The sequence below is a fragment of the Streptosporangium longisporum genome, from assembly GCF_039534895.1.
Lineage (GTDB): Bacteria > Actinomycetota > Actinomycetes > Streptosporangiales > Streptosporangiaceae > Streptosporangium > Streptosporangium longisporum.
This window is the reverse complement of sequence record NZ_BAAAWD010000004.1, coordinates 56234-113904: the sequence shown is the minus strand read 5'-3', so window position 1 is coordinate 113904 and position 57671 is coordinate 56234. Positions and strand designations below refer to the sequence as shown.

General features: G+C 72.3%; 50 protein-coding genes, 1 tRNA gene and 2 riboswitches (2 of these 53 running past the window's edge). Of the genes, 23 read left to right on the top strand and 28 right to left on the bottom strand.

Features of this window, described 5'->3' with window-relative positions; genetic code table 11:
* Together ABD832_RS03640 and ABD832_RS03635 are read right to left on the bottom strand one after the other, a co-directional pair.
* On the bottom strand, positions 1–351 hold the 5' portion of the coding sequence (locus ABD832_RS03640) for an ABC transporter permease (protein ID WP_344888227.1). It extends 501 nt beyond the left edge of the window; only the first 351 of its 852 coding nucleotides appear in the window; its start codon is at positions 349–351; the stop codon falls past the left edge of the window.
* Between the two features lie 26 nt (positions 352–377).
* Positions 378–1502 (bottom strand): polyamine ABC transporter substrate-binding protein, encoded by a 1125-nt coding sequence (locus ABD832_RS03635; RefSeq protein WP_344888224.1) that lies wholly within the window; start codon positions 1500–1502, stop codon positions 378–380.
* A gap of 382 nt (positions 1503–1884) precedes the next feature.
* Here ABD832_RS03635 and ABD832_RS03630 point away from each other — a divergent pair, with 382 nt between their 5' ends.
* Both ABD832_RS03630 and ABD832_RS03625 read left to right on the top strand, forming a co-directional pair.
* On the top strand, positions 1885–2823 hold the full coding sequence (locus ABD832_RS03630; RefSeq protein WP_344888221.1) for a hypothetical protein: 939 nt from the start codon (positions 1885–1887) through the stop codon (positions 2821–2823).
* A 117-nt stretch (positions 2824–2940) separates the two neighbouring features.
* Positions 2941–3999: an SIS domain-containing protein gene (locus ABD832_RS03625; RefSeq protein ID WP_344888219.1), complete on the top strand. Its 1059-nt coding sequence runs from the start codon at positions 2941–2943 to the stop codon at positions 3997–3999.
* A 130-nt stretch (positions 4000–4129) separates the two neighbouring features.
* On the opposite strand, the gene ABD832_RS03620 is transcribed toward ABD832_RS03625, so the two are convergent.
* From ABD832_RS03620 to ABD832_RS03580, 9 genes are all read right to left on the bottom strand, one after another.
* Complete coding sequence (locus ABD832_RS03620; protein WP_344888216.1) at positions 4130–4540, bottom strand: DUF742 domain-containing protein; 411 nt, start codon at positions 4538–4540, stop codon at positions 4130–4132.
* Between the two features lie 2 nt (positions 4541–4542).
* Entirely contained in the window at positions 4543–7521 is a 2979-nt protein-coding gene (locus ABD832_RS03615) for a sensor histidine kinase (protein WP_344888213.1), read from the bottom strand.
* An 812-nt stretch (positions 7522–8333) separates the two neighbouring features.
* Positions 8334–8921, bottom strand: coding sequence for a GTP-binding protein (locus ABD832_RS03610; RefSeq protein ID WP_344888210.1), 588 nt, complete (start codon positions 8919–8921; stop codon positions 8334–8336).
* A complete protein-coding gene (locus tag ABD832_RS03605; protein ID WP_344888207.1) occupies positions 8902–9264 on the bottom strand; it encodes a DUF742 domain-containing protein in 363 nt (120 codons plus the stop codon). Before ABD832_RS03605 ends, ABD832_RS03610 begins: the two co-directional genes overlap by 20 nt.
* 33 nt (positions 9265–9297) lie before the next feature.
* Positions 9298–9720, bottom strand: coding sequence for a roadblock/LC7 domain-containing protein (locus tag ABD832_RS03600; protein ID WP_413224160.1), 423 nt, complete (start codon positions 9718–9720; stop codon positions 9298–9300).
* Positions 9717–12701, bottom strand: a complete 2985-nt coding sequence (locus tag ABD832_RS03595) for a sensor histidine kinase (protein WP_344888205.1) — start codon at positions 12699–12701, stop codon at positions 9717–9719. Before ABD832_RS03595 ends, ABD832_RS03600 begins: the two co-directional genes overlap by 4 nt.
* 128 nt (positions 12702–12829) lie before the next feature.
* On the bottom strand, positions 12830–15106 hold the full coding sequence (locus tag ABD832_RS03590; protein WP_344888202.1) for a [protein-PII] uridylyltransferase: 2277 nt from the start codon (positions 15104–15106) through the stop codon (positions 12830–12832).
* 3 nt (positions 15107–15109) lie between these two features.
* A complete protein-coding gene (locus tag ABD832_RS03585) occupies positions 15110–15448 on the bottom strand; it encodes a P-II family nitrogen regulator (protein WP_344888200.1) in 339 nt (112 codons plus the stop codon).
* Positions 15445–16758 (bottom strand): ammonium transporter, encoded by a 1314-nt coding sequence (locus ABD832_RS03580; protein WP_344888197.1) that lies wholly within the window; start codon positions 16756–16758, stop codon positions 15445–15447. Before ABD832_RS03580 ends, ABD832_RS03585 begins: the two co-directional genes overlap by 4 nt.
* Before the next feature lie 1124 nt (positions 16759–17882).
* On the opposite strand from ABD832_RS03580, the gene ABD832_RS03575 reads away from it, so the two are divergent.
* The 3 genes from ABD832_RS03575 to ABD832_RS03565 all read left to right on the top strand — a co-directional run bounded on the left by ABD832_RS03575 (position 17883) and on the right by ABD832_RS03565 (position 20655).
* On the top strand, positions 17883–18782 hold the full coding sequence (locus ABD832_RS03575) for a hypothetical protein (protein WP_344888194.1): 900 nt from the start codon (positions 17883–17885) through the stop codon (positions 18780–18782).
* A gap of 113 nt (positions 18783–18895) precedes the next feature.
* Entirely contained in the window at positions 18896–20050 is a 1155-nt protein-coding gene (locus ABD832_RS03570) for a sensor histidine kinase (RefSeq protein ID WP_344888191.1), read from the top strand.
* A complete protein-coding gene (locus ABD832_RS03565; RefSeq protein WP_344888188.1) occupies positions 20047–20655 on the top strand; it encodes a response regulator transcription factor in 609 nt (202 codons plus the stop codon). The genes ABD832_RS03570 and ABD832_RS03565 overlap by 4 nt, the downstream gene beginning before the upstream one ends.
* Before the next feature lie 640 nt (positions 20656–21295).
* On the opposite strand, the gene ABD832_RS03560 is transcribed toward ABD832_RS03565, so the two are convergent.
* The 5 genes from ABD832_RS03560 to ABD832_RS03540 form a co-directional block, all read right to left on the bottom strand.
* Positions 21296–22234: a sigma-70 family RNA polymerase sigma factor gene (locus tag ABD832_RS03560; protein WP_344888185.1), complete on the bottom strand. Its 939-nt coding sequence runs from the start codon at positions 22232–22234 to the stop codon at positions 21296–21298.
* Between the two features lie 196 nt (positions 22235–22430).
* On the bottom strand, positions 22431–23615 hold the full coding sequence (hutI, locus tag ABD832_RS03555) for an imidazolonepropionase (RefSeq protein WP_344888182.1): 1185 nt from the start codon (positions 23613–23615) through the stop codon (positions 22431–22433).
* Complete coding sequence (locus ABD832_RS03550; protein ID WP_344888179.1) at positions 23612–24973, bottom strand: formimidoylglutamate deiminase; 1362 nt, start codon at positions 24971–24973, stop codon at positions 23612–23614. The genes hutI and ABD832_RS03550 overlap by 4 nt, the downstream gene beginning before the upstream one ends.
* Complete coding sequence (locus tag ABD832_RS03545; protein ID WP_344888588.1) at positions 24961–26127, bottom strand: allantoate amidohydrolase; 1167 nt, start codon at positions 26125–26127, stop codon at positions 24961–24963. The genes ABD832_RS03550 and ABD832_RS03545 overlap by 13 nt, the downstream gene beginning before the upstream one ends.
* 129 nt (positions 26128–26256) lie before the next feature.
* Complete coding sequence (locus tag ABD832_RS03540; protein WP_344888176.1) at positions 26257–26943, bottom strand: SDR family oxidoreductase; 687 nt, start codon at positions 26941–26943, stop codon at positions 26257–26259.
* A 146-nt stretch (positions 26944–27089) separates the two neighbouring features.
* Between ABD832_RS03540 and ABD832_RS03535 the strand changes: the two genes are divergently transcribed.
* From ABD832_RS03535 to ABD832_RS03525, 3 genes are all read left to right on the top strand, one after another.
* Positions 27090–27620, top strand: a complete 531-nt coding sequence (locus tag ABD832_RS03535; protein WP_344888172.1) for a PadR family transcriptional regulator — start codon at positions 27090–27092, stop codon at positions 27618–27620.
* A 110-nt stretch (positions 27621–27730) separates the two neighbouring features.
* Complete coding sequence (locus tag ABD832_RS03530) at positions 27731–28690, top strand: ATP-binding cassette domain-containing protein (RefSeq protein ID WP_344888170.1); 960 nt, start codon at positions 27731–27733, stop codon at positions 28688–28690.
* Between the two features lie 16 nt (positions 28691–28706).
* The gene (locus tag ABD832_RS03525; protein ID WP_344888167.1) at positions 28707–29456 is read left to right on the top strand and encodes an ABC transporter permease; all 750 of its coding nucleotides are present in this window, start codon (positions 28707–28709) and stop codon (positions 29454–29456) included.
* A gap of 30 nt (positions 29457–29486) precedes the next feature.
* On the opposite strand, the gene ABD832_RS03520 is transcribed toward ABD832_RS03525, so the two are convergent.
* The 8 genes from ABD832_RS03520 to ABD832_RS03485 form a co-directional block, all read right to left on the bottom strand.
* Positions 29487–30311 carry a MurR/RpiR family transcriptional regulator gene (locus ABD832_RS03520; protein WP_344888164.1) on the bottom strand — a complete coding sequence of 275 codons (825 nt, stop codon included), beginning with the start codon at positions 30309–30311 and terminating at the stop codon, positions 29487–29489.
* 122 nt (positions 30312–30433) lie between these two features.
* Positions 30434–32089, bottom strand: a complete 1656-nt coding sequence (gene hutU, locus ABD832_RS03515; RefSeq protein WP_344888161.1) for a urocanate hydratase — start codon at positions 32087–32089, stop codon at positions 30434–30436.
* Positions 32090–32446: 357 nt separating this feature from the next.
* Positions 32447–34234 carry an ABC transporter ATP-binding protein gene (locus ABD832_RS03510; RefSeq protein WP_413224158.1) on the bottom strand — a complete coding sequence of 596 codons (1788 nt, stop codon included), beginning with the start codon at positions 34232–34234 and terminating at the stop codon, positions 32447–32449.
* A 714-nt stretch (positions 34235–34948) separates the two neighbouring features.
* Complete coding sequence (locus ABD832_RS03505) at positions 34949–35146, bottom strand: hypothetical protein (RefSeq protein WP_344888155.1); 198 nt, start codon at positions 35144–35146, stop codon at positions 34949–34951.
* 146 nt (positions 35147–35292) lie between these two features.
* Positions 35293–35979 (bottom strand): nucleotidyl transferase AbiEii/AbiGii toxin family protein, encoded by a 687-nt coding sequence (locus tag ABD832_RS03500; RefSeq protein ID WP_344888152.1) that lies wholly within the window; start codon positions 35977–35979, stop codon positions 35293–35295.
* Positions 35976–36320: a hypothetical protein gene (locus ABD832_RS03495; RefSeq protein WP_344888149.1), complete on the bottom strand. Its 345-nt coding sequence runs from the start codon at positions 36318–36320 to the stop codon at positions 35976–35978. The genes ABD832_RS03500 and ABD832_RS03495 overlap by 4 nt, the downstream gene beginning before the upstream one ends.
* Positions 36321–36396: 76 nt before the next feature.
* Positions 36397–37149 (bottom strand): hypothetical protein, encoded by a 753-nt coding sequence (locus ABD832_RS03490; RefSeq protein ID WP_344888146.1) that lies wholly within the window; start codon positions 37147–37149, stop codon positions 36397–36399.
* Between the two features lie 59 nt (positions 37150–37208).
* Positions 37209–37910: a FadR/GntR family transcriptional regulator gene (locus ABD832_RS03485; protein ID WP_344888143.1), complete on the bottom strand. Its 702-nt coding sequence runs from the start codon at positions 37908–37910 to the stop codon at positions 37209–37211.
* A gap of 108 nt (positions 37911–38018) precedes the next feature.
* On the opposite strand from ABD832_RS03485, the gene ABD832_RS03480 reads away from it, so the two are divergent.
* From ABD832_RS03480 to ABD832_RS03450, 7 genes are all read left to right on the top strand, one after another.
* Complete coding sequence (locus ABD832_RS03480; RefSeq protein ID WP_344888140.1) at positions 38019–39362, top strand: glutamine synthetase family protein; 1344 nt, start codon at positions 38019–38021, stop codon at positions 39360–39362.
* 2 nt (positions 39363–39364) lie between these two features.
* Positions 39365–40714, top strand: a complete 1350-nt coding sequence (locus tag ABD832_RS03475) for an aldehyde dehydrogenase family protein (RefSeq protein ID WP_344888137.1) — start codon at positions 39365–39367, stop codon at positions 40712–40714.
* A 4-nt stretch (positions 40715–40718) separates the two neighbouring features.
* Positions 40719–41483 carry a 3-oxoacyl-ACP reductase gene (locus ABD832_RS03470; RefSeq protein WP_344888134.1) on the top strand — a complete coding sequence of 255 codons (765 nt, stop codon included), beginning with the start codon at positions 40719–40721 and terminating at the stop codon, positions 41481–41483.
* A gap of 67 nt (positions 41484–41550) precedes the next feature.
* Positions 41551–42246 carry a gamma-glutamyl-gamma-aminobutyrate hydrolase family protein gene (locus ABD832_RS03465; protein WP_344888131.1) on the top strand — a complete coding sequence of 232 codons (696 nt, stop codon included), beginning with the start codon at positions 41551–41553 and terminating at the stop codon, positions 42244–42246.
* Positions 42247–42341: 95 nt separating this feature from the next.
* Positions 42342–42440: riboswitch (glycine riboswitch) on the top strand.
* A riboswitch (glycine riboswitch) is annotated at positions 42441–42535 on the top strand. It abuts the riboswitch before it with no gap.
* Positions 42536–42568: 33 nt separating this feature from the next.
* Positions 42569–43660 (top strand): glycine cleavage system aminomethyltransferase GcvT, encoded by a 1092-nt coding sequence (gcvT, locus tag ABD832_RS03460; RefSeq protein WP_344888128.1) that lies wholly within the window; start codon positions 42569–42571, stop codon positions 43658–43660.
* Complete coding sequence (gene gcvH, locus ABD832_RS03455) at positions 43657–44049, top strand: glycine cleavage system protein GcvH (RefSeq protein WP_344888125.1); 393 nt, start codon at positions 43657–43659, stop codon at positions 44047–44049. The genes gcvT and gcvH overlap by 4 nt, the downstream gene beginning before the upstream one ends.
* Positions 44050–44122: 73 nt before the next feature.
* Positions 44123–45499, top strand: coding sequence for an L-serine ammonia-lyase (locus ABD832_RS03450; protein WP_344888122.1), 1377 nt, complete (start codon positions 44123–44125; stop codon positions 45497–45499).
* Between the two features lie 346 nt (positions 45500–45845).
* Here ABD832_RS03450 and ABD832_RS03445 read toward each other — a convergent pair whose 3' ends face one another.
* On the bottom strand, positions 45846–46064 hold the full coding sequence (locus tag ABD832_RS03445; RefSeq protein WP_344888119.1) for a hypothetical protein: 219 nt from the start codon (positions 46062–46064) through the stop codon (positions 45846–45848).
* Between ABD832_RS03445 and ABD832_RS03440 the strand changes: the two genes are divergently transcribed.
* On the top strand, positions 46063–47580 hold the full coding sequence (locus tag ABD832_RS03440; RefSeq protein ID WP_344888116.1) for a hypothetical protein: 1518 nt from the start codon (positions 46063–46065) through the stop codon (positions 47578–47580). The two genes, ABD832_RS03445 and ABD832_RS03440, sit on opposite strands and share 2 nt — an antisense overlap.
* A 224-nt stretch (positions 47581–47804) precedes the next feature.
* Here ABD832_RS03440 and ABD832_RS03435 read toward each other — a convergent pair whose 3' ends face one another.
* Positions 47805–48476, bottom strand: coding sequence for a DUF6286 domain-containing protein (locus ABD832_RS03435; RefSeq protein ID WP_344888113.1), 672 nt, complete (start codon positions 48474–48476; stop codon positions 47805–47807).
* 150 nt (positions 48477–48626) lie between these two features.
* Here ABD832_RS03435 and ABD832_RS03430 point away from each other — a divergent pair, with 150 nt between their 5' ends.
* Positions 48627–49820: an amino acid deaminase/aldolase gene (locus ABD832_RS03430; RefSeq protein ID WP_344888110.1), complete on the top strand. Its 1194-nt coding sequence runs from the start codon at positions 48627–48629 to the stop codon at positions 49818–49820.
* 112 nt (positions 49821–49932) lie between these two features.
* Here ABD832_RS03430 and ABD832_RS03425 read toward each other — a convergent pair whose 3' ends face one another.
* Positions 49933–50265, bottom strand: coding sequence for a DUF3618 domain-containing protein (locus tag ABD832_RS03425; protein WP_344888107.1), 333 nt, complete (start codon positions 50263–50265; stop codon positions 49933–49935).
* A 111-nt stretch (positions 50266–50376) separates the two neighbouring features.
* Between ABD832_RS03425 and bcp the strand changes: the two genes are divergently transcribed.
* From bcp to ABD832_RS03395, 6 genes are all read left to right on the top strand, one after another.
* The gene (bcp, locus tag ABD832_RS03420; protein WP_344888104.1) at positions 50377–50841 is read left to right on the top strand and encodes a thioredoxin-dependent thiol peroxidase; all 465 of its coding nucleotides are present in this window, start codon (positions 50377–50379) and stop codon (positions 50839–50841) included.
* 629 nt (positions 50842–51470) lie between these two features.
* A tRNA-Leu gene (locus ABD832_RS03415) sits at positions 51471–51543 on the top strand.
* Between the two features lie 327 nt (positions 51544–51870).
* Positions 51871–53070, top strand: coding sequence for a sensor histidine kinase (locus tag ABD832_RS03410; RefSeq protein WP_344888100.1), 1200 nt, complete (start codon positions 51871–51873; stop codon positions 53068–53070).
* 160 nt (positions 53071–53230) lie between these two features.
* Positions 53231–53905, top strand: coding sequence for a response regulator (locus tag ABD832_RS03405; protein ID WP_344888585.1), 675 nt, complete (start codon positions 53231–53233; stop codon positions 53903–53905).
* Positions 53906–54274: 369 nt separating this feature from the next.
* On the top strand, positions 54275–55045 hold the full coding sequence (locus tag ABD832_RS03400; RefSeq protein WP_344888097.1) for an ABC transporter ATP-binding protein: 771 nt from the start codon (positions 54275–54277) through the stop codon (positions 55043–55045).
* 1 nt (position 55046) lies between these two features.
* Entirely contained in the window at positions 55047–57554 is a 2508-nt protein-coding gene (locus ABD832_RS03395) for an ABC transporter permease (protein WP_344888094.1), read from the top strand.
* Between the two features lie 90 nt (positions 57555–57644).
* Here the strand turns inward: ABD832_RS03395 and ABD832_RS03390 are convergent, their stop codons facing one another.
* Positions 57645–57671 carry the final stretch of a hypothetical protein gene (locus ABD832_RS03390; RefSeq protein WP_344888091.1) on the bottom strand. 243 nt of this gene lie beyond the right edge of the window, so only the last 27 of its 270 coding nucleotides appear in the window; its start codon lies off the right edge, out of view; the stop codon is at positions 57645–57647.

The following is a 57671-nucleotide window of genomic DNA, read 5'->3' as shown; positions in this document are numbered from 1 at the left end:
GTTCGTCCAGAACGGCAGCACGATCGCGACCAGCGCGATCGTCTTCCACCTGCCCGGCAGCCGGGCGATCAGGTAGGCCGTCGGGTAGCCGATCAGCAGGGTGATCAGCGTGGCGGCACCGGCCAGCTGCAGCGAGCCGACCAGCACCTCCAGGTAGAGCGGATCCACCAGCCGGGTGAAGTTCTCCCCGGTCACCTCGTAGACGATCCCGCCGAAACGGCCCCTGCGGAACAGCGTGAAGGTGATCAGCAGCGCCAGCGGGACCAGCAGCAGGACGATCAGGTACGTCAGGCCCGGCCCCAGGAAGACGAGCCTTCCCAGGGCACGCGACCGGCGCGCCCGTGACCTCACGGACGCGCCGGAAACGGTGGAACGTGTCACTGCTTGGTCGCGACCTCGGTCGCGAGCCTGGTGAACTTCACCGAGTCCTCGCCCAGGTCGATGATCGACTCACCCTTGAGCAGGTCGGACGGGGTCATCTGGAGCGGGGCGTTGTCGGCCTTGAGCTTGGCGTCCATGGCGTCCATGGCGGCCTTGTTCGGGACCTTGTAGAGGATGTTCTCCGCGGCCCAGCCGTGCACCTTCGGGTCCAGGATGTAGTTGATGAAGGCGTGCGCCGCCTCCTTGTTCTTGGAGGACTTCAGCACGACCATGGTGTCCACCCACAGGTCGCTGCCCTCCTGGGGCACCACGAACTTGATGTTCTTCTCGGTGGTCGGGCACCAGCCGTCCCACGCCTCGACCATCACGGCCTCGCCGCTCTTGAGCTTGTCGCCGAAGGTCGTGTCGTCGTAGCCCAGCAGCTTCGGCTTGGCCTTGAGCAGCTCGGCCTTGACCTTGGCGATCTCCTCGTCGCTGCGGGTGTTGACCGAGTAGCCCAGGGCCTTGATGGCGGGCAGGGCCAGCCAGCGCTCGGTGGTCATCATGGTGACCTTCTTGAGCGCCTCGGCCGGCGGGTCGAGGAGCTGCTTCCAGCTCGTCGGGGCGGTCTTCATCAGGTCGGACCGGTAGCAGATGCCGGTCGTGCCCCAGGTGTAGGGGACCGAGAAGACGTTGCCCTTGTCGTAGGAGAGTTCCTTGGCCTCGGGGTAGAGGTTCGCGAGGTTCGGGATCAGCTCGGGGTGCAGCGGCTCCAGCAGGCCGGCCTCGTTGAGGGCCTGGGCGTACTGGCCGGAGACGAAGGCCACGTCGAGGCCGGTGTCGGCCCCGCTGGTCAGCTTCGCCATGGCCGCTTCGTTGGTGTCGTGGAGCGTCACCTTGAGGTCGGTCTTGAGCTTGCTCTTGACCTCGGTGGCCAGCTCCTTGGGGGTGTAACCGTCCCAGACGGTGATGGTGACGCTCTGCTTGGACAGGTCGGCGTTGGGGTCGAGCTGCGCCGACGAGGCACCGGCGGCCGGGGCCGCCGCGGTGTCGGCGGGTTCCCCGCCACAGGCCGAGATCGCGAGCGCGAGGCCGGCGGCCAGGGCGGCGGCCGGAAGACGACGGATGTGAGTGCGGGGCACGGCCGCTACTCCTTAAGAATTCAGTGTAATTGGGGTAGACCGGCCGTAGGGGACACGGCAGACCAAAGCAGGAGTGTTGCAGTCAACATTAACTTGAGCAAGACTGCCCCCGACATCACCCCTGGAAAGTTTGATCCGTTTGTTAAATCCATGTTCAATCTGGGACAGGCTGGACACGGTTCCCGAGGTCGGCGACGGGCGGACCGCCGCCCTTCTCACCGCTCTGACCTGCGAAGACAACGCCCCCTTCGCGGTACGGCACTTCCGGCCCCTCCCCGGCGAGATCGCCGGACGTCTTTCAATCGACACTCAATCGTCATCGGCCGCCGGGCCCTCAGGAACGGTCGAACGGGGCTTCGACGTCGATCAGACCAACCGCTCCGTGGTCGTCGGCGAGCGGGTGGTGGTCAAGTGGCTCACCCCGCCCGCGCCGTTCCCCCAGCCCGCCCCCGACGTGTTCGCGCACCTGACGTCGGCCGGTTTCACCGCGACCGCCACGCCGTACGCGTCCGTGTCGCGCCGCGGCGCCGACGGCACCGAGGTGCTGGTCGCCCTGGTCACCGCCTACCTGCCCGAGGCCAGGGACGGCTGGGAGTGGTGCGTGGACGAGGCCGCCGCCGGGCGTACCGGCTTCGCCGCCGACCTGGGCGTCCTCGCGGCCGGCCTGCACGCGGCCATGGCGACCCCCTCGCCGACCTTCCCCGACCCGGTACGGCACGCCGTGCCCGTGCCCGCCCCGGCGAAGGGGTCCTGGTGGCTCCGGGCGGACGAGGCGCTGCGGGAGGCCCTGGCCCTGACCGGCGGCGAGGACGGCGACTGGCTGGCGGAGCGCTCCGGCGCGCTCCGCGCCGGCCTGGCCCCGCTGGCCGCCCCCGCCGGTGCCGGTGCTGAGACCGCAGGCACCCCGCTGATCCGCGTCCACGGTGACCTGCACGTCGGCCAGGTGCTCCGCTGGCGGGACGGGTACGCGGTGATCGACTTCGACGGGAACCCGACCGTCACCGGCGCCGACCCCTTCCAGCCCGCCGCCCGCGACCTGGCCCAGCTCACCACCAGCCTGGAGCACGTCGGCCAGGTCGCGATCCGGCGCCGCGACGCCCCCGGGCCGATGATCGCCGAATGGGCCGCCACGGCCCGCGCCGTCCTCCAGGAGGCTTACCTGGAGCGCCTGACCGCCCTGGGGCACGCCGCCCTGCTGGACCGTTCCCTGCTCGGCGCGTTCGAGATCGAGCAGGAGTGCCGCGAGCTGGTCTACGCCGCCCGGCACCTGCCCCGCTGGCGCTACGCCCCGATGGGCGTGCTGCGCTCCCAATACCCGTGACCGGCGCCGCTCCCCCGCGACCCGCGTCCCGGGGTCCCCGGGGTTCCTGGGTTTCCCGGGGTCCCCGGCGGCCCCGCCCGCGTCCCCGAGGTCCCCGTCCCCGCCGAAGGAGAGCACGTGATCCCCGACCTCTACCTCGCCGACCTGGAGGCCAAGCCCGCCGCGCTGGCCGGGCTGGCGGACGCCCTCGCGTCCGCGGATCCGTTCTCGGCGATCCCCTCGCGGATCCGGCGGGTGCTCCTGCTGGGCATGGGCAGTTCCCGCTACGCCGCCCGGGTGGCCGCGCTGCGCCTGCGATCGGCCGGGGTGGACGCGGTGGCCGAGTACGCCTCCGCCGCCGCCTCCTACCCGCCCGGCCCCGGGACGCTGGTGGTCGCGATCTCCGCCACCGGCGGCAGCCGGGAGACCCTGGACGCGGTCGCCCGCCACCGGGGGCGGTCCTTCGTGCTCGCGCTGACCAACGTCCCGGGCTCGCCCGTCACCGAGGGCGCCGACCTGGTGGTGCCGATGCTCGCGGGCGAGGAACGCGGGGGCGTGTCCTGCCGGACGTTCCAGCACACCCTGGCCCTGCTGCTGGCGCTCGCCGACCACCTCTCCCCCGCGGACGGCCTCGGCCCTTCCGGCGATCCCGTCGCTCCCGGCGATTCGGCCGCTCCCGGTGATTCCGTCGCTCCCGGCGGTCCAGCCGTTCCCGGCGCCTCCGGCCGGGACATGCCCGGCCTGCTGCTGCGTACCGCCGAGGCGACCGCGGACCTGCTCGACCGGCGCGGCGAGTGGCTGGCACCCGCGGCGGCCCTGCTCGACGGCCCGCACGGCGTCTACACGATCGCCCCGGCCGAACGCCTGTCCTCGGCCGAGCAGTCGGCCCTGATGTTCCGGGAGGGCCCGCGCAGGCCGGCCGACGCGTGCGAGACCGGCGACTGGGCCCACGTGGACGTCTACCTCACCAAGACCCTCGACTACCGCGCCGTCCTGTACCCCGGTTCCCGCTACGACGAGCAGGCCATGGACTGGATCCGGCAGCGCGGCTCCACCGTCCTGGCCGTCGGCGGCGAGGTGCCCGGCGTCGCGGACCGTGTCCGCTACCGGCACGACGACGAGCCCGACGTCGCGCTGCTGACCGAGACGCTGGTGGCCGAGCTCGTCGCGGCCCGCTGGTGGCTGGCCCAAGGCTGACGCCCGCCTCGGCACCGGCGCGCGGCCCAGCGTCGTAGCCCTCCTCGGCACCGGCGCGCGGCCCAGCGGCGGCGCGCGGCTCAGCGCCGATGGGCGGCCCGGTGCGCGGCGCCGGTGGCCCGCTGGCCCGTCACAGGCGGTCCAGGCCGTTGAGGACGCGTTCCAGCAGGTCGGGGCCGGGACCGGCCGCGTCGAGCCGGGGACGATGGACCCGTACCAGCCCCTCGGCCTCCATGTCGGAGACCAGGACGCGGGTGACGCCCAGCGGGACGCCCAGCAGCGCGGAGATCTCCGCGACCGAGCGGATGCGCCGGCACAGGTCGCCGATCAGGCGGTACTCCCGCGCGTAGGACAGACCGAGCCGGACCCCGGCCGAGGTCGAGACCAGCGCCTCCATGGCGAGCGTGGCACTGGGAACGGTGCGCCCGCCGGTCACCGCGTACAGCCGGACCAGCGAGCTCTCCTCGTCGGCCGGTTCCCCGTACGCGGGACCGTGGCCGGAGGGGGAACGCTGCCCGGTCCCGTGGACGTCGCCCCACACGGTCACTCCTCCCGGTTCATGAGCTCGTCGCGGGCCCTGCGCACGCCCCGCTGGAAGCCCGACATCCGCTCGCGCATCCGCTCGGCCGCGACCGGGGCGTCCCGCACCGGCCGCTCCTGCGACTGCGGCTGCTGTGGCGGCCGGGTCCCGGGCCCAGGTCGTGCGGGCGGTGCGGGCGGTGGCACCGAACCCGGCACCAGGTTGGCCCCGGGAGTACGCCGGGGCAGGCCAGCCGCGGTCGTACCGTCCCGCACGGGGGCGTTCGCCACCCGGGCGGCCCGCCAGCCGCCGTCACCCGGTGAGGACCAGGGCCGGGGCTCGGCGCGGGGCCCGTCCGGGGCGGCACCCGGACGCGGTGACGGCCCGGCGCCCGGACGCGACGTCCCGGCACCCGGCTCGGACGACGGACCGGCACCCGGCTCGGACGGCGGACCGGCGCCGGGATCCCCGGCGGGCGGAGCGACCCGGGCCCCGGCGGGCGGAGCGACCCGGAACCAGCCCGACTCGACCGCCGCGAAGATCGGAAGGAAGTCGTCCTCCGCCGACGGGACCTCCACCCTGGGCAACGGCCCGGTGTCCACCGAATCCGGCCCGCCGACGGGGTCGTACGGACCCGGGAGAGCACCGAACGAATCGGTGGGGGTCGCGAACGGGTCCGGCGGCTCCCCCGGTCCGCCGGGCGGGCGGAACCGCTCCACCGGCGGGCTCCACACGCTCGGCCCGGCCGGCTCCGCGGCCCCTCCCCACGGGGGCACCGACGGCGTCCGTACGCCGGGGCCGGGGGAGGTCACCGGCGCGGAGAGCGGCGAGCCAGGACCGTACGGGAACGACGGCCCGCCCACCCCTGCCAGGTCCCCCGGGAACGGTCCGGCCGCGTCCACCGGACGGCCCGGGAACGCTCCGGCCGCATCCGCGGGATACCCCGGGAACGGCTCGGCGTCCCCGGGGCCGTCCCCCGGCGGGAGGGCGGTCACGCCCGCCGGCAGGGACACCGGGGGCCGCGCGGGGTCGTCCGGCAGGGCCGTGGCGGGTGGCTGGACGAGCAGCGACTCCGGGAGCATGACCATCGCGGTCAGGCCGGAGCCCTGGGGACGCAGCTGGACGCGGATGCCGTGCCTGGAGGCGAGGCGGCCGACCACGAACAGGCCCATGTGCCGGGCCACCGAGGCGTCGGCGGTCTGCGGACCGGCCAGGCGGTGGTTGAACCGCGCGATCTCCTCCGGGGTCATGCCGATGCCCTGGTCGGTCACCGAGACCATCACGCCGCCGTCCCCGCCGATCCTGGTGCTGGAGACCGTGACGCGGGTGCCGGCCTGCGAGAACGAGACGGCGTTCTCGACCAGCTCGGCCAGGAGATGGACCACGTCGCTCACCGCGGGGCCCGCCACGGCCACCTCCGTCCGGACCAGGTTCGTCACCCTGTCGTAGCCTTCGACCTCCGACAGCGCGGCCCTGATCACGTCCATGAGCTCGACCGGCCGACGCCAGCGCCGCGCCACCTCCTGCCCGGCGAGGACGAGCAGGTTCTCGCTGTTGCGGCGCATCCGGGTGGCGAGGTGGTCGAGCCTGAACAGGTCGGCCAGCCGCTGGTCGTCGCGCTCGCCGCGTTCCAGCCGCTCGACCAGGCTGAGCTGCCGCTCCACCAGCGTCTGGCTCCGCCGGGAGAGGTTGACGAACATCGCGTTCACGGTGTGGCGCAGCCTGGCCTCGTCCCCCGCCAGCCGCACGGCCTGCCGGTGGACCTCGTCGAACGCCCGGGCGACCTCGCCGATCTCGTCGCGGCCCGGCACGCCGATCGGCGACACGTCCGCGACGACCTCGCCGTCGCGCGACTCGCGGACCTTCTGGACGTACGCGGGCAGCCGCTCCCCCGCGACCTCCAGCGCCTCCCTGCGCAGCCGCCGCAGCGGCCCGACCAGGGATCGCACCACCCCGGCGGTGATGGCCAGCACGAGGACCAGCAGGGCCGCGACGGACCCGGCCACCAGCAGCGCGTGGCTCCGCTCGGCCTCACCGAGGTACCGGCTGCGCGCCACGATCTCCTGGGCGTGCCGCTTCTCCACCTCGCGCATGGTGTCGACGACGGCGCCCGCCGCGTCGTACCACCCCTTGGCGTCGTCCTTCTCCGCCGGGTCCAGCCCTCTCAGGGTGGCCCCCGAGGCCGCGCGGAGCCGGACCAGCCCGCGCAGACGCTCGGCCCGGTCGGCGACGGGACCGTTGACGGTCTCGTCGAAGAGGCGACGGTCGCGGGCGGAGGCCTCGGCGGCGAAGGCCGCGCGCTCGTTGCGCTCGGCGGAGACCGCGCCGAGGAACCGTTCCAGCCGCTCCTGCTCGAACCGGCCCGCGACGAGCACCACGGTCAGCAGCGCCCGCTGGAACGACAGCGCCTCCTTGGCGCGGGCGAGCGCGGTCAGGGCCAGCGCCTGCCCGAACAGGACGTCGTCGGCACTGCCCTTGCCGAGCTCGCCGTACACCGACAGCAGGTCGGCGATGACCGCGGTGTAGGCGGTGATGACCGCGTCGGACCGCATGGGCGTCCGCAGAGCCTGGTCGCGCAGCGCGCGGAGGCCGTCCAGGCGGGTGATCACGGTCTGGATCTCGGCGCGGGTACGGCCGCTGACCTCCTCCGCGAGCAGGACGCCGCTCTCCCGGACGCGTTCGGCCGCGCCGTCGGCCAGATCCATCTGTGCCCGTACGTCCTCCAGGCCGCTCGCCGGGCGGTCGAGGGCGACGAACCACGCGGTGCTGCCACGTTCCTCGGCCAGTTCCTGGGTGAGCGCGCCGATGTGGCCGCAGAACCGGGCCAGGTCGTTGACGCGCCGGTAGTCGTCGGCGGCGCGCATCGAGGAGATCACCCAGGCGGCACCGAGCAGCGCGGCGGCGATCGTGGGCACCAGGATGAGCGCGACGAGCCGCCGTCGCACCCGCCAGTTCCGCATGCGCAGGCTCTCGCCCACCGCGTGGATCGTGTATCCGCTCACCGAACGCTGCCTCTCGGTGGATGAACCTCCTGGCCGAATTCCCTGATTCCGGCAATTCGAGCACATATCAACCTGTGAGGCCAAGCGAACACGAGCCAACAAACACGCATTTTTCTTGAAATGCATACTTCAGCCGTTAGGCTGGTCGACACCGGAATTGCGAATTCCGGTTGACCCAATTCCCCGATGAGGCATTTTCGGACCGGAGAGCCTCTTTCCCTCCTTTCCCGATCGCCACAGGAACACCACCGGCGCACTCCTCTTCGAGGGCGACAATGACGCGGTTCCCGCCATTTTCCAGCCGTGACCACCGGCGTCCCCCTCGCCGGACACCACTCACCACGCCCGGCCTGCGAGGTCACGCCCCCAAGGAGACCCCGGTGGCACCGCGAGGAGAAACGGGCCCGCGTCATGCGGGGAAAGGGTCACCGCCCACGCGGGACGGACCGGAAACAAGAGCCTCATCGGGCCGTACGCCCGGACGAACAACGCGGGAATGCCCCGGCGTCATCCCAACGCATACGCCCGTCACCCGTCACCCGGTAAGGGCAGGTGAGACGAGCCGATTCCTCACCGGAGATCCGCGACGACGAGCCCTGATCGCGATCCCGGCCTGCACGCCGAGGGCGTTCACGCGAACGGCGGGAAAGCGCCGGCCGGAACCACGGAACACCATCCGCACCCCGTCCCACCACCGGGCCCCACCACTGAGCCCCGCCACCGGCACCCGGCCGACGGCCCCCACCCCGAACGGCCCGTCCCCGTCCCGGACGCGGCGTCACGCCCGGCGTCACGTCCGGCCCCGCGACGTCCTACACCGACGTGCCGTACGCCGTGCGGACCCGCAGGACGTGCTCGACCAGGGTGATCAGGGTGCCCTTGACGGACTCGCGGGAACGCGCGTCGGTCCGCACGACCGGGACGTGCGGGGCCAGCGTCAGCGCCTCGCGCACCTCGTTCTCGTCGTGGGGGAACTCCCCGTTCCAGCCGTTGATGCCGACGACGAAGGGGAGCCTGGCCTCCTCGAAGTAGTCGATCGCCGGGAAGCCGTCGGCCAGCCGCCGGGTGTCGATCAGGACCACTGCGCCGATCGCGCCGCGGACCAGGTCGTCCCACATGAACCAGAACCGGTGCTGGCCGGGCGTGCCGAACAGGTACAGGATCAGGTCGCGGTCCAGCGACAGACGGCCGAAGTCCATCGCCACCGTGGTGGTCGTCTTGTTCGGCGTCAGCCCCAGATCGTCGACCCCGACGCTGGCGTCGGTCATCACGGCCTCGGTGGTCAACGGCACGATCTCCGACACCGACCCGACGAACGTGGTCTTGCCGACACCGAACCCGCCCGCGACAACGATCTTTGTTGACGTCAGGCCACCCTGGTTAGAGCCTGCGAAGTCCACTGAGCACCCTTTCGAGCATGTTGAGATCCGGCCGTCCCTCGTCGAGGTGCGGCTGGTGGATCCGGACGAAGCCCTCGTCGACCATATCCGCCACCAGTACGCGGGCCACGCCGAGCGGGACCCTCAGCAGCGCCGAGATCTCGGCGACCGACCGGTACGAGCGACAGAGTCTGATGATCGCATCCTGCTCCGGCGTGAGCATCGCCAGATCCTCCTCCATGATGAAGGAGGAGGAGACCAGTGTCTCGATCGCCAGCTCGAAACGGGGTTCGGACCTGCCACCGGTGACGGCGTACGGGCGGAAGAGGGGCTCCTCGTCCCCGGCGGTGTCACCCCCGAGCACGGTCCCCTCCCGGCGGCAGGCCGGACGCGGTCACTACCGGCCCCGGAAGGACTGCAGCTCGGCGCGGAGCGCCGGGGTGAGCACCTGCCCCACCCGCTCGACGAGCAGCGTCATCTGGTACGCCACCAGGCCCATGTCGCAGTCGGACGAGGCCAGCACGGCGAGACAGGAACCGTCGCTGATGGCCATCACCAGCAGCAGGCCGCGCTCCATCTCCACCACGGTCTGGGTGACGGCGCCTCCCTCGAACACCCGGGAGGCTCCCACGGTCAGGCTGAGCAGACCGGCCGCGACCGCGGCGAGCTGGTCGGCCCGGTCCGCGGGGAACCCCTCCGAGCTCGCGATCCTCAGGCCGTCGGCGGAGACGCACACCGCGTGCGCGACGCCGGGCGTGCCACGGACGAACTCGGTGATCAACCAGTCGAACCTGCGCGCCTCATGACTCAGGGGCGTCACGAATCCTCCTCCTTCTCGCCCGGTCGCCCGGTGGCGGTCTCGACCACTTCGGCACGGCCTCGCCGTACACCTTGCTGGAAGCTCGACAGGCGGCTGCGCACCCTCTCGGGTGAGAGCGACGGCACGGGAGAGGACGGCGCGACGGCGGTCCCCGGCACCAGGTTCGCCCGGGGGGTGCGCTTGGGCAGGCCCGCCGCGGTGATCCCGCCGAGCGAGGGGTCGCTCGCCGCCCGGGCGGCCCGCCACCCGGCGTCGGCGGGGGTGCTCCAGCCGTCCGGCCTGTCGTCGTTCGACCTGTCGTCATTCGACCCGTGATCATTCGACCCGTGGTCGTTCGGCCCGTCGTCCGCCCGTGCCACCTCCCGGACGGGCCCGGGATCCGGCTCGGGCTCGGGCGTACCGGCCGAAGGGGTGTCCTCCCCGGCCGTCCGTTCACCCGGCTCGGCGGCCCGGCGGAACCAGGCCGACTCGATCGAGGCGAAGATGGGCAGGTACTCCTCCTGCTCGTTCTCGAACGGGGAGAGCCTCGACGTGGGCATCGCCTCCGCGCTCTCGTCGTAGGGGGACAGGTCCCCGCCGGACGGGGCCGGAGCCGAACCGTTCCCGCCGTTGACCTGGCGCTTGGGAAGGGGCGGGCCGCTCGCCGGGCCCGCGGGAGCCGCCCAGCCCTGCGGGGTGTGCTCTGCGGGCAGCGGGACCGAGCCGAACGAGGAGACGTCCGGCAGGGACGCCTGCCCGAACGGATCCCCCCCGGACGCGTCACCCCCGGACGCGTCACCCCCGAACGAGGGATGCCCGGACGCGTCACCCCCGAACGGGGAATGCCCTGACGCGTCGTACCCGAACAGGGGATGTCCGGACGAGGAGAGCCCCGAAGGCACCTGCCCGGCCGGTGCCCGTCCGTACGGGTCCTGCTCAAACGACGGGTGCCCCGGGAAGGGCTGCGCCGAGGTCCGGGCCGGGAGGTCGTACGAGGCGTCCGGCTCCGCGCCCCACGAGGGGGTCCGCACCGGCCGGACCTCCTGGATCACGATCTCCGAGGGCAACAGCACCATGGCGACGAGGCCGCCCCCCTCCTGCGGGCGCAGCTGGACCCGGATGCCGTGCCGCAGGGCCAGACGGCCGACCACGAACAGTCCCATCCGGCGCGACACCGACACGTCCACCACGGGCGGGTCGGCCAGGCGGCGGTTCGTCTCGAAGAGCTCGTCGTGCGACATGCCGATGCCCTGGTCACTGACCGCAAGCAGCGCGCCGCCCCCCTCGATCACGCTGCTGGAGACCGTGATCCCGCCCTGCCGGGGCGAGAACTGGATGGCGTTCTCCACCAGCTCGGCGACCAGGTGCACGACGTCGTTGACCGCGCTGCCCGCGATCGAGATCGTCCGGTGCACCCTGACCTGGACGCGCTCGTAACCCTCGACCTCCGACAGGGAGGCGCGGACGACGTCGATGAGCTCGGCCGGCCGGGTGCGCCTGCGGGCCGGCTCGTGACCGGCGAGGACCAGGAGGTTCTCGGAGTTGCGCCGCATCCGGGTGGCCAGGTGGTCGAGCCTGAACAGGTCGGCCAGGCGTCCGCCGTTCTCCTCGGTCTTCTCCAGGCCGTCGATGAGCGAGATCTGCCGTTCGACCAGGGTCTGCGTGCGGCGCGACAGGTTGACGAACATCGCGTTGATGTTGGAGCGGAGCTCGGACTCCTCCGCGGCCAGCCGGATCGCCTGCCGGTGGACCTCGTCGAACGCCTTGGCGACCTCGCCGATCTCGTCGGTGGTCCCGACGGAGATGGGGGCGATCTCGGGCGTGCGCGCCTCACCGGAGAGCCTCAGGTGACGTACGGCCTCGGGAAGCCGGAATCCGGCGACCTCCAGCGCCTCGGCCCGCAGCCGGCGCAGCGGCGTCACCATCGACCGGGCGATGACGACCGTCAGGCCGAGGACCAGCAGGAGCAGCAGCAGGATCAGGGCGGACGTGATGATCGCGTTGCGCTGCTCGGTCTCCTCCAGCATGCGGGCCCGCAGGACCACGGAGGCGGCGACCTCGGTCTCGACCTTCCGCATCCGCTCCAGGATCGTGGAGTTGTCCGAGAACCACTGCCTGACCTCGTCGAAGTCCGACAGCAGCCGCCCGGTGTGGTCGGGGTCCCCGGCCAGGACGATCGCCCTGGCCTTGGTCAGCTCGGCCCGGTACACCCGTTCGTCGACCAGCGCGGCGGCCAGGAGCCGGGCGTTGGCCGGGCTCGCCTCGACGCTGAAGTCCGTCTTGTACTCCTCCATCCGGGAACGGGAGGCGATGAACTTCTCGACCTCCTGCGCGTTGACCAGCGCGGGCGCGTAGTACCCGGCCAGCAGGCGGGCGCGCTGCCGGGAGACCTCCTCCTTGGCGTACGCCAGCGCGCTGAGCGCCCGGGTGTCACCGATGATCTCCTCGTCGTCGCTGACCAGCGTGAGCTCCTCGTGGAGCCGGAGCAGCGGGGAGATCATGAAACTGTATCGTTCCAAACGCGGCGTGCCCGGCAGCCGGCGCAGTTCCTCCAGCCCCTTCAGCTGGTAGGTCACGTTCTTGGCCGCCTCGACGACCCGGGTCCCGTAGGAGTCGTCCATCGTCGCGACGGCGGGCAGCACCTTCGCGACCAGCGCGTCCACGGCCGCGCGCTGCGCGTCGGCGCTCTCCTTCAGGCTCGCGGTGGAGGGCTGGAAGGAGGCCCAGGCGTCCTTGTCACGTTCCGATCCGAGGGCCTGGGCGAGGTCGCGCAGGGTTCCCGAGTGCTCCGCCGCGACGGCGGTGCGCCGGTATCCGGCCACACCGTCGACGGAGGCCACCACGCGCGTGCCGGCGAGCACGACGCCCACCGCGGTCGGCACCAGGATCAGGGCCGTGAGACGCGAGCGCACCCGCCAGTTCCTCAGGCCGAAGCGGGCGGCAGGCCGCCCGCCGCCGTCGGACGCCGGGGGCCGGAGGCTCTCGGATGTGGCCGTCGTCACCGCTCTCGCTACTCCTCAATCACGACACAAGTGGACAATATGAGACCACAAGGTCACGCATAAGAATCAGCAAAACCGACATACCGACTTTAATCGTTACGAAGGCGTCGAGAAGTCGGCCGTCCCGCTCATCGCAGGGCGGCCAGCACCTGATCTCGCACCTGCGCCCGCTGGACCTCGTCGGTCAGCGGGCGACCGGCTCTGTCGACCACGTAGAAGACGTCAACCGCCTCTGCGCCGAGAGTCTCTACACGGGCAGCCCGTACGTCAAGGCCACATTCACCAAATGCTCTACCTATCCTCCACAAAAGCCCCGGACGGTCATGGGCACGTACCTCGATGACGGTCGCGGTGTTCGACGCGTCGTCCACCAGGTTCACCCGGGGCGGCGCCACCGGCACCCGGGCCGGGCGCATCGACCTTGTCCTCCTGGCCAGGCGCTGCTCGATGTCGAGCCTGCCGGCCAGGACCAGCCTCAGATCGGCCTCCAGCGTCGCCGGATCGGGCGGGGAACCGTACTCGGGGATCACCGAGAACTCGATCACGGCGGTCGCCCCGGCCGACGCGGCCGACGCGGCGCGGACCACCATCCGGTGCGCGGCCAGCACTCCGGCGGCACGCCAGAGCAGCCCGGAACGGTCCGGCGCGACCACGGTGACCGCTCCCCCGTTGACCCGCACGGCGCCGCCACCGTGACGGGCCAGGGACGCCTGCTCCACCGAGAGCGAGGGCGCCGGCCGCAGCGGGGTGCCCGCGAGCGCCGAACGGACCCGGCGCACCAGGTCGGCGACCAGGGAGGCCTTCCAGGAGTTCCAGGCGGCGGGACCGGTGGCGTGGCCGTCGGCCACGGCCAGGGCCGCCAGCAGTTCGAGGACCTCGCGCGAGCCGACCGCCTCGGCCACCCGGGAGATGGTCACCGGATCGTCCAGGTCGCGGCGGGTCGCGGTCTCGGGCAGCAGAAGATGGTGACGGACCACGGTCTCCAGGACGTCGACGTCCGCAGAGGACAGGCCCATCCGGGTCCCGATGTCGCGGGCGACCACGGCGCCGGTGGTGGAGTGGTCCCCGGGATAGCCCTTGCCGATGTCGTGCAGCAGCGCCGAGATGAGCAGCAGGTCCGGCCGGGAGACCTCGCGGGTGAACGACGCCGCCCCGGCCGCGGTCTCGATCAGATGCCGGTCGACGGTGTAGCGGTGCACCGGGTTGCGCTGCGGGCGGTGCCGGACCCGCTCCCAGTCGGGCAGCAGGCGGACCAGCATCCCCGCCTGGTCCAGCTCCTCCCAGACCGGCACGGCCGCGCGCCCCGCGCCCAGCAGCGCCACCAGCGCGTCACGCGCCTCGTCCGGCCAGGGAATGGGCAGTGGCGGTGACTGCGTGGCCAGGGCCGTGACCGTGGCGGGCGCCAGCGGGAGCCCCGCCTCGGCCGCCGCCGCGGCGGCGCGCAGCACCAGGACCGGGTCCTTGCGCGGGCTGACCCCGCGGGCGAGCACGACCTCCCCGCCGTGCTCGACGACCCCGTCGGCCAGCGGACGCCGTCCGCGCGGCGTGGGCCCGGCCAGCAACCGGTCGACGGTACGCCAGGTGGCGTCGAAGGAGTGCCCGATGGTCCTGGCCGCCTCGGCGAGCCTGCGCATCAGCGCCTCGGCGTCGAGCAGCCCGAGCATCCCGGCCACCGCGTCCTGCTCCTGCAGCACCAGCCGGTCGGCACCGCGCGCGGTCACCAGGTGCAGGCCGTGCCGGACGTCGAGCAGGATCTCGTACGCCTCACGGACCCTGGGCCCCGGGGCCGAGGCGACCCAGGCGGCCGCGACCGCCTGCATCGCCTGCACGTCGCGCAGACCGCCCCGGGAGTCCTTCAGGTCGGGCTCCAGCAGGAACGCCAGCTCCCCACTGGCCTCGGCCCGCTTGTCCGAGGCGTCGCGCAGCTCGCCCAGGCGACGCCGGGAGTCGGCCCGCCACTCGGCGAGCACGATCTCGCGGGCCGACCGCGTCAGCTCCGGGTCCCCGGCGACGTGCCGGGCCTGGATCAGCCCGAGGACCGCCTTGAGATCCTCCCGGGCCACCTTGGCCGCCTCGTCCACCGTCCGTACCGAATGGTCCAGGCCCACCCCGGAGTCCCAGATGGGATACCAGATCCGGTCGGCGATGCGCGCCACGTCGTCCCGCCCGTCGTGCAGCAGGACCAGGTCCAGGTCGCTGCCCGGGGCGAGCTCGGACCGCCCCAGGCTCCCGACCGCGACGAGCGCGACCCCGCTGAGGGCGCCGCGCTCGTCGTTTCTCGTCGTTCCCCCGCCTGCCCCGTACGGTGTGCCGCAGGCGGTCCGGACCAGGTCCGTCAGCCAGCGGTCGATGTCCGCGGCCCGTTCCCTACGGGCCGCGGCGTACGAGCGAGTGTCGCCTCTCACCGGCTAGAGCGCCTCGGGTCCGCGTTCCCCGGTGCGGACCCGGATCACCGTGTCCACCGGGACGGACCAGACCTTGCCGTCACCGATCTTGCCGGTCTGCGCGGCCTTGACGATGACGTCGATCACGTCGTCGGCGTCCTCCTCCTCGGCGAGCACCTCCAAGCGGACCTTGGGCACCAGGTCGACCTGGTACTCCGCCCCCCGGTAGACCTCGGTGTGACCGCGCTGGCGGCCGTAGCCGCTGGCCTCGCTGACCGTCATTCCCTTGACCCCGAACTGCTCCAGGGCCGCCTTCACGTCATCGAGCTTGAACGGCTTGATGATCGCGGTGATGAGTCTCATGCGTCCACCTTCTTAGACGCCGGGGTGGGGACCGGTCCGTTGACGGCGGCCACACCCGAGGAGTGGATGGTACCGAGGTCGTAACCGGTCTCGGCGTGGGAGGTGATGTCGACACCGGTGATCTCTTCCTCGGCGCCGATCCTGAAGCCCATCACCTTATCGATGATCTTCGCGATGATCCAGGTGACGATGAAGGAGTACGCGCCGACCGCGACCGGGCCGAGGATCTGCAGGCCCAGCTGCTTGAGGCCACCACCGTAGAACAGGCCCTTGCTCTGCTGGTCGAGGAAGGGGTAGGCCGCGAGGAAGCCCAGGGAGACCGCGCCGACCACACCGCCGACCAGGTGCACGCCGACCACGTCGAGGGAGTCGTCGTAGCCGAGCCGGTACTTCAGGCCCACCGCGAAGGCGCAGATCGAGCCGGCCAGCAGGCCGATGACCAGGGCCGCCCAGGGGTCGACGAAACCACAGGCCGGGGTGATGGCGACCAGGCCGGCGATGGCGCCGGAGGCGACACCGAGGCTGGTTGCGTGCCCGTCGCGGATCTTCTCCACCAGGATCCAGGCACCGGCGGCGACCGCGGCGGCGATCTGGGTGTTCATGAAGGCCAGACCGGCGGTGCCGTCGACCGCGAGCTCGGAGCCGGCGTTGAAGCCGAACCAGCCGAACCACAGCAGGCCGGCGCCCAGCAGGACCAGGGTCAGGTTGTGCGGCCGCATCGGCTCCTTGCGCCACCCGGAGCGCTTGCCGATCACGAGCGCGAGGGCCAGCGCCGCGGCTCCCGCGTTGATGTGGACCACGGTGCCACCGGCGAAGTCCTCGATGCCGAGGTTGAACAGCCAGCCGTTGCCCCAGACCCAGTGGGCCACGGGGAAGTACACGATCGTCGCCCAGACCACGGTGAACAGCACCCAGGCGCCGAACTTGGCGCGGTCGGCGATGGCACCGCTGATCAGCGCGACGGTGATGATCGCGAAGGTGAGCTGGAAGGCCGAGAACACCAGGCTCGGCATGCCGGTGCCGTCATCCTTGGTGGCGGTGTCCACGAGGCTCTGCAGCCCGAGGGCATTGAAGCCGCCGACGAACTTGTTGACGAGCTCGCTGCCGTTGTCCGTGAAGGTCAGCGAGTGCCCGTACAGCACCCAGACCGTGGTCACGGTGATGATGCTGGCGAACGACATCATCATCATGTTCAGGACGCTCTTGGCCCTGGTCATGCCCCCGTAGAAGAACGCAAGACCCGGCGTCATCAGCAACACCAGCGCGGTGGCTGTGAGCATCCAGGCAGTGGTGCCGCTATCGATCTTCATTCGACGCGACCCTCCCTTACAAATGGCGTTTGGCCGGTTTCACAAGTCGCAGTGATCGCTTCCTGGGCTCCATCGACCGGCCGCGCACTGACGTTGCGCCACAGCGTGTTCTTCCACCGTTTCAGGGTGCGACCTTGCGTGTTTCGCATCTGTGAATCTCAGCCCCATGGTGTTTCGGGAGCGTTTCGGACGATACGCGGCTTGACTTTGAGATGACCCGAAGAAGGGCTCGGCGAGTGTTCCCTCCAGGTTCCGGCGACCGTTCACCGACAGCGGCCATTCCTTCCCTACCCAGGGGAGCGGCACGACGTACCCCTGGTGAACGGCGAGGATCTCCGAACGGGACGATCATTCGGGAACGGCCGGACGGCTTGCCTGTCCGGTTTTTCAGGTCACGACCGGAAGCGTCGCACAGGGTTTCGGTCCTTGCTGATTCGCGCTCGGTGGTTTCGGTCTGCCGATCACCGTGGTTCGTGGCCGGTGTTCGTGGCCGCTGCGGTGGGCGGGTGTTCCGGCCGGCCGTCGGGGTGGCGCTCTGGTGATCTCGGCCTTCGGCCGTTCGGGCACGGTGGTTGCGGGCTTTTATACGCCGGCCGGAACACCCGCCCACCTCCGCTTCATCACGTCGGCCGGTGGGGGTGCGGGCCGTAGTGGCTTTCTTTCTGGCCGCTCGGGGGGCTGTGGGTGGCTGAAGCGATCCGTACGGGTCCTTGGGGGCGGGTCGCCGTAGCTGAAGCGCGGGTGCGGAAAGGAGCGCAGGGCCGGGCTGCGTGAGACCGGGTGCTACGCCGTGCCGCTCCTTCTCGCCGCACGACGCATTCACGAGGTGCAGGACACCACAGGTCGCAGGGCACCACGGGTCGCAGGGCTACAGGGCCGACGGGGCCGACGGGGCGACAGGACGCGGAACATGGAGAACGGGATGCGGGACGTGGTCCGAGACTTGTTCACGACGGAGGAAGACTCCCCGTCTCGAATTCCGTCGTCCTCGCCCACGTCCTCGGCACCGCCGAGGCGATCGACGGGTGGGCCGAGCGTTCACGGGTCGGAGGTGCGATCCGCATGGTCGATCGGTGACATGACGAGGGTGGGGGCTGCGCGCCGCCGCCCGCACCCTTGGATCCATGGACACCAAAGCGGACATCACCGCAGCCGACACGTCGCGCCCCCCGAGCACCCGACCCTCCTTCCGGACCTCAGGCCGCTGGCACTTCGCGTGGCACTTCGCCGAGATGGTGATCGCGATGATCGCCGGGATGCTGCTGTTCGGTCAGGTGTGGGCGGTCGTCTCCCCGCTGCTCGGCTGGTCCGACGCGCTCGCGCGCGCCGACCTCGCCGCCATGGTGATGGCCACCGACATGACCCTGGGCATGGCGATCTGGATGCGCGTCCGCGGCCACGACTGGCCGAGCATCGCCGAGATGGGCGCGGCGATGTTCGTCCCGTTCCTCGTGCTGCTCGTCCCGTTTTGGACCGGGGCGCTGTCCGGCGACGGCCTCATGATCGGCGGGCACCTGCTGATGCTCCCCGCCATGCTCGTCGCGATGCTGCTTCGCCGGAAGGAGTACAGCCGGCCGCACCGCCGTCCCGCCTGCGCGGCGCCGCCGGCCGACGCCGGCGCCGGCCGGCGGATCACGGCCTGGCTGGTGCACCGGTGGCCGTCGTGGCTGGCCCTGGTGATCACCATCGACAGCTGGGGCTCGTCCTCCGCTCCTCCGGCGTGGATACTCGTGATCCTCGCCGGCGCCTACCTGGTCATCGGCGCGGCCCGGAAGCACCTGCGGGAGCCGGGCGTGCTCGCGCTCCAGCTGGGGGTGTTCGCCGCCTACGTGGCGCTGGCCGCGGTGGCGATGTCGGTGGGCGGAAACCTCTCCCTCTACCTGGTGGCCGCCGGCTGGCTCGCCCACGCGGGGTGGGACATCATCCACTACCGTGCCGACAAGGTCGTCCCGCGAGCGTACGCCGAGGCGTGCATCGTCATCGACACGATCATCGGCCTGACCATCCTCCTCATGCTGTGGTGAGGGCCGCCGCCCCGGCCTCCCCACCGGTCGCCGCCCGCACCGGTACGGTCCCCGGACCGGCACGGGGCCGTACCGGACCGAGATGACCGTCCGCACCGGCACAGGGAAGAACCATGCGACGAACTACAATCACCGGTGTGTTCCAGCAGCGGCTGCGATGGGTCAGGGTGGCGACCCTGGGCTCGCTGGCCACCGCCGTGCTCATGACTCTGATCATGCCGAGCATCGGTCTCGGCAGGGAGACCGATCCGCTGCGGATCGCGCTCGGCGCCACGGGCATCCTCGTCTTCGCCGCGGCGCAGGCCGCTGTCCTGTACGCCGCGGTCACGCCGTCGCTGACGCAGGCCGTTCACCGCCGGCTGCTGGCGGGGTTCGCGACGGCGGCAGCGCTGTCGATCCCGATGACCGCCCCGCTGGGGGGTGGCGACTGGAGGACGTGGGCGTGGGTGGGCGCCTCGATCGTCGGCACCGCGCCCCTGCTCGGCGGGCGGGCCACGGCGGGCGCGGTCATCGCCGCGGCCGTCGCCGTCTCCGGCGCCGTGGGCTGGTGGAGCGGCGGGTCCCTCGTCGAGTATCTGGTGATAACCGTCGGCTTCGGGGTGATGACCATCGGCGTCACCGGTCTGCACGCCTGGCTGTGGAACATCCTGATCGCCACCCAGGAGGAACACTCCGCGCAGGAGCGGCTGACCGCCGCCCGGGAACGGCTGCGGTTCGGGCGCGACGTGCACGACCTGCTCGGCCACACCCTCTCGGTGATCGCCCTGAAGGCCGAGCTGGCCGAAAGGCTCGTCTCCGTCGACGCCGCCCGCGCCGAACGGGAGGCCGCGGACGTGCGCCTGCTGGCCGCCTCCGCGCTCGCCGACCTCCGGAAGGCGGTGCACGGGTACCGCACGGTCGATCTCCGCGGTGAGCTCGACGAGGTCTCGCGGGTCCTGCGTTCCTCGGGGATACGGTGCACGGTCACCGACCGGACCGGCGACCTGCCGGTCGACGTCGCCGTCCCGCTCAGCATGGTCCTGCGTGAGGCCGGCACCAACGTCCTCAGGCACAGCACGGCGAGCTGGTGCTCGATAGAGCTGTCCCGCCACGACGACGAGGTGCGGATGACCGTGACCAACGACGGCGCCGCCGCCGTGCGGCCCGACCGTCACAGCTCCGGGCTGCGCGGCCTGCGGGAACGCCTCGCCGAGACGGGCGGCACGCTGGACGTCCGCGCCGACGGCGGATTGTTCGTCCTGGAGTCGGCCATGCCGGTGACCTCATGATCAGAGTGCTCCTCGCCGACGACGAGGAGCTGATCAGAACGGCCCTGGCCGCCCTGGTGTCCCTCGAGGCCGACCTGGAGGTGGTGGCCCAGGCCGGCGACGGCCGCGCGGCCGTGGAGGAGGCGCTGGCCCACCGCCCCGACGTCGCCGTGGTCGACCTGCAGATGCCCCGGCTGGACGGCGTCGGCGTCGCCGCCGAGATCTCCAGGGCACTGCCCACATGCGCGGTGATCATCCTCACCGGGTACGGCAAGCCCTCGATGCTGAAGCGCGCGCTGGACGCCGGGGCCAAGGGCTTCCTGCCCAAGGGCTCGCCCGGCGGACAGCTCGCCGACGTGATCAGACGGGTCCACCGGGGGAGCCGGTACGTGGACCCGGCGATGGCCGCCGACGCGCTGACCGCGCCCCCGTGCCCGTTGACCCCGCGGGAGCTGGAGGTGCTGCGGCTCGCGGAGCTCGACACCCCGGTCGCGGTGATCGCCCGGCGCACCCATCTGTCCCCCGGAACGGTCCGCAACCACCTGAGCGCCATCGTGACCAAGCTCGGCGCCGCCGGCCGCGCCGACGCCGCTCGCATCGCCGTCGACAACGGCTGGCTCCCCTGACGGCCTCACCGCCCGTCGTGATCACCATCAAGGACCACCGCCGCTGCTCGACGAAGCCCGATGCCCTATGCCTCGTGGTGCCCTGCACCTCGTGGATACGTCGTGCGGCGAGAAAGAGCGGCGCGGCGGGGCACCCGCTCTCACGCAGCCCGGCCCTGCGCTCCTTTCCGCACCCGCGCTTCAGCTACGGTGACCCGCCCCCAAGGACCCGTACGGATCGCTTCAGCCACCCACAGCCCCCTGAGCGGCCCGAAAGAAAGCCACTACGGCCCGCACCCCCACCGACCGACGTGATGAAGCGGAGGTGGGCGGGTGTTCCGGCCGGCGTATAAAAGCCCGCAACCACCGCGCCCGAACGGCCGAAGGCCGACACCACCAGAGCGCCACCCCGACGGCCGGCCGGAACACCCGCCCACCGCAGCGGCCACGAACACCGGCCACCATGATCGTGAAACAGCACCACGAGAACGACGGCCACCCGAAGAACAGCACCGCCAGAACAACGACCGCCCGGAGACCGGCACCACGAGAACGACGGCCACCCGAAGAACGGCACCGCCAGAACGACAGCCACCCAAAGACCCGTGAAACAAGAAGATCCGGCACGGTCCACAGGGACCGTGCCGGATCGGAAAGCCGCTCAGGCGGCCGTGGCCATCTTGCGCAGCCGGGCCAGCGCGTCGCGCTCGATGCGCCGGGCGCGGTCGCGTCCGATGCCGTAGCGCTCGCCGACCTCGGTGAGCGTGTGCTCGCGGCCGTCCATCAGGCCGTACCGCCAGCGGAGCATCTCCCGGGTCTGCCCCTCCAGCCCGGTCAGCCACTCCTCCAGGCGCTCGCGCTCCAGGATGTCCATGGCCTGCTGCTCGGGGTCGGCCCACGTGTCGTCGGCGATCATGTCCCCGAGCTCGGTCTCGTCCTCGTCCCCCACGCCCAGCTGCAGCGAGACGGGGTCGGAGGCCCAGCGCCGGAGCTCGCGCACCCGCTCGATGGGCAGCTCCAGCACCGCCGCGAGGTCGGCGTCGGTCGGCTCCTGGTCGAACTCGGCCAGCATGTCCCGCCGGACCCGCATCAGCCTGGTCATCTGCTCCCCGGCGTGGGTGGGCAGGCGTACCGGACGGGCCTGCTCGTGGATGGCACGCCCCACGGACTGCCGGATCCACCAGGTGGCGTAGGTCGAGAACTTGTAGCCGCGCCGGTAGTCGAACTTCTCGACGGCACGGACCAGCCCCAGGTTCCCCTCCTGGACCAGATCGATCAACGGCATTCCCCGGCCGGAGTATTTGCGCGCGACGGCCACCACAAGACGTAGATTGGCCTGGATGAATTCGTCCTTGGCCCTTCGCCCGGAAACGGCCAGCCGTTCGAGCTCCTCATCGGCGGCGTCCGCGATCCGCGGCTCCGTCGACCCACCGTCCAGCAACTGCTCCGCGAACAGGCCCGCCTCGATCCGCTTGGCGAGCTCGACCTCCTGCTCCGCGGTGAGCAGGGGCACCCGTCCGATCTCTGCCAGGTAGGTCCCGAGCAGGTCCCGATCCGAGACGTGCTGATCCTGCGTCCGATTCCCCGTCGGCCTTGCCATCCGATGGCACCTCGCTCCGCCTGCTTATGACGTGCCCACCCGCTCGTTCAACGCCCCGTGCGTCAAGACACATCGCTTGTCTTTTCAACGGGCGGATCATGGCAAAGATTCCCTCAAGAAGTACGCCTGGAGAATGGTTTTGGATTTCCTCCTCAGGGAGGATGCCCCCCATACCCCGGCCCTCCGGGGAATTCGATCAGACCAGGCGCCGGCCTTCCTTCCACACCTGCGTCACCAGCGGCACTCCCGGCCGGTAGGCGAGGTGGACGTACGTCGGGGCGTCCAGGATCACCAGGTCCCCCCGCGTCCCGACCCGCAGCGTGCCGACGTCTCCGCGGCGCAGCGCCTCGGCCCCGCCGTGGGTGGCGGCCCTGATCGCCTCCACCGGCGTCATGCCCATCTCGCGGACGGCCAGCGCCACGCAGAACGGCATGGAGGAGGTGAAGGAGGAGCCCGGGTTGCAGTCGGTGGCCAGCGCGACCGTCACCCCGGCGTCCAGCAGGCGGCGCGCGTCGGGGTAGGGGGAACGGGTGGAGAACTCGGCACCGGGGAGCAGGGTGGCCACCACGCCCGAGGAGGACAGGATCGAGACGTCGTCGTCGGTCAGGTGGGTGCAGTGGTCGGCCGAGGCGGCGTCCAGCTCGGCGGCGAGGCGCACCCCGGGCCCGGGGCCGAGCTGGTTGGCGTGGACGCGCGGCATCAGCCCCGCCCGCATCCCGGCCCGCAGGATCTCCCCGGACTGGTCGGCGTCGAAGGCGCCGCGCTCGCAGAACACGTCGACCCAGCGGGCGTGCGGCGCGCACGCCTTGAGCATCTCCCCGGTGACGAGGCGGACGTACTCCTCGGCCGAGGGGACGTCCGGCGGGACGACGTGGGCGCCCAGGTAGGTGGTCTCCGGGGTGAATCCGCTCGCGATCTCCAGACTGCGGCGCTCGTCCTCGACCGTGAGGCCGTACCCGCTCTTGATCTCGACCGTGGTCGTCCCCTGCGCGAGCATCTCGGCGACCAGCGTGGCGGTGCGCGCCACCAGCTCGGCGTCGGAGGCGGCGCGGGTCGCCGACACCGTGGTGCGGATCCCGCCCGCCGTGTAGGGGCGGCCGGTCATGCGGGCGGCGAACTCGGCCGTGCGGTCGCCCGCGAAGACGAGGTGGGCGTGGCTGTCGACGAAGCCCGGGATCACGCAGCGGCCGTCCACGTCGATCCGCTCGTCGGCGTCGGGCGCCGATCCGGCGTGCCCGACCCATGCCACGTGGCCGTCCTCGACCACCAGCGCGGCGTCGTGGATCTCCTCCCGCGCGGGGTCGCCCGTGTAGAGCAGCCCGATGCGGTCGAACAGCGTGCTCCCCGACGGCCGTTCCCCGTCGTCTGTGACGCTCCTCATGGCGCGCTCTCCTGTCGTGTCGTGGCGATCGCCTCGGCGAGCAGGGCTCCGACGTCGCCCAGGACGTGCCGTCCGTCCGAGACCACGTGACGGCCGCCCGAGACCACGGAGTGCACGTCGGCGGCGGTGGCGGCGAAGACCACGGTCTCGGCGAGGTGCCCGGGGTCGGCGCCGGCCGTGCGGGCCGAGTCCAGGCGTACCGAGACCAGGTCGGCCCAGGCGCCGGGGACGAGCACGCCCGCGCCGGGGAAGCCGAGCGAGTCGTGCCCGGCGGCCGTGGCGGCGTGCAGCAGCTCCGCGGCCGGCCAGTGGCCGCGCCGCTCGCTGGCCAGCCGCTCGTTCAGCTCGACCGCGCGGGCCTCCTCGAACAGGTCGACGACCGCGTGACTGTCCGAGCCGAGCGTGATCGGCGATCCCGCGTCGAAGAGCGTCCTGGCGGGCCCGATGCCGTCGGCGAGGTCGCGCTCGGTCGTCGGGCACATGCACACGCGGGTGCCGGAGCCTGCGAGCAGCGCGATGTCGGCCTCCGACAGGTGCGTGGCGTGCACCGCGGTCGTGCGGGGACCCAGGGCGCCGCAGGTCTCCAGCAGCCGCACCGGGCTCATGCCGTACGCCTCCTCGCAGGCGGTGTTCTCGGCCCGCTGTTCGGAGACGTGGGCGTGCAGCGGCACGGCGTGGCGCCGAGAGACGTCGGCCACCACGGGGATCTGATCGGCCGGGACGGCTCGGACCGAGTGCACGGCCACGCCGATCTCCACGTCCCGCTCCCCGCGGTGGCGGGCCGCGAGCTCCTCCACCCGCGCGGCCCACCGGCCGGCGTCGCCGTCGCCGAACCGGAGCTGGACGCCGCTCAGCGGGACGCCGGCGCCCCCGGTCAGGTAGCAGGCGTCCAGCAGGGCGATGCGCAGCCCGGCCTCGCGCGCCGCCTGGATCAGGGCGTGTCCCATGACGTTCGGGTCGTCGTAGGGCCTGCCGTCCGGGGCGTGGTGAAGGTAGTGGAACTCCCCCACGCAGGTGATCCCGGCCAGTGCCATCTCGGCGAAGGTCGCCCTGGCGAGGGCGAGGTAGGAGTCGGGGTCGAGCGTCCCTGCCACGGCGTACATGCGCTCGCGCCAGGTCCAGAAGGTGCCTCTCTCGCGCTGCGTCACCCCGCGCAGGGCGCGGTGGAAGGCGTGGGAGTGGGCGTTCGCCAGGCCCGGCAGGGTCAGCCCCGCCAGCCGGACGGCTCCCGGGGGCGGGGACGGCACCCCGGTGTCGATCCGGGTGATCACCGTGTCCCGGACCGCGACGAGCACCCCCGCGACCGCGCGTCCCGGTGGCAGCCAGGCCAGCTCGCACCAGTAGGTCAGTTCCCGCACAGATCCTCCAGGACGGCGGCGAGGGCGGCGACCCCGGCGTGGCAGTCCGCCCTCTCGGCGTGTTCTTCCGGGGAGTGGGAGATGCCCGTCGGGTTACGGACGAACACCATCGCGCTGGGCACACCCGCGGACGCGAGGATCCCGGCGTCGTGTCCGGCACCGGTCGCCAGGACGGGGGCGTCCCCGGCGACGGCGGCGATCCGTTCCCGCAGGGCCGTGTCGAAGTCGACGAGCGGGGTCCAGGACTCGACGGTCACCTCGGCCCCGGAGAACTCGGTGACCTCGGCGACCAGCGCCCTGACCGCGTCCTCGTCGCCGCCCCTGGCGTCCAGCCAGGCGCTCACCAGGCCGGGGACGGCGTTGGCGTTGTTGGGCGACACGCGCGTCCTGCCGAAGGTGGCGACGACGCCGCCGTCGCGCTCGGCGGCCTGGCGGGCGTGCAGCACGGTACGGGCGAAGGGCAGCATCGGGTCGTCGCGGTCGGCCAGGCGGGTGGTGCCCGCGTGGTTGGCCTGGCCGTGGAAGTCGAAGCGCCAGCGGCCGTGCGGCCAGATGGCCGAGGCGACGCCGACCGGCGCGTCCCGGTGGATCAGGTCCCGGCCCTGCTCGACGTGGAGTTCGACGAAGACGCCGATGTGCCGCAGGGTCTCCTCGTCACGGCCCAGCTCCCGGGGGTCGCGCCCGGCACGGCGCAGTACCTCGGCCAGCGAGTCGCCCTCGTCGTCGGTCAGCGAGCGGGCCCTGTCGGGGTCGAGGACGCCGGTCAGCAGGCGGGAGCCGATGCACGGGACGCCGAACCGGGCGCCCTCCTCGTCGGTGAAGCAGGCGATCCCCAGCGGGCGGGCGGGCCGGAAGTCCCTGGCCCGCAGCAGGTCGAGCGCGGCGAAGGCCGACACCACGCCGAGGGGGCCGTCGAAGGCGCCGCCCTGGCGTACCGAGTCGAGATGGCTGCCGGTGACCACTCCCGGCCGGGCCGACGGGTCGCCCCACCAGGCCCACAGGTTGCCGTTGCGGTCCTGCACGGTGCCGAGGCCGCGTCTGGCCGCCTCCTGCTCGAACCAGAGGCGGAGCTCCAGATCGGCGGGCGACCACGCGTCCCGCAGGTAGCCCCGGGTCCGGTCGTCACGTCCGAGGTGCTCGATGGCACCCCACATCTCGTCGAACACCCTCCCATTATGTGAATGAACTCATTCATTGGCGAGCCCGCGAGACACCCGGCCGTCGCGACCGCCCCACCCGTGCCCGCCCGTGCCCGGCCGGGCGGGCATGGGTGGGAGCCGCCCTCAGTTCGGCGGGCCCGCGGCGGGACGGACGGTGATCTCGGTGACGTGGGCGTCGGGGGACGCGGTCAGGGCCGCCAGTGCCGCCCGGGCCACCGAGTCCGCGTCCAGGTACTTCTCCGGCTGGTAGGGGCCGCCCTCCTGGTCGCGCACCCCGCGCTGCATGTCGGTGTCGACCCGCCCCGGGTAGATCGTCGTCACCCGCAGGCCCGGCTCCTCCAGGCGGAGCACGTCGGCGAAGGCGCGCAGCGCGTACTTGCTGGCCGAGTACGACCCCCAGCCGGGGCTGGTCCGCTGCCCCGACCCGGAGTTGATCAGCACCACGTGACCGCCCGCGGCGCGGAGCGCGGGGAGCAGCAGCCGGGTCAGCTCGGCCACCGCGATCAGGTTGATCTCCATGGTGCGCCGCCACGCCTCGGCCGGGGTCTCCTCGACGCGGCCCAGGGTCACCACTCCCGCGCTGTGCACGAGGACGTCGAGCCGGTCGACGTCGGCGACGTCGGTCTCGGTGACGGCGGTGAGCTCCACCGGCCAGGGGCGTGCGCCGGGCAGTCCTGAGGCCACCGTGGCGAGCGCCTCGGTGTCGCGGCCGCCGAGCAGCAGGTCGTGGGTGGGGGCCAGGGCGCGGGCGATCGCGGCGCCGACCCCGCGGGAGGCGCCGGTGACCAGCGCGGTGGGGCGTTCGGACATGCCGATCACCCTACTCGGCCCCCCGATCACGTCCGCGCCGCCGGGGACCCGGCCGGTCGCACCGCCTCCCCCGGAGGACGCCGTCGTCGTCACTCCTGATCTCCCGCGTGTTGACATCGTACTCAAACTTGAATACAAATTTGAGCATGTCTTCCACCAGGACCCTGTTGCTCGGCGTACTGCTCGACGGCCCGCTGCACGGCTACGAGGTACGACGCCGCCTCGAACTGTGGGGAGCCGACACCTGGGCCAACGTGGCCTACGGCTCGATCTACCACGGCCTGGCCAAGATGGCCGAGGAAGGGCTTCTGGAGGTCGTCGAGCAGGGCAGGGGCGGCAAAACCGTCTACGGCGTCACCGAGGCCGGACGGGCCGACTTCCACCAGCAGCTGATGAACAGCTGGTGGTTCGTGAAGCCGATCGTCGACCCCTTCCAGGTCGCGCTCACCTTCATGGACCGGCTCCCCCCCGCCGACCTGGTCAACGCCATGGAGGCGAGGGTCGAGCAGCTGCGGGCGTCCATCGCGATGATGGAGCGGGCCCTGGGCGGCAAGCAGGCCTACGGAGCCCCCCGGCACGTCGACGAGTGCCTGCGGCTCAACATCCGCCAGTTCCAGGCGCAGCTCGACTGGATCGAGGAGACCGTCGGCGACGTCAGGTCCGGCAAGCTCCCCTGAGCCCCCGCCCGCGCCGCACCCGAACGACCGGAAGATCACCGAACCGGAGACCCGGCCGGGCCCGCGCGCCCGTTCCCGGGACCCTCCCGCATCCCCCACGACGGAGATTCATGATCATCGAAGCGCACGACCTGCGCAAGACCTTCACCGCTCGACGCGGCAGGGGCGCCCCCCAGGAGGTCGAGGCCGTCAAGGGCGTCGACCTGTCCGTCCCCGAGGGCGAGATCTTCGCCTTCCTCGGTCCCAACGGCGCGGGCAAGACCACCACGATCCGGATGCTCGCCACCCTCGTGGCCCCCACCTCCGGCACCGCCCGGGTGGCGGGCCACGACGTGGTCACCGAGGCGGCCCGGGTCCGGGAGAGGATCGGCTACGTGGGCCAGGGCGGCGGCGTGGACGAGAACGCCCCCGGCCGCGAGGGGCTGATCCTCGCCGCCCGGATCGGCGGCATGTCCCGCGCACGGGCGAAGGCGCGCAGCGAGGAGCTCCTGGCCGCCTTCGACCTGACCGAGCTGGCCGACCGCCCCGTACGGACGCTGTCCGGCGGCCAGAAGCGCAGGTTCGCCCTCGCCCTCGGCCTGGTCAACCACCCGCCGCTGTTCTTCCTCGACGAGCCCACCACCGGCCTGGACCCGCAGAACCGCGCCCGCCTGTGGGACGAGGTGCGCGCCCTGCGCGAGCGGGGCACCAGCGTGCTGCTGACCACCCACTACCTGGAGGAGGCCGACGCGCTCTGCGACCGGCTCGTCATCATCGACCACGGCCGCGTCGTCGCGGAGGGCACCCCCGCCGAGCTCAAGAAGGAGGTCGCGGGCGACGTCGTCACCCTGCGCCTCGACCGGGCCCCCGAGGCGCGGGTCCTCCTCGACGCCGAACCGTACGTCAGGGAGACCCGCGAGGAGGACGACGTCCTGCGCGCCTACCTCGACGACGGCGAGCACAACCTGCCCGCGCTGCTCCGCCTCCTGGAGGGGGCCGGGCTGCCGATCCGGTCGATCTCCCTGGACCGGGCCACGCTCGACGACGTCTTCCTGCGCCACACCGGCCGTTCCCTGCGCGACGAGAACTGAACGACGAGGACCCCCCATGCTCCGACACACGATGCTGTTCCTGGGCTACGAGCTCAAGGCCACCCTGCGCAACCCGGTCTGGCCGCTGTTCGGCCTGATGCAGCCCGTCCTGTACCTGCTCCTGTTCGCGCCATTGGTGGCCAACACCACCGCGGGCGGCACCATGGCCGACACGCTGCGGATGTTCACCCCCGGCGTGATGATGATGATCGCCCTGTTCGGCTCGCTCTTCGTGGGCTTCGGCATGATCAACGAGATCCGCAACGGCTACCTGGAACGCCTCGCGGTCAGCTCCGCCTGGCGTCCCGCGATCGTGCTCGGCCGTACCCTGCGCGACATGATCGTGCTGGTGCTCCAGGCCCTGCTGGTGATCACGCTGGCCACGCTGATGGGCATGCGGGCAAGCCTGCCGGGGCTGGCGCTCATGCTGGTGCTGATGGCCGCCACCGGGCTGCTCGCCTCCGGCCTGTCGTACGGCATGGCGCTGGCGCTGCGCGACGAGAACGGCATGTCGCAGATCATGCAGTTCTTCGCGATGCCGCTGATCCTGCTCACCGGCATCATGCTGCCCATGTCGCTGGCCCCCGACTGGATGCGGGCGGTCGCGCAGTTCAACCCGCTCTACCACGCGGTCGAGGCCGGCCGGGCGCTGTTCGACGGCGACTTCACCGACGGCTCGATCCCGCTGGCGTTCGGTCTCGTCCTGGTCCTGGCCGCGGCCGCCCTGCGCTGGTCGGTCGCCTCGATGAAGCGGCTCGCGGGGTAGCGGCGGCGGATCCCCGCAGGGGACGCGCCGTCAGTCGAGCTGCTCGGTGAAGACCCCGGCCCGGTCGGTCATCCGCTCGTACTCCTCCAGCCGGGCCTGGGTGCGCAGCGGCGCGGCGTCGGCCATGGCCTCGACCAGGACCATGGCCAGGGCCAGCGGCGCGGCGTGCGAGTCGAAGACGAGCCGCTCACCGACCGGGGCGGCCAGGATCACGTCGGCCTCGAAGGGCACGTCCGGCCGGTCGGTGATCACCGCGACCCGCAGGCCCAGGTCACGGGCGTCGCGCAGGGCCTGCACGGCCTCGGCCGGGTAGCGGGGCAGGATCACCGCGAGCAGCCAGCCCGCCCCCGCCCGGCGCGCGGCGTGCAGGCCGTCGGCCAGTTCCGATCCGCCGTGGGTGAGCAGGCGGACGTCGGGATGGATCCTGCGGGCGAAGTAGGCGAACGTGGTGGCCAGCCCGCTGGAGACCCGCAGGCCCAGCACGGGCAGGGGCTCGCATCCGGCCAGCCGGGTGCCCAGCTCCACCAGGGCCGAGGGGTCGCCCAGCGCCTCGCGTACGTTCCGCAGGTTGTCGATCTCCGCGTCGATCGCGGCCTGCAGGTCGTTGGCCCGCGACGTGCTCCGTCCTCCCACGACCAGGGGCCGCAGCGCCTGCCTGAGCTCGGGGTAGCCCGCGAAACCGAGCACCATCGCGAACCTGGTCACCGAGGGCTGGCTCACCCCGGCGCGCTCGGCCAGCTCCACGCTGGACAGGAAGATGGCCTCGGACAGGTGGTCGCCCAGGTAGCGCGCGATCCTCCGCTGCGCGGGCGAGAGCCGCCGCCCCTCCAGAAACCGATCGAGTCCGTCCGCCACGCCCCCTCCAACCGCTCGACGCATCACGGGCATTCCCCGTCCCGCCGTCGTCCGTTCCCGGCCGGGACGCCGGTGGGCGCCGCGTGCCCCCGCCCCGGGCACGCGGCACCCCGGCCGGACGGTCAGGACTCGCGCATCGGGACGCGCACGCCCCGCTCGGAGGCCACGGTGACGGCCTCGTCGTACCCGGCGTCGACGTGGCGGATGACGCCGGTGCCGGGGTCGTTGGTGAGGACCCGTTCCAGCTTCTCGGCGCCGAGCCGGGTGCCGTCGGCGACGGTGACCTGGCCGGCGTGGATGGAGCGGCCGATGCCGACCCCGCCGCCGTGGTGGATGGAGACCCACGCGGCACCGGAGGCGACGTTGAGCATGGCGTTCAGCAGCGGCCAGTCGGCGATCGCGTCGGAGCCGTCGGCCATGCCCTCGGTCTCCCGGTACGGGCTCGCGACGCTCCCGCAGTCGAGGTGGTCGCGGCCGATGACCAGCGGGGCCTCGATCTCCCCGGAGGCGACCATGTCGTTGAACCGCTCCCCGGCCAGGTGGCGCTCGCCGTAGCCGAGCCAGCAGATGCGGGCGGGCAGGCCCTGGAAGTGCACCTTCTCCCCGGCGAGCCGGATCCACCGGGCGAGCGGCTCGTTGTCGGGGAACAGCTCCAGGATCGCGCGGTCGGTCTTGGCGATGTCGGAGGCCTCCCCCGACAGCGCGGCCCAGCGGAACGGCCCCTTGCCCTCGCAGAACAGCGGCCGGATGTAGGCGGGCACGAAGCCGGGGAAGTCGAACGCGCGGGTGTATCCCGCGAGCCGTGCCTCCCCGCGGATCGAGTTGCCGTAGTCGAAGACCTCGGCTCCGGCGTCCTGGAAGCCGACCATGGCCTCCACGTGCGCGGCCATCGACTCGCGGGCCCGGAGGGTGAAGCCCGCCGGGTCCTTGGCGCGCTCGTCGGCCATGTCCTCGAAGGCGACCCCGGCCGGCAGGTACATCAGCGGGTCGTGGGCCGAGGTCTGGTCGGTGACGACGTCGATCTCGGCGCCCCTGCGCAGCAGCTCGGGCACGACCTCGGCCGCGTTGCCCTCCACCCCGATGCTCAGCGGCTCACGCCGGTCACGGGCGTCGTACGCCAGACGCAGCGCCTCGTCCAGGTCGGCGGCGCGGACGTCCAGGTAGCGGTGCTCGATACGCCGGTCGATCGACCGGGGGTCGCAGTCGACGCAGATCACCACGCCGCCGTTCATGGTCACGGCCAGCGGCTGGGCGCCGCCCATGCCGCCCAGCCCTGCGGTCAGCGTGATCGTCCCGGCCAGGCTGCCGCCGAACCGCTTGGCGGCGACGGCGCCGAAGGTCTCGTAGGTGCCCTGCAGGATGCCCTGGGTCCCGATGTAGATCCAGGAACCCGCGGTCATCTGCCCGTACATGGTCAGCCCGGCGACCTCCAGCCGCCGGAACTCCTCCCAGTTCGCCCAGTCGGGCACCAGGTTGGAGTTGGCGATGAGCACCCGGGGGGCCCACTCGTGGGTACGGAACACGCCGACGGGGCGGCCGGACTGCACCAGCAGCGTCTCGTCGCCCTCCAGGGTGGTCAGGGTTCGTGTGATCGCGTCGAAGGACCGCCAGTCACGGGCGGCCTTGCCCGAGCCGCCGTAGACGACGAGCTCCTCGGGATGCTCGGCGACCTCGGGGTCCAGGTTGTTCTGGATCATGCGGAGCGCGGCCTCCTGCGGCCACCCCTTGGCGGTGAGCGTGGTACCGCGCGGCGCGCGCACAACCCTGCTGCCGGTCATGCCCGACCTCCCCATCGGAGATGAATGAACGCATTCATACTTGGCCACGCGGGGACCGCGGGTCAACCCGGAGGACGGGGTGCCGCGGGCAGCGCGCCCACGACACCCCTGGTGGTGGCCGTAACGATCGTCACGCCCCGGCTCTCGTCCCGCACGGACGGGGTCGGGCGATCGAATGCGGCGCGCGCCCGATGGGCGCCCCGGTGCGAAGGAGAGGCTTCGCACTGGCGGGATGCCCGATTCACCGGACGGCGAATCAGCCCACCGGGCCCGCGCGCGCGTTATTCCTTGTGAAGGATATGAATTTGCCCAATCGAGCCGGTGACCGTGCGATGCGTTCACCCGCCGTGGGCGCGGTCAGGTGGGCAGCAGGAACTGGGTGGCGGCCAGCTCGCGGTACAGGGCGTCGTCGGCGAGCAGCTCGTCGTGGGTGCCCACGGCCCGCACCCGGCCCGCCTCCATGACCACGATCCGGCCGGCGCCGGTCACCGTGGAGAGGCGGTGGGCGATCACCAGCACGGTCGTCTCCGACGCCACCTCCGCGATCACCTCGCGCAGCCGCAGCTCGTTGACCGCGTCGAGCTGGGAGGTGGCCTCGTCCAGCAGGAGCAGCCGGGGGCCGCGCAGCAGGGCACGGGCGATCGCGACCCGCTGCCGCTCGCCACCGGAGAGCATGATCCCGCGATGCCCGACCCGGGTGTCCAGCCCCTCGGGGAGGCGGGAGACCAGGTCCTCCAGGTGGGTGCGGGCGAGCACCCGCCAGATGTCGGCCTCGTCCACGTCCGGCGCGGCGAAGACGAGGTTCTCCCTGAGGGTGCCGTCCAGGACCGGCGCGTCCTGCTCGACGTAGCCGAGGCAGGCGCGCAGCTCGGCCAGCGGCCAGTCGTCGATGTCGCGGCCGTCGATCCTGATCGACCCGGCCTGGCGCTCGTAGAACCTCTCCAGCAGGGAGAAGACCGTGGACTTGCCCGCCCCGGACGGCCCCACCAGGGCGGTCAGGCCTCCCGCGGGCACCTCGAAGGAGACGTCGTCGTGCACGACCGGCCGGTCGTCGCCGTAGCGGAAGGCCACGTTCTCGAAGACGACCCCGGCGGGGCTGCCCCCGGCCCGGTAGAACGCGCCGTCCGCCGTCTCACCGGGAAGCTCCTCGATCTCGCGGATCCGCTCGGCCGCGGCCAGGCCGTTCTGCAGCTGCGTGACGCCCTGGACGAGCTGCCCGATGGGGGCCACCAGGTAGAACAGGTAGAGCAGGAAGGCGATCAGGGAGGAGACCTCCAGCGAGCCGGAGGCCACCCGGGCCCCGCCCACGCCGAGCACGGCCACGAAGGCGAGCTGCGCCGATACCCACGCCGAGATGCCCGCGACGGAGTTCAGCCAGGCGACGGCGACCCCCCGGTCGCGCGCCTCCTGGGCCGCCGCGCCGACCGTGGCGATCTCCCGCGCCTCGGCACCGCTGGCCTTGACCGTGCGGAACGCCTGGAGCACCCGGTCCAGGACCGCGCCCATCTCGCCGACCGCGGCCTGCGCCTGGACGGACGCCTCCCGGATGCGGGGCATGATCAGGCTGACCATCCCGCCGACCACGACCAGCACGCCGAGCGTGATGAGGAGCAGCATCCCGTCCATGATCGCCATCAGTACGATGGCGCCGACCAGCATGAACACCGAGCTGATCATCTCGACCACGCCGTTGGTGAACACCGACCGCATCAGGGTGGTGTCGGAGGTCACCCGGGACATCAGGTCCCCCGGCTTGAGCCGGTCGACCTCCGGCACCCGCAGCCGCAGGATCCGGTCGACCAGGCGGCGGCGGGCCGAGAAGACGATGCCCTCGCCCATCCGTTCCATCACGTAGTTGCCCAGCGCGCCGATGGCCGCGCCGGCGAGCACGGCGGCGGTCAGGCCCAGCACCGGGCCGAGCAGGGAGCTCCGCTCGCCGAAGGCGTCGATGACCGCCTTGGCCAGCAGCGGCATCGCGAGCCCGGCCAGCGAGCCGACCAGGGTGAGCGTCCCGCCCAGCAGCAGTGCCCCGCGGTGCGGCCGTACGTAGGCGAGCAGCAGCCGCCAGGACGCGGTTGTGGGCAATGCGATCCCCTCCGAAACGACATGATCGGCCTTCGGCCGTCCTTCTTGTCTACCGCGCATGCGCTCACCCCGGGCGTCTCGTCGCTGTCCCGTGATCGGGAATCGATGATGTCAACATAAGTTGACGAGGTGATCGCTGTCAATCTCGGTTGACGGGAGAAGGGTGGTGGTGCCCGGTGCTCACCGAGCCGGCGCGGGTCGGCGACGCGGGTCGGCACGTATCGGGGACGCGGCGGAGCGAGGCGCGCGGGGGGCGGGGGCGAGGGTCCGCCGGAACGGCGGGATCCCCGGAAGGCCGGGCGTCCGGCGCGGGGATCAGGAGCGGGAGGGTGTCACCGGCCTGACGCCGAGGAAGCCGGACGGGCGTGGGAGGGGCCGGACGGGCGCGGCGGGAACGGGCCGGGGCTCGTGGTGGAGGCGGCCGGGGTTCGCGGTTAGTAGAACCAGGGCGGGCGGGCCACGGGTGAGGTCGCCGGTAATGCGGGTGAGGTCACCGGTGAGGTCGGCGGAACCGGGCTTTCGCGGGCCACAGGAACGACGGTGGTCCGGGGGCGCCGCGGATCCCGGAGGTTCGCCATGGGCCTTGCGGGCCCTGCGGGCCGTCGCGGCGTCCGGGATGCACCCGGAGAAAAGCGGGTTCGAAAAGGCCGGAGCCGTGAAGGACGGCTGGGCCGGAGCACGGCCCGGGCCGCCCGGGGCCGGTGTCCCGCCGACGCGGAGTCGGCTCCGAGGTGAGCCCGTCGGCGGGACACCGGTGGCCGGTGCGGTGGGAGGTCAGTGGCGGCGGGCGCCGTACTCCTTGCGCATCTCCGCGACGGTGTCCAGGATCTCGTCCTGGGTCTTCAGAAGCTTCGCCTCGGCCTCTTCGGTCCTCGCCTCGGCCACCAGACGACGGTTCCCCGTCCGGCTGCCCAGCGTCCGCTTGGCCCTGGCCTTCATTTCGCGCAGGTTGAGCTTCTCCATGAGACCCATGATCAGCACTCCTTCGGCAGAGAGGACCTTCGACTGCCCGGAACGGGACCGAGTATGCGTCACACGAGCCCTCCCCTCTCACCCGGGTCCCAGAACACACCGCCGACCAGGGCCCGCCCCGCGCACCCCGGCCGGGGAGCACCGTCTCAGTCCGGGTCGGGAACGTCGTCGTACTCCACGTCGCCCTCCTCGGCGCGGCGCAGGCCGATGTCCTCCACCCAGGCACGGACGAACCGGCGGATCTCGGTGATGCGCTCGCCGTCCACGCCGTAGGCCTCGAAGTCCTCGTCGGCGATGAGGTCGACGAACTCCAGCCGCATCACCAGCTCGGCGATCGAGAACTCCTCGTTGTGCAGCCGGGCGAGGTGCTCCAGCTCGCGGAAGCCGTACAGGTGGGAGACCGAGGCGATGTCGATGACGTCGCGGGCCAGGCTTCGCTCGTGCAGGGCCCGCATCTTCAGGCCGACCGCGTCGTCCAGGGAGACGACGGAGACGTCGCCGACGATCACGGGCTGCTGCTGGAACGCCTCCCTGAGCAGGTCGAACTCGCAGCTCTGCTCGGTCACCGGGTCGCTGACCACGAGGCGGCCCATCCTGGGCGTCACCTCGGTCAGGGTGACCTCCAGCCCGGCCTGCCGGAACGCCTCGGCCATGCCCTCGGCGACCTCGGGAAGCGGCGTCTCGGCGGCGGTGGCGAAGTCGAGGTCGTTGCTCGGGCGCTCGGTGAACCCGTGGGCGTTCATCGCGTAGCCGCCGGCCAGGACCAGCCCGAACCGGGCGCAGGCGGGGAGCGCGGCCTCCAGCATCCGCTGCTGGAAGGGGGGCAGGATCACCGCGGCCACCCCGGCGCCCCGGATCCGTACCCCAGTGCGCTGATCTTGGTCTCCCAGGCCCTGCGGTAGCTCGGCCCGATGCCCCGGCGCAGGGTCGGCCAGTCGGCCAGCAGCAGGTCGGCGTTGAGGTAGGACTCGGCGTCGGAACGGCCGCCCCCGGTGATGACCGTGCGGTACAGGCTCATCCGCAGCAGCGGGTTGACCAGGTCGTACTCCGTCAGCCCGGACCAGCCCAGGTGCCCGGGCAGGGCGACCTTCCCGGTCGCCGGGCCGCGCAGGTCGGCCAGCGATTCGGGGACGCGCTGTTCCACGCCGTCCCAGCGGGATGGAAGCGTACTCACGTTCCCCAGTATGCCCGTCCCCGGCGCATGGGTACCGGCAAGCGCGCCGTCCCGTGCTCCCGCGTCCGCGCGCGGCTCAGCGGCGGGAGCGGCGGCGGGTGGAGGGCAGGTCGTGGCGGCCGGAGAGGAACTCCTGGAAGGAGATCTTGGCCCGGATCACCGGGCGGCGCCAGCGTTCCTCGCGGCGCTCGGCCCTGGCCATCTTGGCCGGGCGCGGGTGCCGGGCGCCGGGGGCGAGGAACCAGTGGGCCCAGGGCGACCCGGGCCGGGCCAGCCGCACGGCTCCGGGCACCAGCAGGATCGGCACGAACAACCCGGCCAGCCCCGTCCAGAGCTTGCCCTTGAGCAGGGTGATCACGGCGAGCCCGAGGTTGACCACGATGAGGCCGGCGGTCAGCCAGGCGTCCGGCGTGGTGCCGTCGGAGTCCCCCCAGCCCAGCGGACGCAGGCCGACCAGGAGCAGGCCGGTGATCGCGACGGCCATGAAGACCGCGTCGACCGAGGCGCGGCCCTCCTCCTCCCAGTAGACGTCGCGCAGGTGCAGGATGAGCGCGAACTCGTCGAGGATCAGGGCGGCCCCGGCGCCGAAGACGGCCGCGGTCACCGCGTACCAGCCGTCGGACACCCCCGAGACGATGAGGCCCGCGACCCCGCCCAGCAGGGTCAGCACCACGCCGAACACCACGTGGTGGATGTGCATCTCGCCGACGCTCACGTTGCGGAACCAGCCGACCCTGGCCCGGATGAGCCGGACGTTGACCCTGGTGAACAGGAAGGCGGCGATCAGCGCGACGAAGAAACAGAACAGCGGCAGCCGTCCTGTGTCCATGATCCTTTCTTGGAACAAATCTCCCACCGACTCATCAGGCTATGCGAGAAACTCTCGCGTCAGGCGAGGAAACCGCGCAGCAGGGCGCCGGTGCCCTCCAGGTGCTCGGCCACGGCCCGGCGCGCGGCCTCGGGGTCCCTGGCCAGGACGGCGGCCACGATCGCCGCGTGCTGGACCCCGGCGTGCTCGATGTTGCGCTGCAGGATCGGGATCGCGTCGAGCAGGTCGGTGATCCGCAGGCGGGCGTCGGCGCAGGAGGCGGTCAGCAGGGCCGAGCCGGTCAGCTCGGCGATGGCCAGGTGGAAGGCCGTGTCGAGGCGGCGGTAGTCGTCGGGGTTGGCCGAGTTGACCGCCTGCAGCCGCTCCCGCAGGGTGTCGCGGCGCTCCCGGGTCAGCTCGGTGGTGGCGAGCACCTGGGCGGCTCCGCACTCCACGGCCATCCTGAAGGTCAGGGCGTCCTCCAGGTCGTCGGTGCCCATGTCCACGACGGCCCGGCGCAGCTCGTCCTCCTGGCGCGGGCGCGGCGGGGCGTAGGTGAGGAAGGCGCCGCCGTACCTGCCACGGCGTACGCTGAGATAGCCGGCGTCCTGCAACGCCCGGATGGCCTCGCGCAGGGTGACCCTGCTGATGCCCAGCTGGGCGGCGAGTTCCCGCTCGGGCGGCAGTTTCTCGGTCACCAGGCCCAGTTTGATGACCTGGAGCAGCCGCTCCACGGTCTCCTCGAACGCGTTTCCGGCGCGTACCGGCCGAAGCACGGTCACCAGCCGCGACACCTCGTCCAAATCTCACCTCCGGCCCTTGACAAGGCTCCCCCCGCTGCACGTCAATGGTCTAACACTAGCCCAATAAGACTCCGGCGAGGAGGGCGCGTGGACATCGACGAGCTTCACGACGAGGTGCGGGCGGGACGGATCGACACCGTGCTGCTGGCGGTCGCCGACATGCAGGGGCGCCTGCAGGGCAAGCGGCTCTCGGCCCGGTACTTCCTGGAGGAGGTGCTGGGGCACGCCTCGGAGGGGTGCAACTACCTGCTGGCGGTCGACGTGGACATGAACACGGTCGACGGCTACGAGATGTCCTCCTGGGAGCGGGGCTACGGGGACTTCACCATGAAGCCCGACCTGCCCACCCTGCGCCGCGTGCCGTGGCAGGACGGGACGGCCCTGGTGATGGCCGACCTGCTCTGGGAGGACGGCTCCGACGTGACCGCCTCGCCGCGGCAGATCCTGCGCCGCCAGCTCGACCGGCTGGCCGGGCGGGGCTGGGGCGCGTTCGTCGGGACCGAGCTGGAGTTCGTCGTCTTCGCCGACACCTACGAGGACGCCTGGCGCCGCGGGTACCGGGACCTGACCCCCGCCAACCTCTACAACGTCGACTACTCCCTCCTCGGCACCGCCCGCGTCGAGCCGCTGCTGCGCCGGATCAGGCTCGGCATGGAGGGCGCCGGGATGTACGTCGAGTCCGCCAAGGGCGAGTGCAACCTGGGCCAGCACGAGATCGCCTTCCGCTTCGGCGACGCCCTGGCCGCCTGTGACGACCACTCGATCTACAAGAACGGGGCCAAGGAGATCGCCTCCCAGGAGGGCATGTCGATCACCTTCATGGCCAAGCCCAACCACCGCGAGGGCAACTCCTGCCACATCCACATCTCGCTGCGGGACGAGGGCGGGGAGCCGGTCATGGCCGGGCCGGGGCGGCACGGCCTGTCGCCGGTCGGCGAGCACTTCATCGCGGGCCAGCTGGCCCTGATGCGCGAGCTGACCCTGCTGTACGCGCCGAACATCAACTCCTACAAGCGCTACGTCCCCGGCAGCTTCGCCCCCACCGCGGTCAAGTGGGGGGTGGACAACAGGACCTGCGCGCTCCGCCTGGTCGGCCACGGCCCGTCGCTGCGGATCGAGAACCGGGTGCCCGGCGGCGACGTCAACCCCTACCTGGCCGTCTCGGCGCTGATCGCGGCCGGGCTGCACGGCATCGAGAACGAGCTGCCGCTTGAGGACGCGTTCGAGGGGAACGCCTACTCCTCAGGGGCGGAAACGGTCCCGCACACGCTGCGGGACGCGCTGGGGCTCTGGGAGGGCTCCGCGTTCGCCCGGGACGCCTTCGGGGAGGACGTGGTGTCCCACTACGCGAACAACGCCCGGGTCGAGCTGGCCGCCTTCGACGCGGCGGTGACCGACTGGGAGCTGTTCCGGGGATTCGAACGGATGTGAACGTGAAGATCATCAATCCGGCGACAGAAGAGGTGCTCGCCGACATCGAGCCCGCGGACGCCGCGGAGATCGACAGGGCCGTGGAGCGCGCCGGTCGCGCCTACGCGGACTGGCGGAGGGTCTCCCCCTCCGACCGGGCCCGGCTGCTGCGCCGCTTCGCCGCGCTGGTGCGCGAGCACGCCGAGGAGCTGGCCGGGCTGGAGGTCGCCAACTCCGGGCACACGATCGGCAACGCCCGCTGGGAGGCGGGCAACGTCGCCGACGTGCTCGACTTCTACGCCGGGGCGCCGGAACGCAACCACGGCCTGCAGATCCCGGTGCCCGGCGGGATCGACGTCACGTTCAGGGAGCCGCTGGGCGTGGTCGGCGTGATCGTGCCGTGGAACTTCCCGATGGTCATCATGACCTGGGGCGTCGCCCCGGCACTGGCCGCGGGCAACACCGTGATCGTCAAGCCCGCGGAGTGGACGCCGCTGACCGCGCTGCGGGTGGCCGAGCTGGCGCTGGCCGCGGGCCTGCCCGAGGGGGTGCTGCAGGTCCTGCCCGGTGCCGGGGAGGTCGCGGGCGCCCGGCTGGTCGAGCACCCCGGCGTGTCGAAGATCGTGTTCACCGGGTCGACCGAGGTCGGCAAGCAGATCGCCGCCGTCTGCGCCGGTCAGGTCAAGCGGCTCACGCTGGAGATGGGCGGCAAGAGCGCCAACGTGGTCTTCGCCGACGCCGACCTGGAGCGGGCCGCGGCGACCGCGCCGTACGCGGTGTTCGACAACGCCGGCCAGGACTGCTGCGCGCGTTCCCGGATCCTGGTCGAGCGGAGCGCGTACGAGGAGTTCCTGGCCCGGTTCGGCGAGGCGGTGCTGGGCGTGCGGGTCGGCGACCCGCGCGACGAGGGCACCGAGATGGGCCCGCTGATCAGCTCCGAGCACCGCGAGCGGGTCGCCTCCTACGTCACCGAGGAGCCCCACCTGCGGGGTTCCTGCCCCGACGGGCCGGGCTTCTGGTACCCGGCGACCGTCCTGACGCCACGCTCGACCGGCGACCGGGCGTTCACCGAGGAGATCTTCGGGCCGGTGGTGTCGGTGGTGCCGTTCGACGACGAGGCCGACGCGGTACGGATCGCCAACGACACCCCGTACGGGCTGAGCGGGTCGGTCTGGACCCGTGACGTCGGCCGGGCGCTGCGGGTGGCCAGGGCCGTCGAGGCCGGGAACCTCAGCGTGAACTCGCACTCCAGCGTCCGCTACTGGACGCCGTTCGGTGGCTTCAAGCAGTCGGGGCTCGGCCGTGAGCTGGGGCCGGACGCGCTGGCGGCGTTCACCGAGACCAAGAACGTCTTCATCTCCGAGGAGGAGTAGAACGATGCAGCGTCTGCAGGACCGGGTGACCGTGATCACCGGCGCCGGGAGCGGGATCGGCCTGGCCACCGCGCGCCGGTTCGCCGAGGAGGGCGCCCGCGTCGTCTGCGTGGACCTGGACGAGGAGACCGGCCGGGCCGCCGCGGCCGAGGTCGGCGGGTTGTTCGTGAGGGCCGACGTGACCGACGAGGACGACGTCGCCCGGGTGTTCGCCACCGCGTTCGACACCTACGGCAGCGTGGACGTCGCGTTCAACAACGCGGGCATCTCGCCGCCGGACGACGACTCGATCCTGGAGACCGGCATCGACGCCTGGCGCCGGGTCCAGGAGGTCAACCTCACCTCGGTCTACCTGTGCTGCAAGCACGTCATCCCGTACATGCGGCGCCAGGGCAAGGGCTCGATCGTCAACACGGCCTCGTTCGTGGCCGTGATGGGCTCGGCGACCAGCCAGATCTCCTACACCGCCTCCAAGGGCGGGGTGCTGGCCATGTCGCGCGAGCTGGGCGTGCAGTTCGCCCGCGAGGGCATCCGGGTCAACGCGCTCTGCCCGGGGCCGGTGAACACGCCGCTGCTGCGGGAGCTGTTCGCCAAGGACCCCGAGCGGGCCCAGCGCCGCCTGGTGCACGTCCCGCTGGGGCGCTTCGCCGAGGCGTCGGAGATCGCCGCCGCGGTGGCGTTCCTGGCCTCGGACGACGCCAGCTTCATCACCGGCTCGGAGTTCCTGGTGGACGGAGGCATCTCCGGCGCGTACGTCACCCCGCTGTAGGGGAGTCCCTGCCGGGCCCGGAGCCACCGGGCCCGGCTCCCTTGAGAGCAAGGCAAGGCAAGAGATCATGTCCCGTCCCGTCATCGGCATCACCTGCTACGTCGAGCCCGCCCGGTTCACCGTCTGGGAGGTGACGACGGCGCTGCTGCCCTACGACTACGTCGACCATGTGGCCCGCGCGGGCGGGCAGCCGGTGATCGTGCCCCCGGCCGGTGACCCCGCGCCGCTGGTGGAGCGGCTGGACGGGCTGATCCTGGCCGGTGGCGGTGACGTCGGCCCGGAGCGGTACGGGCAGGAGCCGCACCCGAGGACCGGATACGTCCGGCCGTTCCGCGACGACGCCGAGCTGGGCCTGGTCCGGGCGGCGCTGGAGCGGGGGCTGCCCTTCCTGGGCGTCTGCCGGGGCATGCAGATCCTGAACATCGCCCTGGGCGGCACCCTGCACCAGCACCTGCCCGACGTGGTCGGTCACTCCGGGCACGCCCCGGCCCCCGGGAGCCACGGCAGGATGCCGGTGCGCCTGGCCCCCGGCAGCCGGACCTCGAAGATCTTCGGCACCGAGACGGTGGACGTGGCCCACTACCACCACCAGGCCCTGGACCGGCCGGGCGAGGGCCTGACCGTGACCGCCCACGCCGAGGACGGCACGATCGAGGCCGTGGAGCTGGACGAGCACCCGTTCGCCGTCGCCGTCCAGTGGCACCCCGAGGCCGACGACGAGTCGGCCCTGTTCGAGGCCCTGGTCCGGCACACCTCCCCCTGACCGGCCTCCGGGCCGAGCCCACTGGCGAGGCCGGCGAGGGCGGCGGGGGATTCCGCTCGGCCGGTGCGGGCGGTTAGGCTGGCGGTGACACCGATGAATCCCGTGCGGGAGAGCGTCCTGACATCCAGGCCAGGACCCCTGAAGGAGCAAGCCCTCCCCGCGAACCTCTCAAGGCAAAGGACCGTGCGGGTAGGTGCTCTCTGGAAAGCAGGCCCCGTGGCCTCGCCGAAGGTGAAAGTCCGGCAAAAACCGGATGAAACTCTCAGGCACCCATGACAGAGGGGGAGGATGATCTCATCTGTCCCCTGCCTGAGGTGCGCACATGTCCCGACCTACGCCGTTGCGCGGCGTCCACGAGGCCCTTGGCGCGACGCTGACCGACTTCGCGGGCTGGCTGATGCCGCTCCGCTACGGCAGTGAGTCCACCGAGCACAACGCGGTCCGCCGGGCGGCCGGCCTGTTCGACCTCTCCCACATGGGCGAGATCTTCGTGACCGGCCCGCAGGCCGCCGAGGCCCTCGACTACGCGCTGGTCGGCCACCTGTCCGCGCTGGAGCCCGGCCGTGCCCGCTACACGATGATCGTCGACGCCGGGGGCGGCGTGCTGGACGACCTGATCGTCTACCGGCTGGCCCCCGCCGAGTTCATGGTGGTCGCCAACGCGTCCAACTACCCGCGGGTGGCCGCCGAGCTGACCGGCCGCGCCAAGGGCTTCGACGCCGCGGTCGACGACCGTTCCGAGCGGTACGCGCTGGTCGCGATCCAGGGCCCGCGCTCGGCGGAGATCCTGGCCGGTCTCACCGAGGCCGACCTGGACGGGCTGAAGTACTACGCGGGCCTGCCCGCCGTGGTCGCGGGCCACGAGGCCCTCATCGCCCGTACCGGGTACACCGGCGAGGACGGGTTCGAGCTGTTCGTCGCGGCCGAGGACGCCGAGGCGATCTGGTGCGCCCTCAGCGAGGCGGGCGCGCCGCACGGGCTGGTCCCGGCGGGCCTGTCCGCGCGCGACACCCTCCGGCTGGAGGCGGGCATGCCGCTCTACGGCAACGAGTTGTCGGCCGACCTGACTCCGTTCGACGCCGGGCTGGGCCGTGTGGTGAGGTTTGACAAGCCGGGCGACTTCGTCGGCCGGGCCGCCCTCGAACCCCTCAGGGACGTCCCGCCGGGCCGCCGCCTGGTCGGCCTGGTCACGAGCGGCCGCAGGGTGCCCCGGCACGGGTACCCGGTGGTGGTCGCCGCCGACGGCACGGTCGTCGGGGAGGTCACCAGCGGGGCTCCCTCGCAGTCGCTGGGCAGGCCCATCGCCATGGCCTACGTGGACAACGGCCTGGCGTCGGGACTGGCCGTCGACATCCGGGGCAGCCGCGAACCGGTCGAGGTCGTCGCACTGCCTTTCTACAGGAGGACAAAATGAGCAGCATTCCCGAGGACCTGCACTACACCAAGGAACACGAGTGGGTCTCCGGAGTGGATGACGGCCTGACCCTCACCGTGGGGATCACCGCCTACGCGGCCGAGGCGCTGGGGGACGTGGTCTACGTGCAGATCCTCCCCGAGGTCGGCAGCACGGTCGCCGCCGGCGACACCGTCGGCGAGGTGGAGTCGACCAAGTCGGTGAGCGACATCTTCGCGCCGGTCGGCGGTGAGGTCGTCGAGGTCAACCAGACCGTCGTGGACGACCCCTCCCTGGTCAACGGCGACCCCTACGGGGAGGGCTGGCTGTTCCGCATCCGCCTGGAGGGCCCCGCCGACGACCTGCTGTCGCCGGAGGAGTACACCTCGCTCACCTCGGGTGAGTCCTGAGCCTCCGGCTCACCGGTACCCGGGCCACGCGCGTCCCCGGGCGCGCGTGGCCGCCCTCGCTGGAAGGATTCAGATGACGATCAGCGTCTTCGATCTCTTCAAGATCGGAATCGGCCCGTCCAGCTCGCACACGGGCGGCCCGATGGCCGCGGCCCACAGGTTCGCCCGCGGCCTGCACCGCGACGGCCTCCTGGAGAAGACCGCCCGGGTGAGCGTCATCCTGTACGGCTCGCTCGGGCTGACCGGCAAGGGACACGGCAGCGACAAGGCCGTGCTGCTCGGCCTGTCCGGCGAGAAGCCCGAACTGGTCGACGTCGACACCGTGGACGAGCGGCTGGCCGCCATGCGCGGGTCCGGCACGGTCTCCCTCCACGGCTCCCGCGAGATCCCGTTCGTCATCGGCGAGGACCTCGTCTTCGAACGCAAGATCTCCCTGCCCGGCCATCCGAACGGCATGCGCTTCACCGCGCTGGCGGAGTCCGGCGAGACGCTGCGCGAGCGGGTCTACTACTCGGTGGGCGGCGGCTTCGTGGTCGACGAGAACGCCACCGGCGCCGACCGGATCAAGCCCGACGACACGGTCGTCCCGTACCCGTTCGGCACGGCCGCCGAGCTGCTCGCCCAGTGCGCCGAGACCGGGCTGTCGATCTCGGGGCTGATGCTGGAGAACGAGCAGGCCTTCGGCCGCAGCGAGGCCGAGATCCGCGAGCGGCTGCTCGTGCTGTGGCGGGTCATGACCGAGTGCGTGAACCGGGGCATCGGCAAGGAGGGCGTGCTGCCCGGCGGCCTGAAGGTGCGCCGCCGCGCCCACCAGCTCCACCGGCAGCTGCGGAGCGAGACGCAGGAGAAGGACTCGCTGCAGACCATGGACTGGGTCTCGCTGTTCGCGCTGGCCGTCAACGAGGAGAACGCCGCGGGCGGCCGGATCGTCACCGCCCCCACCAACGGCGCCGCCGGCATCATCCCCGCGGTCCTCACCTACTACGACCGCTTCACGCCCGACGCCGACGACGAGGGCGTGATCCGCTTCCTGCTGACCGCGGGGGCGGTCGGTGTGCTGTTCAAGGAGAACGCCTCGATCTCCGGCGCCGAGGTCGGCTGCCAGGGCGAGGTCGGCTCGGCCTGCTCGATGGCCGCCGCCGGGCTCACCGAGGTGATGGGCGGCACCCCCGAGCAGGTGGAGAACGCCGCCGAGATCGGCATCGAGCACAACCTGGGGCTGACCTGCGACCCGATCGGCGGGCTGGTGCAGATCCCGTGCATCGAGCGCAACGCGCTGGCCTCGATCAAGGCCATCGCCGCGGCCCGGATGGCGCTGCGCGGCGACGGCCGCCACTTCGTCTCGCTGGACAAGGCCATCAAGACGATGCGCGACACCGGACGCGACATGCTCGACAAGTACAAGGAGACCAGCCGCGGCGGGCTCGCGGTGAACGTCATCGAGTGCTGACCCGGGGCCGGCGCGACATATGGCCCGATCGACACCAAATCTCGTATCCCGGACGGGAGGCCGTGATCCCGCGCCTATGCTGGGTGGCCTCAGCCGCAGGACTCGGGAGGTCGTGGTGGGGACGGGAACGCACGCGGTGAGCCCTTCCCGCCGTCCCGGCCCGGCCGCCCCCTCCCGTGGCCGGCGTACGCTGCGCTTCCTGGCCTCGCACTGGGTCTTCGCGCTCGCCCTGCTGGCCGGTGGCGGGCTGCGCGCGCTGGCCGTGCTCGGCTACCGCCCGGCCCTGTGGTTCTGGGCCGACTCCTTCGTCTACCTGAACGCCGGGCTCTCCCCGCGCCCCCTGGAGTCACGCCCCGCCGGGTACGCACTGTTCCTGTGGATCCTCAAGCCGCTCTCCAGCGTCCAGGCCGTGGTCGTGCTGCAGCACCTCCTCGGGCTGGCCGTGGCGGTCTGCGTCTACCTGCTGCTGCGCAGGCTGGGCGGGCTGCCGGGGTGGGGGGGCGACGCTGGCCGCGCTGCCCGCGCTGCTGGACGTCCACCAGGTCCAGCTCGAGCACCTCGTCATGGCCGACCTGCTCTTCCAGTTCCTGGCGGTGCTGGCGGTGACGCTGCTGCTGTGGCGGCGGCGCCCGGCGACGTGGGTCGCGGCGCTGGCCGGCGCGCTGCTGGCGGCGGCGACCGTCACCCGGACCGTCGGGCTGCCCCTGATCGCCGTCGTCCTGGTCTGCCTGCTCGTCCGCCGCGCCGGGTGGCGGGCGGTCGTCGCGGCCACGCTGACCGCCGCGATCGGCCTGGGCGGGTACGCGGCCTGGTTCGCGTCCGAGCACGGGACCTACGGGCTGACCCGGGGGAACGCGTTCCTGTGGGCGCGGACGATGACCTTCGCCGACTGCTCCGTCATCCGGCCCCCCGGCCCCGAGGCGGCCCTGTGCCCGGTCGAGCCCGCGGGGGCGCGCAAGGCTCCACCGGTCTACATCTGGGACGGCGACTCCCCGCTGAACAGGATCAAGGGGAGCTGGGCCGAGCGCGACGCCCTCGCCGGGGCCTTCGCGACCCGGGCCATCACGGCCCAGCCGGTGGACTTCCTGCGGACCGGCCTTCAGGACGTGGCCCACATCTTCGACTGGACGCGGCGCGTCTACCCGACCCCCGGGCCGCAGAGCGCCTACGTCTTCCCCGACACCGCCCGGCCCTTCCCCGCCGGGACCGCCTCACAGGGCAGGACCGCCGAGGAGCTGACCACGGCCTACCAGGGCGCCTCCGGGGCCCCCGTCCTGGTCGAGCCGTACGCGGGGCTGCTGCGCGGCTACCAGGAGTACGGCTACGTGCGGGGGCCCTACCTCGCGGTCATCTGCCTGATCGGGCTGGTCGGCGTGCTGATGCGGCTGCGCCGGTTCGGCGGCGCGGTGCTGCTGCCGTGGGCGGCCGGGACCGTGCTGCTGGTGCTGCCCCCCTTCATCGCGGCCTTCGACCACCGCTACGTCGTCCCCGCACTCCCGCTGGTCTGCCTGGCCGCCGGGCTCGCCTTCGGTTCCCGGCGGCACGAGGCGCGCGTCCTGGACGAGGCGCGTCCCGGGGACGGCGGTCCGTCCGGCGACCCCGTGGACGGCCCTGCGGACGACCCGCCGGACGATCACTACCGGGAACCCGGCGGGGAGCCGTCGTACGGACAGACCGAGGAGGACCACCGCTGGGCGTCCGGGCGGCCCGTGTACGCCAGCCCCGTCCCCGACCCGCAGGACCGTGCGCCGCGTCACGACGGCGCGGCCGGGATGCCGCTCTTCGGGCGGCAGGGCGGCTACGGCGGGTCAGCGACGCCGGACGTGCAGCCGCACCAGCACGCCGAGTTCTACCTCCCCGAGCGCCCGTCGGACCTTCCCCACGGCGTCCCGGTTGAGCCGCGCCACCAGCTTGCCGACATCGGTCCCTGGAGCGCAGCCCACCGTGACGCGCAGCCGCTCGTCCCGTACATGCCTGACCCCGACCCGGGTGAGCCCTTCGACTTCTTTAAGGGCAACGGCGAGCACGGCCGTCCCCGTCCCGGCCCGCCTGCCGCACCGCCCCCGTCCCAGGGCGTGTAGCAGCCACCGCACCGCCAGGACCGCCAGCACCGTCAGGACCAGCGCGGCCGTCCAGCCCTGCCAGGGATGCTCGGCCAGCCACCCCGGGAGGCCGCGGTGCACGAGCCGGGTGTCCGGCCGGTGGCCGGGGAGGTCGCCGCGGCCCCGCAGGAAGGCGTACAGCCCGGTGCAGCCGAGCACGGTGCCGGTGACGGCCAGGCCGATCCGGTTCCCCGTGTACGGCCTCATCGGCCCCTCCGCCTGCACAGGCGCACCATGACGTCGCCGCCGTACATCGAGCCCAGGCCCGCCAGGCGGTCGCCCACCGCGGTGCCCACCCGGCGCAGGACCGGCCCGGTCCGCTCGGCGTCGGTGAAGACCGTGACCTCGACGATCCGCGAGGCGAGCCGGACCCGCGCCCGGTTCACCTCCTCCACCGACTCGGCGGCCTCGCGCAGCGTACGGCGGAGCCCGGAGCGGGTGATGCCGATGACCAGGTGCGGATCGCCCGGCTCCAGCGGGACCAGCCGGGGCCGTCCCGGCAGGGCGGCGAGCGCGAGCATCGTCGCGCCCGCCAGCACGGCGAGCACCGCGACCGCGAAGACGGCGGGATCGGACCATCTCCACGAGCCCGCGCCGTCGACGAGCAGGCGGTAGGGCTCCCGCGCGACCGGTGACTCCATCAGCAGGCCCACCGTCGTCGAGGCCGCCGCCGACAACAGGACGGACACCGCCAGGGCCACCGGGACGCCCGCCGGGGTCCTGCCCGGCCGCAGCAGCCGCAGCGACCTGCGGCGGACCTCCTGGAACTGCTCGCCCGCGGCCTTGCCCGCCGAGCCGCCACCTCCCGACCCGCCGCTCCCCGAGCCGCCACCGCTTCCCGAGCCCGCCAGGATGTCCTGGAGAGTAGTCGTCATTCGTTCAGGTGTACGCGTCCCCGGCACCCCGAGCGGAGCCTCCCCCGCCCACTTGCCCGATCTTGTGCTGTCACCGGCGGGAGCGTTGACCGTCCCGCGAAGCAATGTGAATATGACTCATATTCGATGCGGCCGGGTTATCCTGCGGACATGGACGACCGCCAGCGCTACGACCGGGCCACCGCCCACCTCGATCCCCCCTTCGCCGTCGTCGACCTGCCCGCCCTGCGCGCCAACGCGGCCGCGATGGTCCGGCGGGCCGCGGGCAAGCCGATCAGGGTCGCCAGCAAGTCCGTCCGTTCCCGGGCCCTGCTCGAACGGATCCTCGCCATGGACGGCTTCGACGGGATCATGGCCTTCACCCTTCCCGAGGCCCTCTGGCTGGTCTCCACCGGGATGCGGGACGTCCTGGTCGCCTACCCCACCGCCGACCGCGCCGCGCTCGCCGAGCTGGCCGCCACCCCCCGCGCCGCCCAGGAGATCACCGTCATGGTGGACCGGGCCGAGCAGCTGGACCTCGTCGAGTCCGCCGTCGCCGGTGTCCGCGACCGCCAGGAGATCCGCCTCTGCCTGGACGTCGACGCGGGCTACCTCGCCTTCGGCGGCCGGTTCCGGGCGGGCGTCCGCCGCTCCCCCGTCCGGGACGCCGTCCAGGCCGCCGACCTGGCCACCGAGATCGCGAAACGGCCGGGCTTCCGCCTGGTGGGCCTGATGGCGTACGAGGCGCAGATCGCCGGGGTCGGGGACGACCTTCCCGGCAGGTCGGTCCGCACCCGGGCCGTCCGCTGGATGCAGGCCCGCTCCCGGCGCGAGCTGATCACGCGCAGGGGCCGGATCGTCCAGGCCGTACGGCAGATCAGCGACCTGGAGTTCGTCAACGGCGGCGGCACCGGCAGCATCGAGAAGACCACCCGGGAACGGGCCGTCACCGAGATCGCCGCGGGCTCCGGCTTCTTCCATCCCCGGCTGTTCGACTTCTACCGCGGCTTCACCGGCCGGCCCGCCGCGCTGTTCGCCCTGCCGGTGGTGCGCCGCCCGTCCCCGGGGGTGGTCACCGTCCTCGGCGGCGGCTACACCGCCTCCGGTTCCCCCGGCGCCGACCGCCTGCCCCAGCCCTACCTGCCGTGCGGGCTGCGCTACGACCCGGACGAGGGGGCGGGCGAGGTGCAGACCCCCCTGATCGGCCAGGCCGCCGAGGACCTGCGTCCCGGTGACCGGGTGTGGTTCCGGCACGCCAAGGCCGGCGAGCTCTGCGAGCGCTTCACCGGCCTGCACCTGATCGAGGGGGACGAGATCGTGGACGAGGTCCCCACCTACCGGGGCGAGGGTCACGCCTTTCTCTGACCTGCGGCCCCGGCCTCCCGCGCCGGGACCGCGCCTTGGCCGGTGGCGGCCTGCCGGGACGCCTTGGGTGCCTTCCGCGACGCCCTACCGGTGGCGCCTTACCCGTGGCGCCTTACCGGTGGCGCCGTCTCCACAGCATGACCATCGCGCCGAGCGCCAGCACCGCTCCCACGCCGATCAGGACCGGCGCCAGGTCCGGCCGGTCGTCCTCCCACAGGTCGTCCGGCTCACCGGCGGCCCGCACCGGCTTGGGCCCGGCGACACCGCCCACCAGGTCACCGACCTGGGCGACCAGGTGCTCCGCGTTCGCCCTGACCTTGGCCACGCCACGTTCCGCGACCCGCTTCGGGCTCACCCGGTCCGCGATGGCGTCCACCGTCTGGGCCAACTCCGCGCGCGTGCGCTCGATCTGCCGTTCCAATTCCGCGGGATCGGTGTCCGCCATGGCTATCCTCCCCTACACCTCGATGTCGATCAGTCTGTCAGGTCCGGTCCACCCGCGGCACTTCGGGCAGGCCGGTAAGTTGACCCGGGAACCATTCCTCGGAGGAACACCATGAAACTCGAGCCGGGCGACGCCGCCCCGGACTTCACGCTTCCCGCCGCCGACGGCACCACCGTGTCGCTGGAGACCTACCGCGGCAGGCGCGTCATCCTCTACTTCTACCCCGCCGCGATGACCCCGGGCTGCACCAAGCAGGCCTGCGACTTCCGCGACAGCCTCGACTCCCTGACCTCGGCCGGGGTCGCCGTCCTCGGCGTGTCGAAGGACACCCCGGCCAAGCTCGCGAAGTTCGCCGAGCACGACGCCCTGACCTTCCCGCTCCTGTCGGACCCCGGCCTGGAGGTGCACAGGGCCTACGACGTCTACGGCGAGAAGACGATGTACGGGAAGACCACCATGGGGGTCATCCGCTCCACCTTCGTCATCGACGCCGACGGCAAGATCGAGAAGGCCCTCTACAACGTGAAGGCGACCGGCCACGTGGCCCGCCTGCGCCGCGAGCTCGGCCTCGGCTGAGGGCTCCCGCGGCCGTTCACCGGGACACGCGCACAGGAGCACGGGAGCGTGGGCGTGGGAACGCGGGCACGGAAAGACGGGCGCGGGAACGGGAACACGGGCGCGGGAACGCGGCGAGGAAACGCGGGTGCACCCCGGAAGTCGCCGCGCGCGTTTCCTTTCCCGGGCGTGCCCTGCGCACGGGAACGCGCCCCGGAAACGCCCGCGAAGACGGCCGTCCTCTCCCGCGTCGCCCGTGTCCCGCCCCGACCGGGCATCGTCGTCGCGAGCGGCGCGCATTGTCCTCGGCGGACGCCCGCCGAAGCGTTTAGCAATGACACGTCCCGCTTTCGGAGGCCATCCCCGTCCGGCGAAACCCCCGTCGCGGCGCCGTCGCCCGAAAGGGGTTCCCGGGATACGCCCCGAGGGAGGCCCCGGCCGGTTTCCGGTCAGCTCAGAGGGCACCTGATCACAATCGGGATGCCGTACGGGCGGCCGGGATGTAGGATCGGGGACGTCCGGCGGGGCCGGGCATCGGTATCGCACGGCGGTCACATCAATGGCGACCGGCTCGACAACAGAAAAGAAGACCCGCGTCTCGTCCGCCCGGTCCGTCGTTCACGGGAACGGGAATTCCGCGGGAGCGTCAAGGGGCCGTAGTCCAATGGCAGAGACACACGGTTTAGGTCCGTGCCAGTTCGGGTTCGAATCCCGACGGCCCTACAGAAGAATCACGTTCATTCCGCCGAGGCGAAATCGACCGGCACGGGTGTGACGACGTCGCCCCGGAATTCGTTATCGCGAAACGGTCCCAAAAGGGAAAAACGAAAGGTCGCGCGGTCCGTCCTCATGACCGCGCGACCTGTCGCCGTTGTGACTTGTCACCACAAACTGCTCCCTTTACTCACCCCGGAAGGTGCTCCCGGAAACCATCGTGCCGTAGCGGCCGTAAGGCCGGTGTAAGCGGTGCCGGGTCTGCGACCTGGGTCGTACGCCGGGTTCCCCCCTCAGGGGGAAGGGCGGGGATCGGGCCGTACGTATCGTGGTGGTGTGTTCGGCAGACTACGCGCCTGGAGCAGGCGCCATCCCAGGATCACCGATGCCCTCTGGCTGGTCCCGTTCCTGCTGTTCTCCCTGCAGAACGTGATGTCCGCGGGCGTCGGGAGCACCGCCTGGGAGGGGGCGGGCCTGGACGTGTGGTGGTTCGCGGGGCTGGGGGTCCTGCTGTTCGCGCCGCTGTTCTGGCTGCGCGAGCGCCCGCTCACGGTCTTCACGATCATCTCGATGACCTGCTTCCTGCAGTGGCTGCTCGGGGTGCAGCCGCTGTTCTTCAACGTCTCGGTGCTCATCGCCCTGTACGGGGTGGCGTCACGGCGTTCGTTGCGCTGGGCGGTCGGGGCGGGCCTGGTGGTGGAGCTGGGGCTGCTCCTGGCGTTCCTCCAGTCGCCGCCCTCGGAGGCCGCGTTCGGAGCCGCCTTCGCGTCCGCGTCGGCGTTCTCGGGCACGGTCTGGATGGGAGGGATCTACGCCAACACCCGGCGCCGCTATCTGGAGGGGCTGGAGGAGCGGGCCGAGCGGGCCGAGCGGGAGCGTGACCAGCAGGCCAGGCTGGCCGCCGCGGCGGAGCGGGCCCGGATCGCCCGCGAGCTGCACGACGTGGTCGCGCACAACGTGAGCGTGATGATCGTCCAGGCCGACGGGGCCAACCATGTGATCGGCCACGACGCCGAGCAGGCGCGCCAGGCGATGCAGGCGGTCTCGGCCACCGGGCGCAGGGCGCTGGCGGAGATGCGGCGGATGGTGGGGGTGCTGCGGGACGACGGCGTGCAGGGGGAGTACGCGCCGCAGCCGAGCCTGTCGCAGCTGAACGAGCTGGTGGCGCAGGTGCGGGCGTCCGGCCTGCCGGTGGACCTGCGGGTCTCCGGCGTCCCCAGGGAGCTTCCCGAGGGGGAACAGCTCACGGTCTACCGGATCGTCCAGGAGGCGCTGACCAACACCCTCAAGCACGGCGGCCCGGCCAGCAGGGCCTGGGTCGAGATGGAGTACGGCGTGCGGGAGCTGCTGCTGCGGGTGACCGACGACGGCCGCGGCGCCTCCGCGCCCGAACGCGAGGGCGGGCACGGCCTGGTGGGGATGCGCGAGCGGGTGGCGATGTTCGGCGGGAGCCTGGAGGCCCGGCCCGAGGCGGGCGGCGGGTTCCGGGTGGTGGCGCGGCTGCCGATCGGAGCCGGGGCGGAGCAGGCGGCATGAGGGGGCACGGCGGAGAGCACGGCGCGGGAGGGCACGGCGCGGGAGGCGGCCGGGGCGACGGCCCGGGTCGCCGTCCGGCGGTCGGGCGGGATCGTCCGCTGGGCGGCGGCACGGGTGGCGGCGCGGGTGGCGGCGCGGGTGGCGGGCGGTGAGCGACCAGGTGATCAGGGTCATGCTGGTCGACGACCAGGAACTGCTCCGTACCGGGTTCCGGATGGTGCTCGGTTCCCACCCCGACGTCGAGATCGTCGCGGAGGCCGGCAACGGCGCGGAGGCGGTGGAGGCCACCCGGAGGGTCGCGGTCGACGTGGTGCTGATGGACGTGCGGATGCCGGTCATGGACGGGGTGGAGGCCACGCGCCTGATCTGCTCGGTGCCCACGGGGCCTCGGGTGCTGATCCTGACCACGTTCGACCTGGACGAGTACGCGTTCGCGGCGTTGAAGGCGGGCGCGTCGGGGTTCCTGCTCAAGGACGTGCCCCCCTCGGACCTGGTGAGCGCGATCCGCTCGGTGCACAGCGGGGACGCGGTGGTGGCGCCCAGCACGACGCGGCGGTTGCTGGAGCGTTTCGTCGTGCACCTTCCGGCGGCGGGCCCGGCCGGGACGGCGGAACCGACGGCGCTGGCCGGGGTGACCGCGCGGGAGCGGGAGGTGCTGGTGCTGGTGGCCAGAGGGCTGTCGAACACGGAGATCGCCGGCCGGTTGCAGCTGGCGGAGGCGACGGTCAAGACGCACCTGGGCCGGGTACTGGCCAAACTGAACCTGCGGGACCGGGCACAGGTGATCGTCTACGCCTACGAGTCCGGCCTGGTGACCCCGCGCTCGGCCGACTGACCCCGGTCCTGCCCTGCCCTCCTTGCCCTGCTCCTGCCCGCCCTGATCGCCCCCGGCCCGGCCCCCTGCCGTCCCGATCGTCTCGGCCCTGCCGTGCCCGTCCCGATCGCCCCGGCTCGCCCCGGCCCGGCCTCCCCCTCCCCTGCCGTCCCGATCACCTCGGTCCTGCCCTGCCCGTCCCGGTCGCCCCGGCCGCCTCGCGCGCCTCGGCCGAACGGCCGAGGCCGCGGTACGACGAAAGTGGCGCCGCTCCTCCCCCGGGTGCCCCCCGCATGACCGCAGGTCGGGCCTAATGCCTGATGGAACCGTTCTTCCAGGTCAATAGCGTCTTCCGTGTCATAACGTCGTACGTCGTCGAGGAGAGCTGACATGACCATCACCGGAGAGGCCGGCGCGCGGGGCACCCGAAGAGGCGTGACACCGGCCGTGACGGCCAGGGGCCTGACCAAGGTGTACGGCCGGGGGGACACCGCCGTGCACGCGCTGCGGGGTGTGGACGTCACGTTCTCCACGGGCGCCTTCACCGCCATCATGGGGCCGTCGGGGTCGGGCAAGTCCACGCTGATGCACTGCCTGGCCGGTCTGGACACGGTGAGCGGCGGGCAGGTGTGCGTCGGGGACGTGGAGCTCACCGGGCTCGACGACAAGAAGCTCACCCTGCTCCGCCGCGAGCGGATCGGCTTCATCTTCCAGGCGTTCAACCTGCTGCCGACGCTCACGGCCGAGCAGAACATCCGGCTGCCGCTGGACATCGCCGGGCGGCTCGCCGACCCCGTCCTGTTCGACCAGGTGGTGGAGACCGTGGGCCTGCGCGACCGGCTGGGGCACCGGCCGTCGGAGCTCTCGGGCGGGCAGCAGCAGCGCGTCGCGGTCGCCCGCGCCCTGATCAGCGCACCACAGGTCATCTTCGCCGACGAGCCCACCGGCAACCTCGACTCGCGCAGCGGCGCCGAGGTGCTGTCGTTCCTGCGCACGTCGGTACGCGAGCTCGACCAGACGATCGTGATGGTCACCCACGACCCGGTGGCCGCCTCCTACGCCGACCGGGTGATCTTCCTGCGGGACGGCCTGCTGGTCGACGAGCTGGCCGGGCCGACGCCGCAGTCGGTGCTGGACACGCTGATGAAGCTGGAGGCGTGAGGTGCTGAGGACCACGCTGGCCGGACTGCGCGCGCACCGGCTGCGCCTGGCGCTGACGGCGCTGGCGATCGCGCTGGGCGTGGGGTTCATCGCCGGCACGTTCGTGCTGACCGACACCATCGACGCGGGCTACACCCAGAGGTTCTCCGCGGCGGCCGACCGGCTGGACGTCGCCGTCCTCCCCGCGACCGCCAAGGGCGACGAGGAGGCGCTCGTCTCCGACGCGACCCTGAAGAGGATCCGCGCCACGGACGGCGTCACCGACGCCCAGGGACTGGTGCGGGGGACGTCCGCCCTGATCGGCAAGGACGGCAAGGCCGCCGGTGACTACCCGACGCTGGGGATCTCGCTCCCCGAGGGGACGCTGAACCGTACCGCCGTCGTCGAGGGGCGGGTCCCGCGCAACGGGCGGGAGGCCGTGCTCGACGAGGGCACCGCCAGGAAGCGGGGGTTCCGGGTCGGCGACACCGTCACCGTGCTGGACGCCGGCGACGCCCGGCACACGTTCGCCCTGGTGGGACTGTTCGACGGCGGCCTGGACCAGGAGATCGGGTACATGGGGGCGGTGGGCTACACCACCGCCACGGCCCGCGAGATGACCGGGGCACGGGGGTTCGTCGAGGTCGACGTCGTCGCCGAGGGGATCTCCCAGGAGAGGCTGCGCGCCCTGGTCTCCGCGGCGGCCGGAGAGGGCCACCTGGTCAAGACCGGTGAGACCTACGCCGCGGACCTGGCCAGGGCCAACGGCGGCGACAACGAGATCATCGGCGTGGGGCTGCTGATGTTCGGCGTGGTGGCGATGTTCGTGGCCGCGCTGGTCATCTACAACACCTTCACCATCCTGGTGGTGCAGCGGACCCGGGAGATGGCGCTGCTGCGGTGCATCGGCGCCACCCGCGGCCAGGTCTTCGGCTCGATCCTGCTGGAGTCGGCCGTGGTCGGCCTGCTCTCGTCGGTGATGGGCCTGCTGCTCGGCTACGGTCTGGGCACCGGAGCACTGGCCGTGCTCGCCGCGGTCGACGCGCCGCTGCCCATGACGAGCGCCTCACTGGCGCCGCGCACGATCGTGCTGGGCCTGGTCGTCGGCCTGGTCGTGACGGTCGGCGCGGCCCTGCTGCCCGCCCGGACGGCGACGCGGGTGGCGCCCGTCGCCGCCCTGGGCGCCCAGGTGGAGGAGCCCGCCTTCCGGGCCGGTGTGCTCCGGACGGTCTCCGCGACGCTGCTGCTGGTCGCGGGGGCGGCGGTGATGACGTTGGCGGTGACGATGGACCCGGGCCAGACCGCGCTCCTCGTGGTCATGACGGGCGCCTCGCTGGTGTTCCTGGGCGTGCTGGTCTTGGGCCCGGTGATCGTCAGGCCGCTCTCCACCTTCGCCGGGTGGGTCCCGGCCAAGCTCTTCGGCGTGCCCGGCAGGCTCGCCCTGGACAACTCCCGGCGCAACCCGAAGCGGTCGGCGACCACCACGGTGGCGCTCACCGTGGGCGTGACGCTGATGACGGTCATCTCGGTCGTCACCGGCACCGTGCGGGCGACGTACACCCAGCAGCTCGACGAGCAGTTCCCCGTCGACTACATGGTGCAGAGCCAGGGACGCGATTCGGTCCTGCCCCGTTCGATCGCCGACGAGCTGCGCGTCCGGCCGGAGTTCGCCTCGGTCGTCGCGTTCCGCTCGACCACCGCCCCCCTGGAGTCCAGGGACGGCACGTACCAGGTGGGCACGTTCACCCCGGCCCCGGGGTTCGCCCCGAAGCTCGACGCGGGCTCGATCGACCGGCTCACACCGGGGACCGCGTTCGTCGCCGAGCACCTCGCCAAGCGCCTCAAGGTCGGCGTCGGGAGCCGGATCACCGTACGGACGAAGGAGGCCGGCCCGGTCGCCCTGACGATCGCGGGAGTGTCCGGCGCGGAGTCGAACCTGTTCGACGTGACGGTGCCGGCCGGGGAGTTCGACCGTTACTTCCCGGGGATCGACGACTCCCGGGTGATGGTCAACTACCGGGACGGCGTGAACCCCGACAAGGCCCTCGCGGTGGTCGAGGCGGCGACCCGGGCGTACCCGACGGCGAAGGTGATCAGCTCGACCGAGGTGCGGGGCGAGTTCGACGAGACGCTCGACATGATGCTGATGATCATCACGGGCCTGCTGGGCCTGGCCGTGCTCATCTCCCTGCTGGGCATCGCGAACACGCTCTCGCTCTCGGTGCACGAGCGCACCCGCGAGTCGGCGCTGCTGCGGGCGCTCGGCCTGACCCGGCCGCAGCTGCGGCGGATGCTCTCGGTCGAGGCGCTGGTCCTGGGCCTGATCGGGGCGCTGGTGGGTGTGGCGCTAGGCGTCGTGTTCGGCTGGGCCGCGGCGCAGACGATGACCACGAACGTCCTGTTCCGGCTGCCGGTGGGGCAGATCCTGGCGTTCGTGGCGCTGTCCGGGCTGGCCGGGGTGGTGGCCGCGGTGCTGCCCGCCCGGCGCGCGGCCCGCGCCTCGGTGGTGGGCTCGCTCGCGAGCGGCTGACCCCGGGCCGGTCCGGCACGTCCCGGCAGAACCGGACGGGAGCCGGACAAGAGTGGGCCGGGTGACAGGCGGGTACGGCCGGGACGTCTCCTATCGGGGGCGGCGTCCCGGCCACTG

Excerpts from the sequence above, each read along its gene's own strand:
- ABD832_RS03585 (WP_344888200.1), bottom strand. The coding sequence starts at position 15,448 with ATGAGACTCATCACCGCGATCATCAAGCCGTTCAAGCTCGATGACGTG.
- ABD832_RS03580 (WP_344888197.1), bottom strand. The coding sequence starts at position 16,758 with ATGAAGATCGATAGCGGCACCACTGCCTGGATGCTCACAGCCACCGCG.
- ABD832_RS03575 (WP_344888194.1), top strand. The coding sequence starts at position 17,883 with ATGGACACCAAAGCGGACATCACCGCAGCCGACACGTCGCGCCCCCCG.
- ABD832_RS03570 (WP_344888191.1), top strand. The coding sequence starts at position 18,896 with ATGCGACGAACTACAATCACCGGTGTGTTCCAGCAGCGGCTGCGATGG.
- ABD832_RS03565 (WP_344888188.1), top strand. The coding sequence starts at position 20,047 with ATGATCAGAGTGCTCCTCGCCGACGACGAGGAGCTGATCAGAACGGCC.
- ABD832_RS03560 (WP_344888185.1), bottom strand. The coding sequence starts at position 22,234 with ATGGCAAGGCCGACGGGGAATCGGACGCAGGATCAGCACGTCTCGGAT.
- hutI (WP_344888182.1), bottom strand. The coding sequence starts at position 23,615 with ATGAGGAGCGTCACAGACGACGGGGAACGGCCGTCGGGGAGCACGCTG.
- ABD832_RS03545 (WP_344888588.1), bottom strand. The coding sequence starts at position 26,127 with ATGTGGGGTGCCATCGAGCACCTCGGACGTGACGACCGGACCCGGGGC.
- ABD832_RS03540 (WP_344888176.1), bottom strand. The coding sequence starts at position 26,943 with ATGTCCGAACGCCCCACCGCGCTGGTCACCGGCGCCTCCCGCGGGGTC.
- ABD832_RS03535 (WP_344888172.1), top strand. The coding sequence starts at position 27,090 with ATGTCTTCCACCAGGACCCTGTTGCTCGGCGTACTGCTCGACGGCCCG.
- ABD832_RS03530 (WP_344888170.1), top strand. The coding sequence starts at position 27,731 with ATGATCATCGAAGCGCACGACCTGCGCAAGACCTTCACCGCTCGACGC.
- ABD832_RS03525 (WP_344888167.1), top strand. The coding sequence starts at position 28,707 with ATGCTCCGACACACGATGCTGTTCCTGGGCTACGAGCTCAAGGCCACC.
- hutU (WP_344888161.1), bottom strand. The coding sequence starts at position 32,089 with ATGACCGGCAGCAGGGTTGTGCGCGCGCCGCGCGGTACCACGCTCACC.
- ABD832_RS03510 (WP_413224158.1), bottom strand. The coding sequence starts at position 34,234 with ATGCGCGGTAGACAAGAAGGACGGCCGAAGGCCGATCATGTCGTTTCG.
- ABD832_RS03505 (WP_344888155.1), bottom strand. The coding sequence starts at position 35,146 with ATGGGTCTCATGGAGAAGCTCAACCTGCGCGAAATGAAGGCCAGGGCC.
- ABD832_RS03490 (WP_344888146.1), bottom strand. The coding sequence starts at position 37,149 with ATGGACACAGGACGGCTGCCGCTGTTCTGTTTCTTCGTCGCGCTGATC.
- ABD832_RS03470 (WP_344888134.1), top strand. The coding sequence starts at position 40,719 with ATGCAGCGTCTGCAGGACCGGGTGACCGTGATCACCGGCGCCGGGAGC.
- ABD832_RS03465 (WP_344888131.1), top strand. The coding sequence starts at position 41,551 with ATGTCCCGTCCCGTCATCGGCATCACCTGCTACGTCGAGCCCGCCCGG.
- gcvT (WP_344888128.1), top strand. The coding sequence starts at position 42,569 with ATGTCCCGACCTACGCCGTTGCGCGGCGTCCACGAGGCCCTTGGCGCG.
- gcvH (WP_344888125.1), top strand. The coding sequence starts at position 43,657 with ATGAGCAGCATTCCCGAGGACCTGCACTACACCAAGGAACACGAGTGG.
- ABD832_RS03450 (WP_344888122.1), top strand. The coding sequence starts at position 44,123 with ATGACGATCAGCGTCTTCGATCTCTTCAAGATCGGAATCGGCCCGTCC.
- ABD832_RS03440 (WP_344888116.1), top strand. The coding sequence starts at position 46,063 with ATGGCCGACCTGCTCTTCCAGTTCCTGGCGGTGCTGGCGGTGACGCTG.
- ABD832_RS03445 (WP_344888119.1), bottom strand. The coding sequence starts at position 46,064 with ATGACGAGGTGCTCGAGCTGGACCTGGTGGACGTCCAGCAGCGCGGGC.
- ABD832_RS03435 (WP_344888113.1), bottom strand. The coding sequence starts at position 48,476 with ATGACGACTACTCTCCAGGACATCCTGGCGGGCTCGGGAAGCGGTGGC.
- ABD832_RS03430 (WP_344888110.1), top strand. The coding sequence starts at position 48,627 with ATGGACGACCGCCAGCGCTACGACCGGGCCACCGCCCACCTCGATCCC.
- ABD832_RS03425 (WP_344888107.1), bottom strand. The coding sequence starts at position 50,265 with ATGGCGGACACCGATCCCGCGGAATTGGAACGGCAGATCGAGCGCACG.
- bcp (WP_344888104.1), top strand. The coding sequence starts at position 50,377 with ATGAAACTCGAGCCGGGCGACGCCGCCCCGGACTTCACGCTTCCCGCC.
- ABD832_RS03400 (WP_344888097.1), top strand. The coding sequence starts at position 54,275 with ATGACCATCACCGGAGAGGCCGGCGCGCGGGGCACCCGAAGAGGCGTG.